This is a genomic window from Cyclobacterium xiamenense (assembly GCF_009467825.1).
Taxonomy (GTDB): domain Bacteria; phylum Bacteroidota; class Bacteroidia; order Cytophagales; family Cyclobacteriaceae; genus Cyclobacterium; species Cyclobacterium xiamenense.
This window is the reverse complement of record NZ_WIOK01000018.1, coordinates 1-57,671: the sequence shown is the minus strand read 5'-3', so window position 1 is coordinate 57,671 and position 57,671 is coordinate 1. Positions and strand designations below refer to the sequence as shown.

At 48.7% G+C, this 57,671-nt stretch carries 51 protein-coding genes (1 of these 51 running past the window's edge); 28 read left to right on the top strand and 23 right to left on the bottom strand.

Annotated features, from left to right (window positions below):
- Positions 1-1,252, bottom strand: the 5' portion of a protein-coding gene (locus tag GCU44_RS14510) for a glycoside hydrolase family 3 N-terminal domain-containing protein (RefSeq protein ID WP_154857114.1). The gene continues 1,757 nt to the left of window position 1, outside the view; only the first 1,252 of its 3,009 coding nucleotides appear in the window; its start codon is at positions 1,250-1,252; its stop codon lies beyond the left edge, outside the window.
- Between the two features lie 110 nt (positions 1,253-1,362).
- Here GCU44_RS14510 and GCU44_RS14505 point away from each other — a divergent pair, with 110 nt between their 5' ends.
- Positions 1,363-2,817 (top strand): sodium:solute symporter, encoded by a 1,455-nt coding sequence (locus GCU44_RS14505; protein ID WP_154857112.1) that lies wholly within the window; start codon positions 1,363-1,365, stop codon positions 2,815-2,817.
- Here the strand turns inward: GCU44_RS14505 and GCU44_RS14500 are convergent.
- Positions 2,801-2,995 (bottom strand): hypothetical protein, encoded by a 195-nt coding sequence (locus tag GCU44_RS14500; protein ID WP_092176039.1) that lies wholly within the window; start codon positions 2,993-2,995, stop codon positions 2,801-2,803. The two genes, GCU44_RS14505 and GCU44_RS14500, sit on opposite strands and share 17 nt — an antisense overlap.
- Positions 2,996-3,440: 445 nt before the next feature.
- Between GCU44_RS14500 and GCU44_RS14495 the strand changes: the two genes are divergently transcribed.
- The 3 genes from GCU44_RS14495 (at position 3,441) to GCU44_RS14485 (ending at position 5,847) form a co-directional block, all read left to right on the top strand.
- The gene (locus GCU44_RS14495) at positions 3,441-3,854 is read left to right on the top strand and encodes a hypothetical protein (protein ID WP_154857111.1); all 414 of its coding nucleotides are present in this window, start codon (positions 3,441-3,443) and stop codon (positions 3,852-3,854) included.
- Positions 3,855-4,084: 230 nt separating this feature from the next.
- Positions 4,085-4,954, top strand: coding sequence for an alpha/beta hydrolase (locus GCU44_RS14490; RefSeq protein ID WP_154857110.1), 870 nt, complete (start codon positions 4,085-4,087; stop codon positions 4,952-4,954).
- A gap of 14 nt (positions 4,955-4,968) precedes the next feature.
- Positions 4,969-5,847, top strand: a complete 879-nt coding sequence (locus tag GCU44_RS14485) for a mechanosensitive ion channel family protein (RefSeq protein ID WP_154857109.1) — start codon at positions 4,969-4,971, stop codon at positions 5,845-5,847.
- 216 nt (positions 5,848-6,063) lie between these two features.
- On the opposite strand, the gene GCU44_RS14480 is transcribed toward GCU44_RS14485, so the two are convergent.
- From GCU44_RS14480 to GCU44_RS14440, 9 genes are all read right to left on the bottom strand, one after another.
- Positions 6,064-7,515: a sulfatase gene (locus tag GCU44_RS14480; protein WP_154857108.1), complete on the bottom strand. Its 1,452-nt coding sequence runs from the start codon at positions 7,513-7,515 to the stop codon at positions 6,064-6,066.
- Positions 7,516-7,823: 308 nt separating this feature from the next.
- Positions 7,824-9,185: a hypothetical protein gene (locus tag GCU44_RS14475; RefSeq protein WP_154857107.1), complete on the bottom strand. Its 1,362-nt coding sequence runs from the start codon at positions 9,183-9,185 to the stop codon at positions 7,824-7,826.
- Between the two features lie 162 nt (positions 9,186-9,347).
- On the bottom strand, positions 9,348-11,150 hold the full coding sequence (gene ggt, locus GCU44_RS14470; protein ID WP_154857106.1) for a gamma-glutamyltransferase: 1,803 nt from the start codon (positions 11,148-11,150) through the stop codon (positions 9,348-9,350).
- 98 nt (positions 11,151-11,248) lie between these two features.
- Complete coding sequence (locus GCU44_RS14465; protein ID WP_154857105.1) at positions 11,249-12,409, bottom strand: bile acid:sodium symporter family protein; 1,161 nt, start codon at positions 12,407-12,409, stop codon at positions 11,249-11,251.
- Positions 12,410-12,433: 24 nt separating this feature from the next.
- A complete protein-coding gene (locus GCU44_RS14460) occupies positions 12,434-12,985 on the bottom strand; it encodes a RidA family protein (protein ID WP_154857104.1) in 552 nt (183 codons plus the stop codon).
- Positions 12,986-13,488: 503 nt separating this feature from the next.
- The gene (locus GCU44_RS14455) at positions 13,489-13,965 is read right to left on the bottom strand and encodes a hypothetical protein (RefSeq protein WP_154857102.1); all 477 of its coding nucleotides are present in this window, start codon (positions 13,963-13,965) and stop codon (positions 13,489-13,491) included.
- A 258-nt stretch (positions 13,966-14,223) separates the two neighbouring features.
- Positions 14,224-14,907, bottom strand: coding sequence for a potassium channel family protein (locus GCU44_RS14450; protein WP_154857100.1), 684 nt, complete (start codon positions 14,905-14,907; stop codon positions 14,224-14,226).
- An 11-nt stretch (positions 14,908-14,918) separates the two neighbouring features.
- Entirely contained in the window at positions 14,919-16,784 is a 1,866-nt protein-coding gene (locus GCU44_RS14445) for a TrkH family potassium uptake protein (RefSeq protein ID WP_241684963.1), read from the bottom strand.
- A 261-nt stretch (positions 16,785-17,045) separates the two neighbouring features.
- Positions 17,046-18,782, bottom strand: coding sequence for a Na/Pi cotransporter family protein (locus GCU44_RS14440; RefSeq protein ID WP_154857098.1), 1,737 nt, complete (start codon positions 18,780-18,782; stop codon positions 17,046-17,048).
- A gap of 245 nt (positions 18,783-19,027) precedes the next feature.
- Here GCU44_RS14440 and GCU44_RS14435 point away from each other — a divergent pair, with 245 nt between their 5' ends.
- From GCU44_RS14435 to GCU44_RS14425, 3 genes are all read left to right on the top strand, one after another.
- The gene (locus GCU44_RS14435; RefSeq protein WP_092175072.1) at positions 19,028-20,413 is read left to right on the top strand and encodes a 3-keto-disaccharide hydrolase; all 1,386 of its coding nucleotides are present in this window, start codon (positions 19,028-19,030) and stop codon (positions 20,411-20,413) included.
- Between the two features lie 594 nt (positions 20,414-21,007).
- Positions 21,008-24,031 (top strand): SusC/RagA family TonB-linked outer membrane protein, encoded by a 3,024-nt coding sequence (locus tag GCU44_RS14430; RefSeq protein WP_154857096.1) that lies wholly within the window; start codon positions 21,008-21,010, stop codon positions 24,029-24,031.
- 24 nt (positions 24,032-24,055) lie between these two features.
- Entirely contained in the window at positions 24,056-25,714 is a 1,659-nt protein-coding gene (locus GCU44_RS14425; RefSeq protein ID WP_241684962.1) for a RagB/SusD family nutrient uptake outer membrane protein, read from the top strand.
- Between the two features lie 80 nt (positions 25,715-25,794).
- Here the strand turns inward: GCU44_RS14425 and GCU44_RS14420 are convergent, their stop codons facing one another.
- Positions 25,795-26,670, bottom strand: coding sequence for a sugar phosphate isomerase/epimerase family protein (locus GCU44_RS14420; protein WP_206670841.1), 876 nt, complete (start codon positions 26,668-26,670; stop codon positions 25,795-25,797).
- A gap of 267 nt (positions 26,671-26,937) precedes the next feature.
- Here GCU44_RS14420 and uxaC point away from each other — a divergent pair, with 267 nt between their 5' ends.
- Positions 26,938-28,374 (top strand): glucuronate isomerase, encoded by a 1,437-nt coding sequence (uxaC, locus tag GCU44_RS14415; RefSeq protein WP_092176027.1) that lies wholly within the window; start codon positions 26,938-26,940, stop codon positions 28,372-28,374.
- Between the two features lie 79 nt (positions 28,375-28,453).
- Here uxaC and fucP read toward each other — a convergent pair whose 3' ends face one another.
- Genes fucP through GCU44_RS14395 form a run of 4 tightly spaced genes read right to left on the bottom strand, consistent with a single transcriptional unit; the run spans position 28,454 to position 32,625 of the window.
- Entirely contained in the window at positions 28,454-29,755 is a 1,302-nt protein-coding gene (gene fucP / locus GCU44_RS14410; protein ID WP_092175061.1) for an L-fucose:H+ symporter permease, read from the bottom strand.
- A gap of 16 nt (positions 29,756-29,771) precedes the next feature.
- The gene (locus GCU44_RS14405; RefSeq protein ID WP_092175059.1) at positions 29,772-30,815 is read right to left on the bottom strand and encodes an aldo/keto reductase; all 1,044 of its coding nucleotides are present in this window, start codon (positions 30,813-30,815) and stop codon (positions 29,772-29,774) included.
- A gap of 29 nt (positions 30,816-30,844) precedes the next feature.
- Complete coding sequence (locus GCU44_RS14400) at positions 30,845-31,798, bottom strand: GNAT family N-acetyltransferase (RefSeq protein WP_154857091.1); 954 nt, start codon at positions 31,796-31,798, stop codon at positions 30,845-30,847.
- A 5-nt stretch (positions 31,799-31,803) separates the two neighbouring features.
- The gene (locus GCU44_RS14395; RefSeq protein WP_262885321.1) at positions 31,804-32,625 is read right to left on the bottom strand and encodes a 1-acyl-sn-glycerol-3-phosphate acyltransferase; all 822 of its coding nucleotides are present in this window, start codon (positions 32,623-32,625) and stop codon (positions 31,804-31,806) included.
- A gap of 309 nt (positions 32,626-32,934) precedes the next feature.
- On the opposite strand from GCU44_RS14395, the gene GCU44_RS14390 reads away from it, so the two are divergent.
- A complete protein-coding gene (locus GCU44_RS14390) occupies positions 32,935-33,792 on the top strand; it encodes an SDR family NAD(P)-dependent oxidoreductase (protein WP_241684960.1) in 858 nt (285 codons plus the stop codon).
- Here GCU44_RS14390 and GCU44_RS14385 read toward each other — a convergent pair.
- Both GCU44_RS14385 and GCU44_RS14380 read right to left on the bottom strand, forming a co-directional pair.
- Positions 33,774-34,598 carry a DUF4249 family protein gene (locus GCU44_RS14385; RefSeq protein WP_154857087.1) on the bottom strand — a complete coding sequence of 275 codons (825 nt, stop codon included), beginning with the start codon at positions 34,596-34,598 and terminating at the stop codon, positions 33,774-33,776. The two genes, GCU44_RS14390 and GCU44_RS14385, sit on opposite strands and share 19 nt — an antisense overlap.
- Positions 34,599-34,602: 4 nt before the next feature.
- Positions 34,603-37,014: a TonB-dependent receptor gene (locus GCU44_RS14380; protein WP_092175045.1), complete on the bottom strand. Its 2,412-nt coding sequence runs from the start codon at positions 37,012-37,014 to the stop codon at positions 34,603-34,605.
- A gap of 197 nt (positions 37,015-37,211) precedes the next feature.
- Here GCU44_RS14380 and GCU44_RS14375 point away from each other — a divergent pair, with 197 nt between their 5' ends.
- From GCU44_RS14375 to GCU44_RS14340, 8 genes are all read left to right on the top strand, one after another.
- Positions 37,212-38,177 carry a vWA domain-containing protein gene (locus GCU44_RS14375; protein WP_154857085.1) on the top strand — a complete coding sequence of 322 codons (966 nt, stop codon included), beginning with the start codon at positions 37,212-37,214 and terminating at the stop codon, positions 38,175-38,177.
- A 15-nt stretch (positions 38,178-38,192) separates the two neighbouring features.
- Positions 38,193-38,852, top strand: coding sequence for a hypothetical protein (locus GCU44_RS14370; protein WP_154857083.1), 660 nt, complete (start codon positions 38,193-38,195; stop codon positions 38,850-38,852).
- Positions 38,830-39,459, top strand: coding sequence for a hypothetical protein (locus tag GCU44_RS14365; RefSeq protein ID WP_154857081.1), 630 nt, complete (start codon positions 38,830-38,832; stop codon positions 39,457-39,459). The genes GCU44_RS14370 and GCU44_RS14365 overlap by 23 nt, the downstream gene beginning before the upstream one ends.
- Positions 39,460-39,496: 37 nt before the next feature.
- Positions 39,497-40,291: a toxin-antitoxin system YwqK family antitoxin gene (locus tag GCU44_RS14360; protein ID WP_154857079.1), complete on the top strand. Its 795-nt coding sequence runs from the start codon at positions 39,497-39,499 to the stop codon at positions 40,289-40,291.
- Between the two features lie 118 nt (positions 40,292-40,409).
- Positions 40,410-41,345: a phosphoribosylaminoimidazolesuccinocarboxamide synthase gene (locus tag GCU44_RS14355; RefSeq protein ID WP_154857077.1), complete on the top strand. Its 936-nt coding sequence runs from the start codon at positions 40,410-40,412 to the stop codon at positions 41,343-41,345.
- A gap of 109 nt (positions 41,346-41,454) precedes the next feature.
- A complete protein-coding gene (locus GCU44_RS14350) occupies positions 41,455-41,835 on the top strand; it encodes an STAS domain-containing protein (RefSeq protein ID WP_154857075.1) in 381 nt (126 codons plus the stop codon).
- 12 nt (positions 41,836-41,847) lie between these two features.
- Positions 41,848-42,762 carry a ribonuclease Z gene (locus GCU44_RS14345; protein ID WP_092175025.1) on the top strand — a complete coding sequence of 305 codons (915 nt, stop codon included), beginning with the start codon at positions 41,848-41,850 and terminating at the stop codon, positions 42,760-42,762.
- A gap of 2 nt (positions 42,763-42,764) precedes the next feature.
- On the top strand, positions 42,765-43,565 hold the full coding sequence (locus GCU44_RS14340) for a queuosine precursor transporter (RefSeq protein ID WP_154857073.1): 801 nt from the start codon (positions 42,765-42,767) through the stop codon (positions 43,563-43,565).
- Here the strand turns inward: GCU44_RS14340 and GCU44_RS14335 are convergent.
- Together GCU44_RS14335 and GCU44_RS14330 are read right to left on the bottom strand one after the other, a co-directional pair.
- A complete protein-coding gene (locus GCU44_RS14335) occupies positions 43,558-44,544 on the bottom strand; it encodes a bile acid:sodium symporter family protein (protein WP_154857071.1) in 987 nt (328 codons plus the stop codon). The genes GCU44_RS14340 and GCU44_RS14335 overlap by 8 nt on opposite strands.
- Before the next feature lie 162 nt (positions 44,545-44,706).
- Positions 44,707-45,153 (bottom strand): SRPBCC domain-containing protein, encoded by a 447-nt coding sequence (locus GCU44_RS14330; protein WP_092175018.1) that lies wholly within the window; start codon positions 45,151-45,153, stop codon positions 44,707-44,709.
- A gap of 360 nt (positions 45,154-45,513) precedes the next feature.
- Here GCU44_RS14330 and GCU44_RS14325 point away from each other — a divergent pair, with 360 nt between their 5' ends.
- Complete coding sequence (locus GCU44_RS14325) at positions 45,514-45,807, top strand: hypothetical protein (protein WP_154857069.1); 294 nt, start codon at positions 45,514-45,516, stop codon at positions 45,805-45,807.
- A 64-nt stretch (positions 45,808-45,871) separates the two neighbouring features.
- On the opposite strand, the gene GCU44_RS14320 is transcribed toward GCU44_RS14325, so the two are convergent.
- Positions 45,872-47,998 (bottom strand): hypothetical protein, encoded by a 2,127-nt coding sequence (locus GCU44_RS14320; protein ID WP_154857067.1) that lies wholly within the window; start codon positions 47,996-47,998, stop codon positions 45,872-45,874.
- 96 nt (positions 47,999-48,094) lie between these two features.
- Here GCU44_RS14320 and GCU44_RS14315 point away from each other — a divergent pair, with 96 nt between their 5' ends.
- The gene (locus tag GCU44_RS14315) at positions 48,095-48,253 is read left to right on the top strand and encodes a hypothetical protein (protein ID WP_154857065.1); all 159 of its coding nucleotides are present in this window, start codon (positions 48,095-48,097) and stop codon (positions 48,251-48,253) included.
- 66 nt (positions 48,254-48,319) lie between these two features.
- On the opposite strand, the gene GCU44_RS14310 is transcribed toward GCU44_RS14315, so the two are convergent.
- A complete protein-coding gene (locus GCU44_RS14310) occupies positions 48,320-49,066 on the bottom strand; it encodes a TrmH family RNA methyltransferase (RefSeq protein ID WP_092175010.1) in 747 nt (248 codons plus the stop codon).
- A gap of 17 nt (positions 49,067-49,083) precedes the next feature.
- Here GCU44_RS14310 and tamL point away from each other — a divergent pair, with 17 nt between their 5' ends.
- From tamL to GCU44_RS14295, 3 genes are read left to right on the top strand one after another with little or no spacing between them, the layout of a single operon-like run.
- The gene (tamL, locus tag GCU44_RS14305) at positions 49,084-51,501 is read left to right on the top strand and encodes a translocation and assembly module lipoprotein TamL (RefSeq protein ID WP_154857063.1); all 2,418 of its coding nucleotides are present in this window, start codon (positions 49,084-49,086) and stop codon (positions 51,499-51,501) included.
- A gap of 14 nt (positions 51,502-51,515) precedes the next feature.
- On the top strand, positions 51,516-52,427 hold the full coding sequence (gene hemF / locus GCU44_RS14300; protein WP_154857061.1) for an oxygen-dependent coproporphyrinogen oxidase: 912 nt from the start codon (positions 51,516-51,518) through the stop codon (positions 52,425-52,427).
- The gene (locus tag GCU44_RS14295) at positions 52,424-53,002 is read left to right on the top strand and encodes a phosphatase PAP2 family protein (RefSeq protein WP_154857059.1); all 579 of its coding nucleotides are present in this window, start codon (positions 52,424-52,426) and stop codon (positions 53,000-53,002) included. Before hemF ends, GCU44_RS14295 begins: the two co-directional genes overlap by 4 nt.
- A gap of 1 nt (position 53,003) precedes the next feature.
- On the opposite strand, the gene GCU44_RS14290 is transcribed toward GCU44_RS14295, so the two are convergent.
- Positions 53,004-53,591 carry a riboflavin synthase gene (locus GCU44_RS14290; RefSeq protein ID WP_154857057.1) on the bottom strand — a complete coding sequence of 196 codons (588 nt, stop codon included), beginning with the start codon at positions 53,589-53,591 and terminating at the stop codon, positions 53,004-53,006.
- A gap of 122 nt (positions 53,592-53,713) precedes the next feature.
- Between GCU44_RS14290 and GCU44_RS14285 the strand changes: the two genes are divergently transcribed.
- From GCU44_RS14285 to GCU44_RS14260, 6 genes are all read left to right on the top strand, one after another.
- A complete protein-coding gene (locus GCU44_RS14285) occupies positions 53,714-54,370 on the top strand; it encodes a protein-L-isoaspartate(D-aspartate) O-methyltransferase (RefSeq protein WP_154857055.1) in 657 nt (218 codons plus the stop codon).
- A gap of 12 nt (positions 54,371-54,382) precedes the next feature.
- The gene (locus GCU44_RS14280) at positions 54,383-54,922 is read left to right on the top strand and encodes an acyl-CoA thioesterase (RefSeq protein ID WP_154857053.1); all 540 of its coding nucleotides are present in this window, start codon (positions 54,383-54,385) and stop codon (positions 54,920-54,922) included.
- 29 nt (positions 54,923-54,951) lie between these two features.
- The gene (locus GCU44_RS14275; RefSeq protein ID WP_154857051.1) at positions 54,952-55,509 is read left to right on the top strand and encodes a hypothetical protein; all 558 of its coding nucleotides are present in this window, start codon (positions 54,952-54,954) and stop codon (positions 55,507-55,509) included.
- Between the two features lie 49 nt (positions 55,510-55,558).
- Complete coding sequence (locus GCU44_RS14270) at positions 55,559-55,843, top strand: DUF3817 domain-containing protein (RefSeq protein ID WP_317175340.1); 285 nt, start codon at positions 55,559-55,561, stop codon at positions 55,841-55,843.
- 12 nt (positions 55,844-55,855) lie between these two features.
- Positions 55,856-56,878 (top strand): hypothetical protein, encoded by a 1,023-nt coding sequence (locus tag GCU44_RS14265; protein WP_154857049.1) that lies wholly within the window; start codon positions 55,856-55,858, stop codon positions 56,876-56,878.
- 178 nt (positions 56,879-57,056) lie between these two features.
- On the top strand, positions 57,057-57,551 hold the full coding sequence (locus GCU44_RS14260) for a Dps family protein (RefSeq protein ID WP_154857047.1): 495 nt from the start codon (positions 57,057-57,059) through the stop codon (positions 57,549-57,551).
- The last annotated feature ends 120 nt before the right edge of the window (positions 57,552-57,671 follow it).

The following is a 57,671-nucleotide window of genomic DNA, read 5'->3' as shown; positions in this document are numbered from 1 at the left end:
TCAATTTTCGGCTTAAATATTCCGCTTTGGGGCTGTTTAGGTCGGCTATGAGGTTGTTCGTTTCCACCGGTCGAAAATTATCCAGGCCCAGCCAGGCTTTCGCTTTCAGTACTTTCAACACCCGTTGGTCAATTTCTTCTGCGCTGATTTCGCCACGTTCCAGCACCTTCAGCACTTCCCGGATCGTGGCGGGCACATCCATGGTGTTGAGCATCATATCGTTACCTGCCAACAAGGCTTTGGCATCCACCACTCCGGGCGGGTAATACTTTGCCACTCCCTGCATGTTGAGCGCATCGGTAAAAACCAGTCCTTCAAATCCCATTTCCTCTTTTAATAATTCGGTTACGATGGGTTTGGATAGCGTAGAGGCCAGGTTTGGGGTATCGTCCAAAACGGGGATTTGCATGTGGGCCACCATTACACTACCCAAGCCCTGCTCCATCAGCTCCCGAAACGGGTACAGTTCGATCTCTTCCAGGCGCTTTTTGGAGAAATGGAGTACAGGCAATCCATAGTGAGAGTCCACATCGGTATCGCCATGGCCGGGAAAATGCTTGGCCGAGGCCAGAACGCCCTGATCCTGCATGCCCTTCATGTACGCCAGGGACTTGCGGGCAACGTTCTCCTTTTCCTCTCCAAACGAGCGAAAGCCAATGACCGGATTGCCGGGATTGTTGTTTACGTCCACCACGGGTGCAAAATTCACGTGAATGCCCGATCGCCTGGCCTGTCGGGCTACCTCCGCTCCCATTTCGTAAAGGAGCTGCTCGTCTGCAATACCGCCCAGGGCCATTTGATAGGGATACCTCACCGTGCTGTCCAGGCGCATCCGCAAGCCCCACTCCCCGTCCAGACTGATCATGAGGGGGATTTTTGATTCCGACTGAAAGCGGTTGATCATGTGGGCTTGTCGTACCGGCCCACCCTGAAAAAAGATGATCCCCCCTACCCCATATTTTTTGACCAGATTGGAAATCGAATCCACATGCACCTGACCTTTATTGGAGTACGCCGGAATCATGATCAATTGGGCGATCTTTTCTTCCTGACTCATGGTAGCCAATACCGAATCCGCCCAGGGAGAAAAACGCTCGTCCAAAAATGGTGGAAGCTGCTTTTGCCCATATAGGGGCATACAACCGATAAAAAAAACCAAAAACACCAGCAACCGGTAGGTAGCCGGACGAATGGCCCAACTCCTGGAAAAATTCCTTCCGTTTTCGATCCGATCTAATTTGAATTTCTGCATTCGTTCTTCTATTTATCCGGAAAGATACCAATTTTGTGGGTTTCGCTTGGAACGGATTTAAAGAAAATACCTATCATTGGGAAGATTATTTCCCATTCAATCCAGATGCCATGAGTCCACTACTCGTTTTTGGTGTAATTGCCGGTTACTTTGCCCTACTACTGCTGATCAGTTACCTGACTTCCCTGAAGTCCGATAACCTGACCTTTTATACCGGCAATCGGGAGTCCCCCTGGTTTCTGGTGGCCTTTGGGATGGTTGGGGCTTCCCTTTCAGGAGTTACGTTTATTTCCGTTCCCGGCGAAGTGGGCAATACCCAGTGGGCGTACCTGCAATTTGTGATGGGAAACATGGTCGGATACGCAGTCATTGCCCTGGTATTGATTCCGCTATTTTACCGGCTCAATCTGATTTCTATTTACGAATACCTGAAAAGCCGCTTTGGTCGAAACACCTACCTTACGGGTGCTACTATATTTCTGATTTCCCAGACCATCGGTGCTTCCTTTCGTCTCTTCTTGGCGGCAACCGTTCTTCAAATTGCATTTTTTGATGCTTTTGGTGTCCCTTTTTATGCTTCCGTCTTTGTCACTATGATTCTGATCTGGCTGTATACCTACAAAAGCGGCATCAAAACCATTGTGTGGACGGATACTTTGCAGACCAGTTTTCTGCTTTTAGCTGTCATTATTACCATCGCCGTGATCGCCGGGCAATTGGGTAAAAGTGCCGGGGACATGCTGGCGATTGTCGGAGACAGTGAGCTATCCAATATCTTTGTCTGGGAGGGCAATACCAGTCAGAACTTCTTCAAGATGTTTGCCGGCGGGGTATTCATTACCATCGCCATGAATGGACTGGACCAAAACGTGATGCAGAAAAACCTCACCTGCCGCAACCAAAAGGATGCCCAGAAAAACATCTTTTGGTTTGCCATTACTTTCTTTTTCTCCAATCTCCTGTTTCTCGCGCTGGGGGTGCTGCTTTACCATTACGCAGCCGTCAACGGATTGGACTTGCCAGGCGCTACGGACGAACTCTTTCCCAGCCTGGCTTTGAACCATTTTGGCACGCTGGCGGGAGTGGTGTTTCTGTTGGGAATCACGGCTGCTGCTTTTTCCAGTGCGGATTCGGCGCTCACCGCTCTGACCACTTCCTTTTGCATCGATATCATTGACCTACCAGCCAAAAAAGACGTCAATCAGGACCTGACGCGGCGTTGGATCCATATCGGTTTTACCTTTTTGGTATTTTTGACCATTGTCGTTTTCAACGAAGTGAACGACCGCAGTGTGGTAAGTGCGGTGTTTAAGGCTGCCGGATTTACCTATGGCCCCCTGCTGGGGCTGTTTGCCTTTGGGCTAACGAACCCGCTTGCGGTCCGCGACCGCCTGGTGCCGTATATCTGTCTGCTGAGCCCGGCCCTTTCTTTCGTTTTGGACTGGAATTCCGCCCGATGGTTTGATGGCTTTCAGTTTGGTTTTGAAATTTTGCTGGTCAATGCTGCCATCACCTACCTTGGATTGCTGCTGACCGCGCAGAAGCAGCCTAGCGCATCAGACTAAAGGGAAGCAAAAACAGCGCAAAGATCATGGATAAGGTCAATGTGACCCCAAAACCCAATAACCGAAAGGGTAATAACAGCAACCAGATCAGGGGATAAAGCAAAAGCAGTAACAGAGCAATGGGCCAGCATAGTACAAAGAGAATGGCCCAAAGGACCAGTCCGGTGAATAGTCTCATGGTTAATTGATTCAATGGTGGTTTACTTCCCCTTCCAATGGCGTGCCTGTTTTTTAAAATGGGCGAATTGCTACTTCTAAGAGGTTTTTTGGAATTTGCCATTCCTCTCCCTGTTCGCTAGCGAACAATAAACTGTTCGAAAAGGAGGCGGGTTGGAGTCATTTTATAGCTGAACCCAAAACGGCTTTACATCGGATCCGATTCGGTTAAAATAATCTAAAGTTACCAATGACCGCTACTGAAGAAGCCCAGGATCGATCAAAAGAACCTTTATAGCCTATGGCACCTATTCCTATGGGTTACAATTTTATGCTGTAAAAAATTAGTAGGCTGAAAAAAGAAGGCGACGGATCCAGTAAGAGTAGAAAAATAAAAAAAATTACCGTTCCCCTCAACAGCCTTTTGCTGTTCTGCGTCTAGGAATGGAAACCAAAAACAACATTCCATGAAAAAAATCGTCCTTACTTTTGTCTCTGGCTTGTTACTTTTCTCCTGCATGGAGGAAGAAAGCCTTTCGGCCCTGCAATCCGGTCCCGTACCGGTTGGCAATTGGAGTAACCTGGAGCACCAGCAAAATGGCTTTGTGATGGAGAAGGTAAACGAACTGCAGGAAAACACGGAAGGGTACCGTTTTTTTAGTAACGGAAAGTTGGTCCATCGAGCCAATAGCGGATGGTGCGGTACCCCTCCCATCGTTACCAATGACTACGAGGGAACCTGGGAAAGAAACGGGGAAATAATCCGGATAGAAGCCGGATTTTGGGGAGGAACACAGATTCAGGAACTAAAGATTATCAACGAAACGCCCTCCTCGCTACTACTGGAGCAACTAAGTAGCGAATGGATTACGGAGGAATAAGCACCCTATTCATGAAATTCAGTGTCCCGGGCTAAAACAAGTGGTCCCGGGCATTTTTTTTACTGGCAGGCACTTCTCGCCAGGAGCGCCCTCCGAAGTGACGGTAAAAGGAGCCAATTTCAATTTGCAGGTGTTGGGGTAAAGGGGTAACTTGTAAAGCTATCGGGCGGGTCGCTGTTTTCGAACGGTGCTTCCCGGGAAGTATTTTCTGCGTTTAAAACCCATACCCTATGAAGCGCTTCTTTATCTTGCTCTTTTTTATCGTCTGTTCTGCATTCGCGCTTGCTCAAGGTACCGACACCCTTTACCTATGGCCAGGCACGGTCCCCGGCGAAACGGAGGCGAAACATCCGCCCGTTCAAACAGCCAATACCAGTGGGAATGTCACCCGACTGACCGATGTGACTGACCCGGCATTGGTAGTATTCGAACCCAAAGGACCGTCCAACGGTGCCAGTGTCATCGTTTGTCCGGGTGGGGGCTATAATATCCTGGCCATTGACAAAGAAGGGTACGAGGTAGCGGAGTGGTTTAACCAACTGGGATTTACGGCGTTTGTGCTCCAATACCGGGTTCCAGACAAACGGGAACCTGCCCTCTACGACCTGCAGCGGGGCATCCGCCTGGTACGCAGCAGGGCCAGCGATTGGAAGCTGGACCCCAAGCGATTGGGAGTGATTGGTTTTTCGGCTGGCGGCAGCCTGGCAGCCCGGGCCAGCACCCGTTTTGGCGAACAGACCTATACACCCGTCGATGCAGCGGACAGCCTTTCGGCCCGACCGGATTTTTCCCTGCTGATTTATCCGGCCTACCTGGACGAAGGGGAGAATCGGAGCCTGACACCGGAGCTTCGCCTGAATGAAGCTACTCCTCCGCAGTTTCTTTTTGGTACCGCAGATGACCGCTATGGAAACAGCGTCCTGGTGATGGCAGGGGCGCTTCGGGACCAGAAGCGTCCCGGTACGTTACATTTCCTTTCGGAAGGTGGTCACGGCTACGGCATGCGAAAGGGAAACGATGCTGCAGAAACCTGGCCTGGTCTCGCTGAAAAATGGCTTCGTCGACTCACTCTGGACGATAACCGACCCTTACTGCCCTAAAAAACCTGAACTCCATGAACTTTAGTGAATCTCTGGATAAATTGGTATCCCTTGTCACCGGCGACCTGGCAGACCTGAGGCAATTACTGGTAGCCCTGCTCATCGGCACCGTGATTCTGGTATTTTTTATTTACCTGTCCCGGTGGATAAAAAAAATTGTCCGTATCCGGCTCGCCAAACGAACCGAAGACTCCCTGCTGGCAGACTTCATCGCTGCGGGCATTCGGTTTATCGTTCTGCTTTTTGGCATTACCTTGGTACTTCGGTTTTTAGGTCTTACAGGTGCCGTCAGCGGTATATTGGCCGGCGCAGGTATCACCGCTTTTATCATCGGGTTTGCACTAAAGGATATTGGCGAAAATTTCCTGGCAGGAATCCTTTTGGCATTTAAAAGGCCTTTTAAAATCGGTGATCTGGTGGAAATTCAAGGCATTAGCGGAAACGTGCGTGCACTAAACCTCCGCGATACCCAGATCAAAACCCTGGACGGGAAAGACGTATTTCTTCCAAATGCTTCTATAATCAAGAGTCCGCTAATCAACTTCACCATTGATGGATACCTTAGTTATGGCTTTAAACTGGGCCTGGGGTACGGCTGCGATTACGGAAAAGCCATGGCATTGATCACTGAAACATTGAATCGGGTGCCGGGCGTCTTGTCGGGGCAAAAAGGCCCACTGGCTTTGGTCAGCGAGATGGGCGATAGTTCGCTCCTAATACGGGTAAGCTACTGGGTCAATACCTATGACCGGGAACATGCCGATCACTTGGTCCGTTCTGCAGCAGTACTTGCTGTACTGGAAGCACTAGAGGAAGCCGGCTACCCGCTACCGGGCCGAATCATTGAACTCAAAGGCGTATTGCCTGGGGAGAAAAACCAGTCCCAAACCTAACCACCTCCATTCGCTTATCAGCCCATCGATCTTTTGCTGCCACAAAGCTCCCAAGCAAAAAGGCGTACCTGGGGCGTCTGATGGATGACCAACCAATCGCACAAAGCACCTGGTTTCAAAAAAGAGGGGAAGGAGAATTTCTTCGATACCTACCGATAAACAACCTTAAACGCCCGAAAAAACCCACCCTTTCCGGATCAGTACAAGCCATTTTGGCTATCGAAAGGGATTGGTTCCCCATTCGTACCGGCGAACTGGATCGAAATCGGGGTTTGGAACCGGGAACTGGGCGTCGGTATCGGATTGCCATTTTTTCAGGGCTTGCTTCATCTCGGCTAGCTTTTCCGGAAAGCTAAATTTAAGGTCGGTCACTTCGTTGATATCGTAGCGTAGGTTGTACAAATCAAACTCGCCGGATACCAGGTTTTCAATCAATTTCCAATCGCCTTTTCTTAGCGCCGACATGGGGACCTCGTGGTGATAAACGGGGTAATGGGTGAAAATTTCCCGCTCCGAATCACCGCCATTTCCCGTCAGTGCGCGCACCATAGACTGCCCGTCAAGCACTTGATTCGCGGGAGCTTCTCCTTTTCCAAGTTCCAGAAATGTCGGGTAAAAATCCACGCTGGACACAATTGCCTCCGACGTACTGCCCGCTTCTATCCTTTCAGGCCAGCGGACAATCAGGGGAACACGGATCCCCCCTTCGTATACCGTCCCTTTTCCCGCCCTCAGCGGTGCATTGGAGGTAGCGATGTAGCGAAGGGGATGGCCTTCGGGGTAGACATCTTTGCTATCCCCGCCGAGTAGGGGAATGTTGTCAAACCGGTTATCCACGCCTCCGTTGTCGGAATAAAAAATCACTAGCGTATTTTCCGCCAGGCCCAGGTCTTCGAGCGCCGCCATCAGTGCTCCCACACTATCGTCCACATGAGCGATCATCGCTGCGTAAACGGCATTACTGGCGTAGTTTGGATCTTTGGGCTTGTTGAGAAACCTATCGATCAGCGGTTGATCCGCATCCAACTGCACGTGTACATCGTAATGCGATAGAAACAAGAAGAAAGGTTCCTCTTGGTTTTCCCGCATAAAATCCACACTCATATCCGTTAGGATTTCACTGAGCCGGCGATTTTCTCCACCGGTGTATTCGGGAATAAATTTCGGCTGGTAAAACCCGCCACCTGCATAGGTATAGGCCCGATCATAGCCCCGATTGTGTGGGAGATGCTCCGGACGGTTTCCCAAATGCCATTTCCCAAAATAGCCGGTTTTGTAGCCTGCAGCCTGCATGGAATTGCCCAGGGTTGCGATATTATCGGGCAGGTGTTGCACCCGGTGATGGGGGACTACCACCTCCTCGTAGGGTCGCCAGTGTCCGGGAATAAAATCAAAAATACCTACCCTCGCCGGGTACTGTCCGGCTTGGATACTGGCTCGGGTGGGCGAACAAACCGGAGCCGCATAGGCATGCCGGAACAGCATTCCCTGCCGGGTCAATCGGTCAATATGGGGCGTTTCGTTAAATCGGTTGCCATAGGCCGGCAAATCCCTGCCGCCAAGATCGTCGGCCATGATCAAAACAATATTGGGACGGTCCTGGGCAGGTGCTGCAAATGTGCGCAACAGCAGGAAAAGAAAAACGAGGGCAAAGGATCGGTTATTCATGGGCTGGATTGGATAAGGAACCATTGCGCATTTTTGGGGCACATGGAAATTATCAGTTAATTTTTTCAGTGCTAAAGCTAATAAACTTTTCGGAAAAAATCCGCCCGGATTCCGCGATTCTCTTCGGAGGGGTGATACAGAAAGGACGCTTCCTGGAAGAGGTATCCGCGTTTCCTCGCAAGTATCCAAGCGCCCCCGCCATCCAGGGTTACATCCCAACACGGTGTTTGCTTTCGTTGAGTCGCCGGGGAGTCGGTGCCGGAGCGGCCAACTCCCCCTAACCTCCGTACATAAACAAAGTCTGGCGGCTACTTTTTGAAGTTGTCTGGAATGATAAATTCGTACCCTTTCGGTGGCCAGGGGCCGATGCTCTGTCCTTCTGGCCGTGGAGCCGTCGGGCGGATGGGCGCAAATCCTTCTGCCGAATAGCGCAGGTTTAAAAAAGGCGTTTGTTTCGTTTCACCGTCCACCAGGGAGCGGATCCCCATATCGGTAATACCACTGGTCAGCAAGGTGCGCTCGACCGGTGCGGTAGGTTTTCCGCTAAGGATAAACTCCTGGATATTCAGGGTCAGGTAGCTAAAATGGGAATAGCTCATGCTGTGGTCCAGAACAAACTCCGTAGCCACTTGCCCGTCCGAGGTATTGGCAGCGTAGCCCCAGCCTTGATTCACGTAGCCCGTAAGCATGACGATCGCGCCTTTGGTGCCATCGTTGTAAGCTACCAGTATGGCGTGGGGCGCTTCCACCAATTTCCGCATGTCTCCCTGCTTTCGTCCCTGGATCGCATTACAGGCGGCCGTCACCAAATCCAGGTTGATACGCCCATCGTCCATGGCTTTCCAGACATCCTCGCCTTTTAGTCCCTGCACACTTGCCACACCGGTTTCGCCTCCGGCCCTTCGTTCCACCATGCATTGCAAAATCTCCGCCACGTGGAAGCCATACGCGTCTAGCGAAGCATACCCGATGGCCACCGCCTCTGAAATTCCGATACCCAGCGGGTGCTCCAAGGGCTGATCTCGCCAGCAAAACGGCAAGGAAGAACCCGCCATCATGGGCACCTGCAATTCTTTTGATCGGTCGTAAACCCATTTGCTGTCCAGCCAGCTGTAAGCCAGGTGCTTATCGGTAAATAGTGGAACGGACTTGTTGGAAGCATCAAAAACCCGGAAAATCTGCTCCAGGTAATTCATGCGCGGATACATTTTGATGCCGTAGCGACTATAGGGATACTCCCCGTGTTCGCCAATGTAAATCACCCCATCTACCGCCAGCTTGTCTCCGCCCAGGGTAAGCGCTTCGGCGATCGTACCGTACACTGTAGCCCCATTCATTTCGGCGATTTTAACCCCGGTATCGTTGGCACCGATCTGGTCTATCCAGACAGAAACGATCTTCACCTGTGGCACCACCATCCCCTCGTCCGTGGGGATACCTGCGAATAGCTTGGTCCCTATCACGTCCGCGTGGGCACTATTGCGGTAAATATTGGCGATGAGGGCCACCGTTTTCTGCGCCGCGGGGGGCCTCTTGCTACTTTCCCCAATTATCCGCGCCATGGCGGCTGCCTCAGCCCACCCCAACACAGCCCCTATAGGGATCAGTGAGCCGGCTACTAGTGATTTCTTTATAAATTCCCTTCTTGGATTTTCGGTGGTTTTGTCCATGGTTCTTTCGATTGCCTCGTACTATTTTCTTTACCTAATTTTTTGACTGCCTGTTTGGTGCCGCTAAACCGTCCGGTTTCAACAAGGTGCCACCTTATCCTTCGTTGGTTTTGCTGCCTGCATTCCTGGGTTTGGAATCCGGTTTCCGGAGATGCGCACCCGCTACCAGCCTACCGCGTAGCCATTTCGCCTAGGGTCGGCCCCTCCCATCATCCAGCCACTTTCGCGATCAATGGACACTCCTTGGGCTCCACCCACCGTCATCGACCAGTCACCCAAACTGGTATCCAGCTGGTAGCCCATTTGGCGCAACTCGCTGAGCACTTCGGTCGCCACCCGGCGCTCCATGATAACCTCTGTGGGCGGCACCGAACCCAGTTCGTCTTTCCAGCGAAACCGCGGGGCGCTGATGGCATCCTGTATGTTCATCCCAAAATCAATGTAGTTCATGGCTACCTGGGGAACGGATTGCAAGATCCCAAAACTCCCGGGTGAGCCGACGATAAGCTCGGGTTTGCCGGCTTTGTGAAATTGCATCATTCCTCCGATACACCAACCCACCGCCTTCCAGGGTGCCACGCTGTTGGCCATCCCCGGTATCTTTTCCATCCAATCGATGGCACTATTAAAGATCAGGCCGGTTTTGCCTGCAACATATCCGGAACCAAAACCGCCGCCATGTGTCTGGATAATCACCACCGCATTGCCCCATTGGTCCATGGCGGAAAGGCTGGTGGTGGCGTATTGATAGGCTGGGTCGATTGCCCCTTTTCCTGCATCGGTGACCACATGCCCGGTATCCTCGGGATGGGTTGCCGCCGCCAACTTTCGCTTTTGTACCCGCTCCACCACCTTCTTGCGTTGTTCATCCAGATAGGCGTCGGAAAGCAGCCGATCCACCGGAACAGCCACATACTCCGGATCGCCAATGTAGGTGTCTGTATCCAACCGGCTCAGGTAGATGGCCTCCATCAGGTGGGCCAGGTATTCGGCACTGTTGTGCCCCATGCGTTTCAGATCAAATCCCTCCATGATTTTCAGGGTTTGCAACTGCTGTATCCCCATGCCCGGAGGGGGATTGTTGTAAACCTTGTAGCCCCTGTAATCGATTGAAATCGGCTCGGTCCATTGGACCCGGTCGGGAACCATTGCCAGGTCCTCCATTGTGATAAAACCACCGTCTTTTTTAAAAGCATCGGCTATTTGTTGAGCGATCTCGCCCTTGTAAAAGACATCGATACCCTCCGCAGCGATGCGTCTCATCGTCGCCGCCAGGGGCTTATTGGTGAAAACATCGCCGATTTCGTAGGGCTCACGTCCATCTTTAAAGAGTAGCGCCACGGATTCCTTGTGGGGCTTCACGCGTTCCACCGTTCCTTTCCACATGGCTTCATCAAACTCGGTAATGGGTACCCCATTTTCCAAATAGCCGATGGCCGATTCAAATACCGCTTCCAGCGACAGGGTACCGTAGTCCTCCAGCGCCCTGTTCCAGCCAGCGAGGTTGCCGGGTATGGCGACGATTTTCGGGCCCACGGTTTCGATTGCCTCGTGTCCGGCCCCATCTGCGGCCTTTGCGGCCGCTTCCAGGGCCCGGGCATCAAATGATCTCGGCACCCATCCACCAAACACCAGCGATCGCACCCGGTCTTCGGCAGCGGAATAAAAGAGCATGTATCCCACGCCGGCCGTGCCGGACATGTACGGCTCCACGGCATTCAGGGCTGCTGCAGTCGCCACGATGGCATCGATGGCATTGCCTCCGTTGGCCAGGATTTTTTGCCCGGCGAGGCTGGCCAATGGATTGGCCGAAGCCACCATCCCCATCCGACCCATCGCCGCCGGGCGGAGGTTTTCTTTGGCTACCTGGGCCAGGGTCTGTAGGCTTCCTAACGTCAGCAATACCAGCAGGGCAGGTACCAATAGTCGTTCAAACAAAGCGTGTATTTCATGTAGGCTTTTCATGGGTTGTATTCGTTACATTTTTTATTCGTTACGCTGCAGGTTGGTTATATCGACTAATACTTACATTACTCTGCGAATTCAGCAGGCTTTTCCTGCGGTCATTCCTTATCCTTCACCTTTTCCATGGATTGATACGAATATTTTTTGTCTGCCACAGCATCATTGGCAAGCAGGTTTTCGGTTTTTTTACCACTCCAATAAGAAGCCAGGACCGAGGAAGTAAATCCCATCAACGGGCCATACACCGCTGAGGCCAATCCCACCGTTGCGATCTTGCCCATTTCTTTGGCAATGCCGGAAACAAGGCCGGCGTTCTGCATTCCCGTAGTAATGGAGATGGTCCGACAATCTTGCTCCTGCAATCGGAAAAGCCGGGCCATCCAATAGGCAGCCAGGTAGCCCGCCAGGTTTAACAACAGAACCGCTCCTACCAGTAGCAACCCCATGCTCAACAGGCTCTCCCTACCTGCCGCCATGATGATCGCCACGATCAATGCAATGCCCCCCATGGATACCAGCGGCATGGAAGCGTCCAGCCATCTGGCCCGCCCGTGCAAAAATTTATTGAACAGCAGTCCGGCGCCGATTGGCAACAGCACCATTTTGACAATGCCCCACATCATGTCAACAACGGCTATGGGAATAAAGCCGCCCGCATATACCTTCATAAGAAGGGGTATTACCAAGGGCGCCAAAAGGGTGGTAACCGATACAATGGTGATGCAGAGCGCCACATTGGCTCTGGCCAGGTAAGCCATCACGGGAGAAGCCACCGATACCGGTGCGCAACCCAACAAAATCAATCCGGCTGAAATCTCGGAAGAAAACCCACTTACCGAGGCCAGGAAAAAGGCGATCAAAGGCATCAATGAAAACTGCGCAACGACGCCCACCAAAACGGATTTGGGAGCCTTCGCCAGGGCGATAAAATCCCTAAGGCCCATCGACGTTCCCATCCCAAACATGATCAACTGTATCAACGGCGTAATCAACTCTGCCAACTCAAACCCATTCATTTCTAAAAAATAATCCGGGTAACTCAAAGCCGTGGTCACTACCGCCAGTATCAGCAGGGTAAACGAAAGGCCTTTGGTGGCCTGAAATCCCCTGACACCCAGGGAAGCACAAAGAAAGCATACGATCAACACCGAACCAATGTGCGAGGTGTTGCGCATAGCCAGCATCAACAGCGCTACAACAAACAACAACAGCGCGCCAACAAGCAGGTAGGTATATCGTCCTTTTCCTTTGAGGTTCATGCTTTATTCATAAATGCAGCCTCGTTATTCCCCGTGCAGTTCCACAATCATTTCGATTTCTACCGGTATGTTGAATGGCAAGGACCCCATTCCTACGGCGGATCGGGCATGTTTGCCTTTTTCACCGAAAACCTCCACCATAAAGTCGGAAAAACCATTCATCACCTGTGGATGCTGCGTAAAATCAGGAACCGCATTTACCATGCCCAGGACTTTTACGATACGCTTTACCCGATTTAATGAGCCAATCTGCGCTTTTAAGGAGGTAAGTAGGGATATGCCGGTAAGCCGCGCCGCAGCGGCAGCCTGGGTCAGATCCAGTTCTTCGCCCACTTTTCCGCTCATGTATTCCCCATTTTCCTGCATGGGCCCATGCCCCGAAAGGAAAATCAGGTTTCCGGTTTGCACGGCCAACACAAAATTGGCCGTAGGTGCCGCCGGTTCGGCCAGCGTTATTCCCATTTCGGCTAGCCGGGTTTCCGGATCAGTTGCCTGGGCATGAACCCGGGTGACTCCAGCCGAAGCCAACAGTAAAAAAAGGAAAAATGTGATTCTTTGCTTAGTTCTTACGACCATAACGGGATTCCATTTAGCTACAAGGAAGATATTTAATGATAGAATGAGCATATTTTGCCTTTTTTTGCAGTTTCTGCCAATAATTTCACGGCACCTGCCGACGATCCCATTGTAAATCAAGGATTATCGGTAGGTGCCCACGAGGGTAAGTTCGTGAAAAAGATGCAAACTTGGGAATTAACCGAAAGAAAAAATGTGGAAAACGATCGATTTCCAACACCTCTGTAGCTGAAAAACCTGAAACGAAAAAAAACAATCGTTTTTCAGGAAAGACCGTTAAGGTAGCCGTGTATTCGGAACAGCGAAACGTTTGTCCGGCATAACGGCTTGAAATTCCCGTAGGTACTTGCGTGCGCATGGGCTGTCTTATCCGCTCTTCTCTGTGCGACACCAAGTGCTTCTAGGAGAATCCGTTTCGGGATACATGGATTGGGCCGCTTAAACCGATTGCCAATGCTTTTTCGCGGTTACTTTCGGCGTCCATGTGGGTGTTTGCCAGGCATTCACCGTCCTGGTGTAAATACAGATGCACCGCCAGGACCACCGGGCAACGGCAGAGGAGTACCTTCGAAAAGGTACCGGCGGCCAGATTCAGGCAGCTGGAGCTTTTCGCCAACGATCGGCATGCGGGAAGAAAAATCCCCAAAAGAACTTTTTATGGGTAGCTTGGAAGAGAATCCCTTTGACAGGTCCACGATGGGCATGTTCCACTGGGCCCGGGCCACTTTCACGGGCAAGACCAATCTGGTGCCTTTGTTGAAATCATTCCATCCAAATGGGTCTTTGTTGGTAAACTGTGTAAGGGTGTGGGCAGTCAAAAAGTCATTGCCGACAGCCTTGCTCGTTGAAGATCCGAAATCCGAAAACGAAGGCACTGAATTCGATGCGTTTGGGAAGGATTTGACGATCCATGGCGACTGGCCGAATGCAGCCGCTGAAGTAAAAGAAATGACGAAAAAAAGAAACAGGAATCGGGTCATGGCTAAGGGGTTTACGTTGGTTTTTGATTTCATATACGTACGCGCATGCAAAAAGGCTGATTTTCAGGTGTTTTTTACACGGAAAACGCGTACAAACTTCGCCAAGGCATACGTTATGGTTCTCCCTCAGCAGCCCATTCCTTCCGCATGGACCGATGTATTCCCCAATCAATCCCAGACCGGAAAAACCCTTCACCGGATGCGCAGACTGGCAGGAAGAGTGACCGTTAGGACGAGGAATCAGGCAACCGGTCTTTACTACTGTCTTAAAAACTCTTGCAGGTCGTCGTTTGCTCCGTACAATACCAGGATGTCGGATGCTTCGAGCGTTTGGTCTGCCGTGGCAATTCCCTGAATTCTGAATTCCGTACGGCTTTTACCGAGCACACTCTTTACCTCCGTTTTTTTCATGATGGTCAGTACGAGCAAGTTGTAGGTTAGTCGAAACCCGACTTCGCGTATGGTTTTTCCTACGCATTCCTTGGGGACATTGGCTTCGATGATACTAAAATCCTCGCTAAGCTCGAAGGAATCGACCACGTTTTTCAGGCAAAGTTTTTTGGCCCATCGTTCGGCGGTTTCTTCTTCCGGATGCACGATTTCGTCCACGCCTATGGCCACCAACACCTTTTCGTGAAGTGGATTGATCGCTCGGCTGATCAGCCGCTTTACCTGCATGTTTTTAAAGAGGGCTGTGGTCATGATATTGGAACCCTGCTCTTCACCGATCGCAACGATCACCACGTCTGTATCCTCCAGCGGCAAACCGGAAACCGTAAATTCTTCCGTGGCGTCCATGCAAATGGTATGCGATATCTTTTCCTTGTACAGGTCCACCTTTTCCATTCGGGTGTCGATGCCGATTACCTCATTGCCCTGAGCGGTCAATTTTTGTGCAAGGGATGCACCAAAATTCCCAAGTCCTACGATGATAAATTTCATGGATTTAACTTTTAGTTAATCGTTATTTCTTCGGTCGGATACCGGTAATTTTTTCTTCGCACTTTTCTGAATACCGCAATGACAATGGTCAGCATGCTCACCCGTCCAACAAACATGATAACGATCAGAATAAGCTTGCTTTCATTCACCAGATTTCCCGTAATCCCAAGACTGAGGCCAACGGTGCTGTATGCCGAAAAACACTCAAATCCAATGTCCATCAGGTCTTTATCGGTTTCAAAGATAGAAATAAGCATGATGCCCAAACCAATGACCAATAAGGAGAGCGAAATGATGGCAAAGGACCGGCGAACGGAAATGGCTGCAATCTCCCGGCCAAACACTTCGATTCGATCCTTGCCCTTCGCCAAACTAAGGATATTCAATGTGGCAATGGCAAAGGTACTGGTTTTGATCCCTCCGCCTGTAGACGCAGGCGACGCGCCAATCCACATTAGCAAAAAAACCATCATCGTGGTAGGAAAAAGCATGGAAGCGGTATCAATGGAATTAAAGCCTGCAGTACGGGGAGTAGTGGCTCCAAAAAGCGCCGTTACTACCTTCCCCAGGCCTCGGTGCTCCGCCAGGGTGTTGTTGTATTCCAGCACAAAAAAAGCAACGAAAGCGATTGCCGTGATGGAAAAGGTTGTGATTAATGTTATTCGACTATTTAGATTCAACACCCAGGGGCGGTAGCCCACCTTATTTCTTCCGAAAGAGAAAAGTTTACGCAGCCGGTAGTTGCTGTAATTAACGATATTGGCCACGATCGGGAAACCCAGTCCACCCAATACGAAAGAAAGTATAACCGTAAGCTGCAACGCGTAGTTGAATCGAAATTCACTTTCATACAAGCTATTGGATAAGGTCGAAAACCCGGCATTGCAAAATGCCGAAATTGCATGAAAAACCGAAAAAAATACCCGTTCGTATTGGGAGGCAAAGGAACCCCTATCCAAACTGCTGTAGATAAGTAATCCCGAGAGCAATTCAATACTAAACGTGATGAAGATGATGTATTTGAGCGTGGAAAAGACATTCCCAATAGTCTTCGAACTCGTGATATCCCGCAGGGCAAGTTGGTTTTCGTAGGTGGAGCCCCCCCGGAAAAAATAGCTGAAATAACTGGCAAAGGTCAGAATCCCCAATCCTCCGATTTGGATAAGTAGCATGATGATGATTTGCACAAAATCTGTAAAGTAACTACCGGTATCCACGACGATCAGACCCGTTACACAAACCGCACTGGTGGACGTAAATAGGGCGTCAATAAACGAAATCCCCTCATGAGTAGCTCTGGGTAACATTAGCAGCAAGGTGCCCAACAGAATTATGAAAAGAAAACTCGCCACAAAAAGTTGGGCAGGATTCAAAACGGTTCGCTTATAATTGAACTTTACTTCTGAAAATTCCCGAATAAAGGTCGTAAAAACCGCGATTCGCACCCAGATAGGATTTTCTAGCAACAAATCCGTCTCGAACGGAACACCCACGAAAAGAAAGAGGTAAAACACCCACAGTGTGAAGCAAACGGACAAAAAATCGAAAATAAAGACTTTTCGCGCGATCAATTTGTAATTTTCGATGTACCGAACTGCCGTGGAAACCACCCCAATCCCCAATACCACAAAGTAAAAGCCGTCGAGAAATCGCTGAGAAAATTCGTTTTGGGAATACCCAAAGTCCGAAATTAAGGCGATTACTCCCAGCGAACTTGTCCATAAAGCAATCTTGTAGAGTAACGATACGTTCATTTGCCAACTAGCTTCATTCGACACAAAATAGTAGTGATCGGTAGTACCTGCCATTACCTGTTCGCTGTTGGGGACGGGCCAGGCAAAGCAAGCCAAAAGTAATAAAATAAACCTATACTCCATGAAAATCCGGTAAAAGGTCCAGGCCACAAACCAATAAAGAAACTCTGTCTGACCGTTAAAAAAATTTGACTACCGGAGCGTTCGAATGGTCCGGAAACGTACCCTCGCCAAAATAAGCAATACGGCATTGCCTAGGCAACGGGTCCATTGTAATTCTTCGCAACCGCCACTTCCGGCCGAAAATAATGCGGGGTAATATCTTTTGACGATAAAAGTATTCCATCGCCATGGGCCGTAGAAAACCCCACCCCGAACGGCTACCTATCGAACTTCCGCCGTTTCCTCTGGAAATTCTTTCTGCATGGAGCCAATGCCCTTCCAAATCAATCCCAGGCCGGAAAAAACCTGCTGAATGACATTGGCAAGCGTAGACACAGGCACATCGGTCTTTTTGGTACGCAGCTGACTGTACAGGGAATGAATCTTTTCGGAATAGGTAGCTTTAAGTTTTTCTTCCACCGCCTGCAGGGTAGGTGTATCTGTTTCCGCAAGTGCCTGATATTCTTCGAATACAGTCAAAAAATCTTTTACTTCCTCCTGCAGGTCGGCCAACACTTCTGCAACAAACGGCTCGGCGGCATCCTCCATTTCCTTCAAGTTATGAACGATATCTTTAAACTCCTTGGCGCCTACTACCAAAAAACGCAGGGTTTGGGACAAATCGGACAGGCGATTTGCCTCCTCCGCACGCAGGTTTTCGGCTTGCAGCCGCAGGGCAAATTCAAACAGCTCCTCCTCCAGGTTTTTCAGTTGCTGGTAGTCAAGCAGCAAGTCTTTGGGTTGAAAGGTTATTTTACGCCAGACAGACGCGTCCTTCCTGGGCCCCTTATGCTTGTGTACGATTTTCCAGACCAACTTCAAGGTATTCTGAAGAACCCCATCCATTTCTTTTCGCAGGGCAATCAGGGCTACGGAAGGAATTTCGGTACTGATATTCTTCACGAATTGCGACTTGCCTTTGGGGATATCCGAACGAAACCTTCTTTTCAGCCATGCCTCTAACGGCAATAAAAATGGGTAAAAGCCCAGGATCATCAGTCCGTTTATCAGGGAATTCAATAACACCAATTCGAATAGCGGGTCCGTAAGCTGAAAGGCCCGAATGCTTAGTAGAATCAGTTCGTCAATCCAGAAAAAACAAAGGACCCCCGCAATACCATTAAACATGAAGTTAGCCAGGGCGAGTCTTTTCTTATCCGCCGTGCCCCCGACCGCCCCGAGAACCAGCGTAAAGGTGGTACCGATGTTCGCACCAATAATCATCGCCAGGGCATGGTCGGTACCGATCAGTCCGGCGTTGATGGCACTCAGGACGATGACGATCATCGCCGAACTGGATTGGATCATGGCCGTAATCAGGATGCCTAACAGCAGGAACCGCCAGCGGCCGTATTCCCCAAAAGTGCTCAGATCCACGGCCGAGGCATAGGTATCAATGGATACCTTCATGTAATCCAATCCCAAAAACAGCAGGCCAAAGCCCGGCAAAAAGATCCCCACGTTTTTCAAGAAGGGCCGGCTATTGGTGAATAAATACGTCATAACGCCGATTGCCAGAAAAGGAAAGGCAAAATCGGCCACGCTTAGCTTGAACCCAAAGGTAGCCACAATCCAGGCCGTAAAGGTGGTCCCCATATTGGCTCCCAATACCACCCCCAGAGCATTTCTGAGATGAATCATCCCCCCTCCCAAAAAAGCCAGTACCATCAGGGTGACGAGGGAACTGCTTTGAAGAATCGCCGTGACCAGGGTACCCGCTACAATTCCCTTCCAGGGCTTGTTTGTGTACCGGTGAAGCAGGTCCTTAAAGGAATTCCCTGCCAATCCTTTGAGCCCCTGCTCCACCTGGCTCATCCCCCAAAGAAATAAGCCTATTCCAGCCAGAAACTCCCAATAATCAAATACTCCTTGCATCGTTGCGAAACTAAAATAAAAATCCGCCCCTACCGAATAGTCCGCGCTGCCATCCCATTTCCAGCGACCAGAAAAAAGGATCATCGGGGATCCGCAGGTACGTTTCGTTAAAATTAACAAACTTTTTACGCAATCTCCGACCGGAAGACGGAGATTCTCCCTTCGCCGGGGAGTTGAAACGTAAACCGCCTTTCGTCGCACTTGTGCAATCGATTGCGTATTTTTTTTAAATATTCGTCAGATAATGTTTATCTTTACACGTTGCACATCGCTGCATCTACTCCAAAGGTGGATGAATCATTAACACATTCGTAAAAATAACCGATATCATGAACAAACAACACCTAAGCCTTTTTGCCCTGGCTTTTATTCTTCTTGCAGCCTGTGGAAAGCCCACGGTCGAGACGAAAGAGGGCTGGACCAATTTATTTGATGGGGAAACCCTGGATGGATGGCATCAATTAGACGGAGCGGCCGAATTCACGGTAGAGGACGGCGTGATCGTCGGGTCCGCTGTAGCCAATACACCCAATACCTTTTTGGTAACCGATCAGACGTACGAGGACTTTATCCTGGAACTTGACATTCGTGTAGACGATGAATCGAGCAATTCCGGAGTGATGGCCCGGGGCCAGCACAATCCCGATGCCAATGATGGAAAAGGAAGGGTCTTTGGTTACCAGGTAGAATGCGACCCAAAAGAAAGAGCCTGGTCGGGCGGAATCTACGACGAAGCCCGCCGCGGCTGGTTGTATCCCCTTACCTACAATCCGGATGCGCGCAGCGCTTTTAAATTGGGTGAGTTCAATACCTACCGCATCGAGTTCATTGGCAATACCCTCAAAACCTGGGTCAACGGACAAGAAGTAGCGTACCTGGTGGATGAAATGGACCGATCTGGATTTATCGGGCTTCAGGTACATGGCATTGGAAACAACCCCGAAAATGCCGGGAAGAAAACCTATTTCCGAAACATCCGGATCAAAACAGAAAACCTTACCCCTACACCCTTCGAGAATGATGTATTCGTCGTCAGTACCTTGAATAACGAGCTTACTCCTTATGAAAAAGAGATCGGCTGGAAATTGCTATTTGACGGAAAAACCAGCGAAGGATGGAGAAGTGCCCGTGCCGAAAACTTTCCAGAGGGTGGATGGACCATCAACGACGGCGTCCTTACCATTGAAGCCAAAGATGGACGGGAATCGGCAAACGCCGGGGACATCGTAACGGTGGACAAATACAGTGCTTTTGACCTGGCTTTTGATTTCAAATTGACCGAAGGGGCCAATAGCGGTGTGAAATATTTCGTAACCTTAAACGAAAACAATTCCGGATCAGCCATTGGACTGGAATACCAGATTTTGGATGACGAAAGGCACCCCGATGCCAAGCAGGGAAAAGACGGCAACCGAACCCTTGCCTCGCTTTACGACCTGATTAAGGCAGATAAGCAATCCCGATTTGTACGGCCCATCGGCGAGTGGAACAAAGGGCGGGTGGTCGTGCATCCGGACAATACCGTCGAACACTACATCAATGGACTAAAGGTACTGAGCTATACCCGCGGTTCCGATGCGTACCGGGAGTTGGTGGCAGACAGTAAGTACCAAAAATGGGATAATTTTGGCGAAGCCGAGGAAGGACACATTCTGCTTCAAGACCACGGTGACGAGGTTCACTACAAAAATATAAAAATCCGGGAACTGAACTAATTCTTCGTCTCCCGCGTACAGAAAATCACGGCAACCTGTTTGGTGAGCCGTGATTTTTTTTTATCGCAAATACGCCTTCCCCAGCTTTGCGCACCTCGGTAGCCGCAAAACGCCGCCATCCGCTATCCACACGGGCTGGCAAAAAAGTTACAGAAATACCCGGCCCTCCAACGGGGCCTGCGTCTGGCAAAGAATGAGAAGGCGGAACTTTTCCCAAATACCATTATTAAAATGTCAGTTTATTCACATTTTTTTAACCGAATTAATAAAATATTTTCAATGGATTATTAAATATTTAGATAAACTGATTCTTTACGATAAAATCGATATTTTTTCAATTACCACCAGTAAACATTACTTTATACCTATTTTTTACCGATCGTGTAAATAAGCGCAACCGATTGCATCTTTCTTCCGGAAAAAAATTCTTTCTTAATTTATATCAATATTTTTGAATTCTTAAAATTCAATAAATCCGATACATCAAAAAATGAAACATATGTAAAAACCTAAATTTTAAATGAAAGAATTTATTGACAAAATGTAATATTGCCTTTAAAAATTAACATCACAATTAACATCAAACCGAAAATTATGACCTCAAGAAATTACTTGAAAACGGGGCTCCTTTTGCTCCTGATGGTTATCGGCACCCACCTGACTCAGGCACAAGACGTGCAGGTTCGGGGGCAGATAACCGATGAAAATGAAATGGCCATCCCTGGCGCTTCCGTATTGGTCAAAGGCACCTCTACCGGAGTTGCAGCCGATCTGGATGGAAACTATACCATCTCCGCACCCGCTGGCGCCACCCTGGTGTTTTCCTTTATCGGATACAGCCCCAAAGAAATTGCTATCGGCAATCAATCCCAAATCAATGTCCAACTAAATCCGGATGTCTCTGACCTGGATGAAGTGGTCGTGGTCGGCTACGGTACTACCCGGAAAAGCCAGCTAACCGGAGCGATTTCCTCCGTTGGTAGCAAGGAAATTGCCGAGCAACCAATCGTGGATGCCCGACAGGCCCTGCAGGGAAGAGCAACCGGTGTAGACGTGACTCAGGCGGGAAGCAAACCGGGATCCGCTCCTCAGGTTCGGATCCGGGGAAGGCGATCCTTCAATGCTGGTAACGACCCCTTGTATGTGGTCGATAACATACCCATCGCTGGTGGAATCAATGACATCAACCCACAAGACATCGTCTCCATGGAGGTATTGAAGGATGCCTCGGCTACCGCGATTTATGGATCCCGGGGTGCCAATGGTGTGGTTTTGATCACAACCAAGCGTGGCGAAGTGGGCAAAACGGTGGTTTCTGTAGATTCGTACTACGGTGTCAACCAAAGCCTTGGCAGAATAGAAAATTTTAACGGTGAGGAATTTGCCGAGTACAAGCGCGAGTCCCGACGGGCTGTGGGCGAATACCCCGAGGGTCCCGCCACGCAAGAAGCCGACGAAGGCCTTTTTGAACCCAACGAATTGGAGAGCATCCGTCTTGGAAGAAGTTTCGATTACATCGATGCGCTGACCCGTACTGGCAATATTCAGAGCCATCAGGTTAGCGTTTCGGGTGGTAGCCAAAACACCACTTTCTTCATTTCCGGAAACCTTTTCCGGGACGTAGGCGTGGTAAAAAACCAGGATTTCAGCAGGTATTCCTTCCGTGCCAATATCGATCACAAACTGAACGATAAATTCAGAATCGGAACTTCTACCCTGTTTACCTACAGCGAGCGAAACGGAGAAAACTTCAACCCCATCGGAGGTGCGCTGCAAGAGAATCCACTTGGAAAAACATTCAATGACGATGGATCAATCAATTTTCAACCGACCAACGACGGTTTAAGAACCAACCCGCTTGCAGAAATTGTACCGGGAGCTCACGAGGACCTTACCAAACGGTACCGGATCTTTAACAGTATTTACGCGCTTTGGGACATCGCGCCTGGCTTGAGCTACCGAGTAAACTTCGGACCTGACATCACCATCCGAAGAAGCGGCAGGTTCATCGGCTCTCAGACCAATGCCCGAAGAGGTGGCGATCCTACCGGAAGTGTAAGCGAAGAGTTTCAAGTCAACTACACCTTGGAAAACATCATCAATTACACCAAAACACTGAATGAGGCACACACCTTCCAGTTTACCGGACTGCAATCCCTGCAGCGAGACAATCGGGAATTTACCAATATCAACGTGTTGGGAATTCCGGCAGAAAGCCAGCTGTTCCACCGTTTGGGAGATGCCAGCCAGATTACCGGTGCCAACACCAACCTGATTCAGTGGACGCTGATGTCTTTTATGGGCCGTTTGAATTACGACTACAAAGGCAAAATCCTTGTGACCGGTACCATTCGAGCGGATGGCTCTTCCCGATTCGGGGAAAATAACCGATACGGGTACTTCCCTTCCGTAGCGGTGGGCTGGAACATCGGAGACGAAGAATTTCTCTCCGGAAGCGAATTTCTGGATCAACTGAAGATCCGAACCAGCTACGGTTCCATTGGTAACCAGGGGATCGATCCTTATCAGACCCAGCCCTTGCTGGCCAGGACGGCCTATGAGTTTGGTGGGGATGCCGCTTTCGGATACCGACCAAATACCATCGGTAATCCCGATTTGAGGTGGGAAACCTCTACCACGGCCAACGCCGGTTTGGATTTCGCCTTTTCTCAAGGCAGGGTTTCGGGTAGTTTGGAATACTACGTGACGACCACCTCCGACCTGTTGGCTCCCCAGCCATTGCCCAATTCTACGGGATTTGGCGGGTTTATCACCAACATCGGTAAAACCCAAAACAGGGGTATCGAACTTACCTTGAATACCATCAATGTGGATAGAGGTGGCTTCCGTTGGTCGACTGACTTCATCTTTAATCGCAACCGAGAAGAAATCCTGGAGTTGGCCGATGGAGACGATATTGGAGCAGGCAGGTTTATCGGAGAGCCGCTGACGGTGTTTTTTGATTGGAACAAAGTAGGAATCTGGCAATTGGATGAAGCCGACGAAGCCGCCGTGTACAGCGACCAACCCGGTATCATTAAGGTAGAAGACATCAACAACGACGGGCAAATCAATGCAGATGACCGTCAGATTTTGGGTTCTGCCGTTCCGGATTTCTCCGGAGGTATTACCAACCGCTTCAGCTACAAGGGGATTGATTTTTCCTTCTTTGTATTCGGAAGGTTTGGATCCATGATTCGTAGTGATTTTCACACCGGAGGGTTCAATGCCCTGGCGGGACGGTACAACAACTTGAATGTGGATTATTGGACACCCGATAACCCTACAAATGACTACCCCCGACCAAACGTGAACCAGGAATTCCCGAAATACTCCACATCGCTGCGGTATTTCAACGGTACCTTCCTAAAAGTGCGAAACATCAATCTGGGGTATACCTTCCCGGCTTCCATCGTAGAAAATCTAAAGATGTCCAGTTTGAGGATTTATACCAGTATACAGCAACCGTTTATCTTCTCTGAATACAGAAGTCGCCACGCGGGAATTGACCCTGAAACCTTTATCGATGGAGAGCAGGGTGTAGAAGGTGGAGTCGTCAACTCCAACATCGCACCGGCGGTAACCCAGATCACCTTCGGTATAAATGCGAAGTTTTAAGCAGAATTTAACTTGATGAAACCAATGAAATCAAATATAATCAGACAATTTTCAAACTATTCCAGGATCGGAATGATGGGGGCAGCGCTGTTTGCTACCGTCAGTTGCGAGGGAATTCTTGAGGAAGACGTAGTTTCGAACATCGGTAACGATTACCTCAACACACCCAGCGGACTGAATGACGGCTTGCATGCCGCATACAGCTCGCTCAGGTCCTGGTACGGTACCGAACGTGGGAATAACTTTACCGTATTCGGCACGGACACCTATACGAACGGAGCCGATGGGTCCTTTAAGTACATGAACTTCTACACTTCTGACTTTGATTCGCAAAATTCCCACGTCCGGGAAATCTGGGATCAATTTTACCAGGGCATCAATACCTGTAACGCGGTCATCGACCGGGCGCCAGAAGTAGAGGGACTTTCAGAAACCGTCAGAAACCAACGGGTCGCTGAAGCAAAGTTTATCCGTGCGCATCACTACTTTATCTTGGTGCAGCTATTTGGACCTATTGATTTGCAGCTAACCGAATCTGTTATCCCTTCCAATGAAGTCAGCCGTACTGCTGTTCCGGAGATTTACGCTGCTATCATTCAGGATTTGGAAGACGCTATTCCTGTATTGGAGGCTTCTTCACAGTCGGACGACTACGGTAGGGCTACCCGACCCGCAGCCGAGCACCTGTTGGGAAAAGTGTACATCACCAAAGCAACCTCTGAGGCTGCAGCAAGTGATGATTATGCAAAAGCAGAGCCCCTGCTTCAAAACGTAATCAACGATTACGAATTCCAGTTGCTCGAAAACTTCGGAGACATTCATGCATTTGGAAACGAGGTAAACGACGAGGTAGTCTTTTCGGTGCAATACGGCAGAAACCCACTGACAAACGGAGGAGGTAACAATTCTCACGTGTTTTTTCTGATGGAATACGATGTACAACCGGGCATGCGAAGGGATACCCAAAACGGACGTCCCTTCAAACGATACCGGCCCACAACGTATACCTACAATGTCATCTTTGCCGACAGGGAAAACGACAGCCGGTATTTCAATACTTTCCTGGACGTGTACTACTCCAATAACCCAGGGACCTACAATACCAATTTTGATCAGTCAAAAGACCAGGTAACGTTTGCAGCAGGAGACACCGCCATTTACATCCCGGGCTACGAAATGCCAGAGGCAGAGCGTGCACAAAAACCCTATCAGGTACTGGTACCTTCGGCCTATACCGAGCGGCTATTTACCAGTTTGCGCAAGCACATGGATCCAGGAAGAGCGGATTTGACCCAGTTCCAGGGAGGCCGGGATTACATTGCCTTCCGATTGGGAGAAACCTACCTGTTGCTGGCCGAGGCGCAACTTATGCAGGGAAAAGTAGCCGAAGCTACCGAAACCGTCAACGTTATTCGTAGAAGAGCTGCATTCCCCGGAAAAGAAGCACAGATGGAAATCACGGCGTCCGAAATGGACATGGAAATGATCATCGAAGAAAGAGCACGGGAACTACTTGGCGAACAACAGCGCTGGTTGGACCTGAAACGATGGGGCATCTTGCTCGAACGGGTGCGGGCACATAATCCACAGGCCACCGGCCTTCAGGACTTTCACCTGCTACGACCCATCCCACAAAACCAAATTGACCGTGCGGAATCCTTTAGCCAAAACCCCGGCTATTGATCCCATACTAGCTTAACAGAAAAGGCTTGGATTCACATTCAAGCCTTTTTTTTTATCTCTCACCGATTAGAATCGAGTAACTAGCCCATCGCTTCTCGCACCCGAGCCAGAAATCCTGCTACCTTTTCAAAGGGATCTCCCGGACCCAATGTCTCTATGGGCAAATAGCCCTGGTAGTCGCTGTCACGAATTAACTGCATCAGCCGCGGCAAATCTACCGGTTTTTGGGTACCGTAATGATTGACATTCTCCTTGAGTTGCCAGTTGACCGCATGCCGGATATTTTTCTGGATCTCTTCATAGGGATCGTGTTGGGAGTAGCTGCCGATATCCAGGACCAGGCCAAACCACTCCTCGTCCACTCCTGCCATAATCTGATCGACCTGCGCAGCGGTTTGGATAAACTCATTGTGATTTTGCATGGCGACGATGACACCGTAATTGGCGGCAAACGCTGCACATTCCTTGCAGGCCTCCACTACCAGCACTGCCATTTCCTCCCATACCATTCCCTCTTGCAGCCGGGGCCCGGCAAATACCCGCAGGACTGGCGCTCCCAGTTTTGCCGCCGCCACGACCCATTGTTTCACCAACTCAATTTCAGCCTTGCGAAGTAACGGATCCGATTCGGTAAAATTATTCCGCACACCAGTACCACTAATGTGCAGGCCCCGATGATGCGCCATCTTTTTGATACCGAACAGTACCTCGTCCGGAGGTACCTGCGGGTAGTCCTGAATGTAGTAGGCGGTAAGGTCCACCGCTGCAAAACCTTGCTGGGAACAAAAATCAAACAAGGCTTCTATCCCCACATCGCCGCTTCTTAGCGCGGCATTGAAGGAAAAGGCATTTAGGCTTAGCTTCAGATTCCCTCGCTCAGTCGCGAAAGCAGGGGTACGGTAGCCCAGACTAACGCCAGGTAGGGCGGACAGTTGCAGGCCCCTTTTCAGGAACATTCTTCGGTTCATTGCAGTCATCGTACGGAATGTGATAAAATTAGGTAGAGGGAAGATACAGGGAAAACGGATAAAAAAAACTATAGCTTCGGTTTCTAAAAACAATTCCACGGTCAAATCAGGCTTTTCGTTAAGAAACCGCTTTTCGAATGGGATTTTATGAAATTTTCATTTAATTTGTGCAATCGATTGCCTAAATCCGGGTATTCACTGGAAAAAAAGCAAAATAATTTTTATACTTACTGCAATTTAAAAAAAACCAAAAAAATGGAGCATACGATAAACGCCACCAAGAGCACCTTTTTGACCGACGATTTCCTGTTAAAGAGTGATTTTGCGAGGGCCTTATACCACGATCACGCAAAAAAAATGCCGATCATCGACTACCATTGCCACCTTTCTCCGCACGATGTTGCGACCAACAGGAAGTTTAAAAACATGAGTAGCATATGGCTGGAAGGAGACCATTACAAATGGCGCGCGATGCGAACCCTGGGAATATCTGAAAAATACATCACCGGAGATTCCTCGGATAAGGAGAAGTTTTATAGTTGGGCCAAATCGGTGCCACATACCATGCGAAATCCCCTATACCACTGGACCCACCTGGAGCTCCTCAGGTATTTTGGCATCGATCAGTTGCTCAATGAAGACGCTGCCGATCAGGTTTACGAAGAAACGACGGATTTGCTACAGCAGAAAGACTTTCACACCCGTGGCCTACTGGCCAAAATGAACGTGGAGGTGGTCTGCACTACCGACGACCCTACCGATACCCTTATTTACCATCAGCAGGCGAAAGCAGAAAATATCGGCATTAAACTACTGCCGGCATTCCGGCCAGATAAAGCCTATGCTGTAGAAAACCCCAAAACCTATCTGGCATACCTGGAAAAACTCTCTGAGGTGAGCGGGGTTCCCATCCACTCCTACGAGGACTTGCTTGCCGCCCTTGAAAATCGCGTCGCCTATTTTCATGAAAACGGGGGGCGATTGTCCGATCATGGCCTCGAACAACTTTATTTCTTTGACGAAAACGACCACGGAATAGACGATCTTTTTTCCGACGTTTGCAAAGGAAAAACCCTTCAACCGGAGGAAGTCCGTTTTTTTAAATTCAAAACCCTCACCGCACTTAGTAAAATGTATCATGCGAAAGGCTGGACCCAGCAGTACCATCTGGGAGCCTTGCGTAACACCAATGAGCGGATGGCCCGCATTCTGGGACCCGATACGGGTTTTGATTCCATCGGCGACTTTCCCCAAAGTGTGGCCCTTGCGCGTTACTTAAATAATCTGGACAGCACCGATCAACTGGCAAAAACCATTCTCTACAACCTCAACCCTTCGGACAACGAGGTGATGGCCACCATGGTGGGCAATTTTAACGATGGATCGGTTAAAGGCAAAGTCCAGTTTGGCTCCGGGTGGTGGTATATGGACCAGAAAGACGGCATGGAAAAACAAATGAACACCCTGTCAAACATGGGAATTCTGAGTTGTTTTGTGGGCATGCTTACCGATAGCCGAAGCTTCCTATCTTTCCCACGTCACGAATATTTCCGCCGAATTCTTTGCAACCTAATCGGTCAGGATGTCGTAAACGGGGAGCTTCCAGCCGATGAAAAATGGCTGGGACAAATGGTAGAAAACATCTGTTATTACAATGCCCGGGAGTATTTTGGATTTTATGAAAATGACTAACCTGCCAGCCAAATCGGTCCACCGGCTGCAAAAAAAACACCCAGGCATTCGCTGTCTGGGTGTTTTTTTTTCACCTCTTTTATACCATCTCCACGGATTTCGGCGGGGGTTTGTGAAAATAGTGCGAAATACCGAAATACATGACTACCGCAAAACAAACCACTGGTACGTAATAGGAAAGGTGAATGCTGCCCGTAAGGTCGGAAACCTGCCCCTGTGCTGCAGTAATCAAAGCCCCCCCTAAAATGGCCATAATCAAGCCGGATCCACCCAATTTGGTATCATTCCCCAAGCCTTCTGCAGAAAGTCCGTAAATCGTCGGAAACATCAGCGACATGCATACCGAGATCAGCACCAGTGCCACGACAGCCGTCATTCCGCTCCCGTAAATCACCACCAAACTCAACACGATGGCTAGTAACGAGGAAATTGCAAGCAAAATGGACGGCTTGAAAAACTTCATCAAGGCAGTAAACAGAAAGCGGCTAGCCGCAAACAGGATCAAGGATACCAGGTAATAATCCGAGGCTCCACTTTCCATCACATCGAGTTCATCCATAACGTAGCGGATCGTAAAGGACCATACCCCGATTTGCGCCCCTACATAAAAAAACTGCGCCATCACCCCCCGTACATAGTTTTTATTTTTAGAAAGTCGTTTGAAACCAGCAATTATCCCATCTCGTTCGACCGTTTCGGATGCTATCGGCATGCGTACCGCCCGAATGACAAACCATACCAGCACCAGAAAAATTGCCACGCCCACGTAGGTGCTGACCACACCGGCAAGCTCGTCTGCCTGCATCGCCTTCAAGGCTGCCGGATCCATGGTGGTTCGGTCGGCCGCTTCTGCGGTGTTTAGCTGAGACAGGATAAAAACTTTACTCAGGTAAACGCCAATTACGGACCCGATGGGGTTAAAGGACTGCGCCAAATTGAGTCGCTGCGTGGCCGTTTCCGGTGGGCCGATAACCAGAATGTATGGATTGGCGGCGGTTTCCAGAATGGACAGCCCACCTGCCAGTACGTACAAGGCGAGCAGAAAAAACCCGTAGGACATCATCATACCTGCTGGGTAAAAAAGCAGTGATCCAACGGCGAATAGTCCCAAACCGAGCAGAATACCGGATTTATAGGTGTATTTCCGGATAAATACGGCTGCAGGTAGGGCCAAACAGAAATACGAACCATAAAATGCCAATTGAATCCAGGAGGTTTGGAAATCGGTCATACTCATGATTCGCTTAAAGGCGGCCAATAGGGTATCGGTCATGTTGTGCGCAACCCCCCAGAGCATAAAGAGGGTAGTGAGCAGTAGAAAGGGCCAAAAGTTTTTTTTGGAAATCAACTCGGCCTTTGCTGAGGTTATTTGTGAATGCATGGGTGTAGTTTATGGGTTAATCTGACAATAAAAAGGAGAAATCTGAAATCAACGATTGATCCACCAGCTCCTGCCAAAATGCCGCAGGTAGCCGATTCTCAGCCGCACGGATATTCTTTCGCACCAGCTCGGGTCGATTGATGCTCAACGCGACACTGGAAACACCCGGCACGGACAGCGCAAATTGAATGCAAGCATGAAATGGCGCTATTCCCTGCCGGCTACAGGTCTCAAAAAAGCCCTTTCTCCACGCCAACTTTTCTTTGCCGTCAGGGCTATCGGGATCCAGCTTCCGGTAATCGAAAAAGTCTTCCCCCACCAAAAAGCCCGAATGGAAAATGGCGGCAGTGATAATTCCCACATCCGCCTTTTTTAGCATCGCGACAAATTCCATCAAGTCTGGCGGATGGGAATAAATGGAAAGGCTGTTTGCCAGCATGACGTAATCCAGCGGAACTTCCTGGCAAATGCGTTGTACTACTTTCCAATCCTTGGCACCAACCCCTATTCCCCAGACCTTACCCGCTTGTTTCAATTCGGCCAGCGCCCGGTATGCCTCCAGAATTTGTCTCCATCGATGGGCTTTATCCCGCTCGTCTGTAGCGGCCATCAGGTATTCATCCGGGTCGTGTACGGAAATCAGCTGTGGTGAATGCCCCTGCAAAAGCGCGGTGTCTTTTTCAAAACACTCCAATATGCCGGCATGGCTTATTTTCTGCACCGCATCGTGTGTAATCCCCTTCCAGATACCCGGCTCAAAGGTAGGCTCGGCAGCTTCAAGGGGCACCCGGACCCAACCCAACTTATTGCTAATAATTACCTGATTACCGACAATCTCTAAACCGGATAAAAATTCTCCCAACACCTCCAAAGCTAATCCGGCGCCGTATTTTCCAGCTGTGTCAAACACGGTATGTGGAGCGGTAACCTCCACTATTTCCTTTAAAATGGCCAATTTGTCCTTTTGCGGGTATTCCTGAAAAAGATTTCCCAGGGAACTACTCCCAAAAACCACAGGAGGTACCTGCAAACCGGTCTTTCCTAAGGGGCGTACGTTCATCGTCTGGGGAGTTCGCTGGGCTGCATGGATTATTTCTTTCGTTTGCCAAAATTCCGGTCTCGTTCAAACGTTTCGAGATGACGGTGCTTTTTGGATTCGTATATATCCGCTATGGTAATTAAGATTCCTGTTTCCTCCACCGCACCAAATTCATAGTTCATCGCCGTACCAAAGGTCTTCATCGTGGATGACAAGTTCATGTAGGTATTGATCAGTGGGGGGATGTTTTCTCCCAGGGCTCGTACGTTCGAATTGAGCAATTTGTACCCTTCTTTGTAACTCAGCCCGTCAAAAAAACCTTCGTAATTGGCAGCATCGGTCTTGTAACCTACAGGCGCAATGGGCCGAATCAACGCATCGGTATCCGGAAAATAGTGATTCATAAAATAAAGCAATAAATCACGGGCTTTGGCATTGTAATGCGGGTACATGGTTACTTTCCCAAATAAATACTTGACATCCGGATTGATCATCACCACTGCTCCGAGTCCGTCCCATAAGTTGTCCAGCGAAAAAATCCCCTTCCGATTGTCTATGCTCGGTTGGTAATTGGGCTGTACAAAAGACCGCCCAAGTTCGATCGTATAGGGAAGGTAATCCTTCACAAAAGCATCCGAAAAGTCAAACAAGTGTGCCGTGGATAAATTTACGGCGCCTTTGGCGGTAAAGCCGGCGTCTGCGCACTTGATTAGGCGGTAGCCAGCAATGATCTCTTTGTCCACTGGGTTCCAGGCAATCAGCTGATCGTAACAATTTTCGCAGGTGTCGTTTTCATCTATATCCATCGGCAAACCCGTCCCCCCGCCTGCGGCCCGGAATGAAACCTCACGTAACCTACCGATTTCCTTCAGCACCTGGGGGGCGTTGTGCTGATTGACCAGATAAATCTCATTCTCCCCATTGTTTACATATCTCAAAAACCGCTCCGGCGTCAGTTCACGTTGTATAACCTCCCGGTCGATCGGGTTGATAATGTCTTGCATAAATCCTACTTGTCTTGGACAATGTTGTATACTATTTTTTTGACCTCTTCTGCCCAGTATTTGTCCGTTTTGGAATCGTCAAAATACTTGTAAGAAATTGGTTTTCCTATATGGACAACAATTTTTTTGTTTTTTTGCCCAAACATCTCGTCCGCCAAATAAAACATTTCAATATTGGCCTTAACTCCTATTTTTTTTCTAAGGTTTGCCAAATTATAAAAAAAAGAGGAATTCCTTCCCTCCATGTATACGGGCACCACGTCTTTTTTGTATTTCCGGGCCTTGTTGATAAAGCTCTTTTTCCATTCCAAATCCATAATGCCCTGTTCCTGCTTTCTGGAAACCAATCCGGCCGGAAAAACGAGAATTGCATTATCCGAGGCATAGGTTTCCTCAATCAATTCGGCTCCCCGCTTGCCACTGCTGCCATGCTTGTTTACCGGCACAAAAAGCTCTCCAAAATGAGGGATGTTCAACAATAAGTCATTGACCAGAAACCGCAGGTCCTTCCGGTATTTGCCTAATACATGCATCAACACAATCCCATCCAATCCACCAAGGGGATGATTGGACGCAACTATCACACTTCGATCCAATGGTATGTTTTCGGCCCCTCTAACTTCCACATACACGCCAAATTCCTCTATGAGTGCATCCACAAAGTCCAGCTCCTTTCGGTCGCCGTGCCTGGCCATGATGGTATTTACCTCCTCTTCGTGTACAATCCGCTTGATGTACCCCAGGACAAATCCGGGAAGCCATTTCAAAAGGCCCGGATTTTTGGTTGCAATAACCTGTCTGATGTCTATGAATTTTTTCTTTTCCACGAAAAAAAGCCAATCTGTTACATGAGTGATTCCTTTACCGCTCCGCCATCCGAAACGTTTCCCTCTCTCCATTGGGGTACCAATGCCTGCCCACGAAGGTAACTAACTTTTCAGTAACCTTCCCCACTGGCAAAAATAGGGAAAATATATTTACCGCCTTTACTCCCGTTCACCATCCCTTCCAAATCTTTATTCTCTTTCGGTGGACGCCGCCCGACCCAATCTGATGGTCAACCGATTGCAACAACAGCGACAAAAGGCCGAACATTTATGCTGCCGGCCATGTTTTATGAACTAAACCGATTAACTATGATGCAACTAGCAATAACCGGCGCTACTTCGGGAATTGGCGCAGAGAAAGCAAAAGCACTGTCCCCGAAATGTAGCCGTGTTTTTCTATTGGTCAGAAACGTAGAAAAAGCCCGGGAACTCATACAACGGATCGACCCACTAGATACACAGAAAAAATTCACCATTATCCCCTGCGACCTTACTGACCTGAGCTCGGTGGCCCGAGCTGCCAAAACCCTGACCGAGGCTACGGACAAACTGGACCTGTTGATCAATAACGCAGGTGGTATTTTTCCGAAAAAAAAATTAACGAGCGAGGGCCATGAACGTACATTTGCTGCCAATCACCTCGGACATTTTCTACTGACAATCCAGCTCCTTCCATTGCTGACCAACGGAACAGGCGGTAGAGTCATCAACGTGAGTTCTGAAGCCCACAAAGGCGCTTCCGTAAATCCCCAAGACTTTGAGCTGACCCATGGCTTCCGCTCGTTCACGGCTTATGCCAACGCCAAATTATACAACATCCTTTTTACCAAATCATTGGCAGAAAAATACGCCGATTTGCACCTGGAAGCTTACGCGTTGCATCCGGGGGTCGTCAATACCGGATTCGGTAGTGAAAGTAAAGGTTTTTTTAAAATCCTTTTATCCCTATTCAAACCTTTTATGATTAGCCCTGCCAAAGGAGCAGAGACAGGTATCTTTCTTGCCACCGCAACAAATGTCCCTGGGAAAAACGGTGCCTATTTCAAAAAATCCAAGCCTTCGGCGGTTTCCTCAAAAGCCCGCTCCAAAAAACTACGGGATCAACTTTGGGCTTACAGCATGGAACAGGTACGGGCGTATCTCCCTGCTCACTCCGCCTCTTCCTGAATGAATACCGTTTCCGTGAGGACGGGAGCTGTCATGAAATACCCCATCACGGCCGAAGTACCGCGAATATTACTCGCCGGGTTTGCCGGTGGAGGACTGAACAAGCCGCCGTCATTAAATAACAAGGAGACCATTTGGTTCAGGTAATCGTATGCACTGCGGTTTAAGCGCAGCATTTGTAGTCTTACCTTATCGTCTTTTTCAAAGGTAAACCCCGTCAACTCAAACCCATTGTTCAAAATCGTACTTCCAAAGGTGTCGTCAAACAGAAAATAATCAGATCGTCTATTTAAAACCGTATCGTTTCGGGTGAGGATCAAGCGGTAAAAATTATTATTTGGAAAAGGAATATCCCCATACAAGGTCAGGTAATACCCCTCGTCGGCAAAAAACCGCTCTTCTTTGAATTCATAGGTGATGCTGTCCAAAACCGGTGGTTCCAAGGTGGTACCTGTAGCTTCGTATGCGTCTGCTTCCAGGAGCACCCGTAATTGGTATTCGTGCCCGATCTCAGCAACCTGCTGGTTTACTGCCAGGTAGTGTCCCAGTTCCTCCACGTAGCGAAATTCAACCACCCGTCCACTGTTCAAATCCTCTATTTCGACCAGGGCATCCGGTATGCGTTCGTTTTCCAGGGTATCGAAATAATCCCGGGAATAGGCTACGGAAACGAAATTCGCCGACGGATCGTCTGTCCATACCGCTTCGATAACGGGAATTCTTTCCAGGGCGCCCAATGGCATTTCTACCTCTTCCTGGCAGGAGGCAAACAGCACTAGTAGCCCGGCTAACACAAGTAATCGCATGCAATCAAAATTTAAAATTGTAGGTGACGGATGGTAAAATACCAAACAAATAGGTCATGACCACTCCGGGTCTGGCGCTGTTAGCCGATTCGCCCGGACCTGGCTCAAACGAAATATCGTCGTTGTATATGGTCCGAAAATCGTAAGAAAAGGGGTTTTTACGCCCGTAAGCATTGTAAACACTGAAATTCCAGCTTCCTTGCCACCAGCGGCCTTTGTCTTTGTTTTTTAACGTCACCGACAGGTCCAATCGGTGGTAATCCGGGAAGCGATCACTGTTTCGTTGGTCGCTATAAAGCGGTACCCGCTGGTTGTCCACCAGGTAGGAGCCTGCCGGAAAGGTGACAGCAATGCCTGTGGTATAGATAAAGGTGCCGGAAAACGACAAGCGTTCGCTCAATTGATGGGACAACACCAGGCTCAGGTCATGGGGTCTGTCGAACCTGGGCGGATAGGGTCTCCCACCATTAATACCTGGAATTTCCCGAAACACGCGGGACCAGGTATAACTTAACCACCCGGAGGTTTTTCCCACGTTTTTCCGAAGTAAAAACTCCAGGCCGTAGGACCAGCCATTTCCGGTAAGAAGTTCGGTTTCTATATTGTCTGTAAAGAGCACGGTGGCTCCCTGTTTTAAATCCACGATATTTCGGAAATCCCGGTAATAGGCTTCCAGGGAAACCTCCCATCGATTATCGTTGAGGTTTTGAAAGACGCCTGCCGAGACCTGGTCGCCACGGATGGGTAAGATGTACCTTCCGGCCGGCACCCAGCGGTCGATAGGCAGGCCCGCCGAATTATTGGAAGCCACCTGTATGTACTGGTAATTGCGATTAAAGCCTCCCTTGATCGAAGTCCCTTCCCCAATCCGATACCGGGCACCAAACCGGGGTTCCCAACCCTGATACTGCTGCATTCGCTCGCCGAGGCGGTATTCCAGGGTATCGGTCACCAGCCCCGTACCGCCTGGGTCGTTGTTGTCGTACAGGTAATTCACCCCGTTACCGATTTGCTGGTAATTGCCCCAGCGCAGCCCCCCTTCCACGCTCAGCCGGGGGGTAATCTCGGTTTTTCCGGCCAGGAACAGATTGAACTGAAAGCCCGTTCTGGGATTGGAATCCAAGGGTTCGATGCCGCTCTCGGGAGTCCCTTGCAGGTCCACCCGCGCGAAATGATACAGCTGCCCGTGCACGCCTGCTTTTACTTCCGACTTTTCGCCGGGGATCAAGGTCCAGGATGTTTTCAGACCCGTCTCCGAAAAATGATTGGACCAATCAAATCCATTTTCCTCATCCCGAAGGCTAATCAGGTACCCGTACCGGCTGTAATACGCCGTAACATCCAGGTAATTTCGCTCGTTTAGCTGTCGATCCCAATTAAACGAGTTGATCCAATTGTTCCAGCCAAGGCCAAACTGCCCATTCAGGCCCAGGAAATCACTCCCGTAATAGGTAGAGAACGTGAACTTATTTTTAGGTCCGTTCCTCCACATGAGTTTTCCACTTAAGTCATAAAAGTAAAGCTGGTTGTCACGAACGTCTTCATTGGGAGAAAGGGGCAGAAACACGTCGGCATAGGTACGGCGGCCAGAAACTACAAAGGAAGCATTTTCGGAAAACAGGGGGCCGTCTACGGTAAGCCGGGAGCTAATACTCCCAATCCCGCCTTCTCCCTGGAGTTTATTCGTATTCCCCTCTCTCAGAGAAATATCCACCAGCGAAGATACCCGGCCTCCATACTGGGCGGGGATATTGCCTTTGTAGAGAGCGACATCGCTAAGGGCATCGGGATTAAAAACCGAGAAAAATCCAAAGAAATGCGAGGGATTGTATATGGGTGCACCGTCTATCTGAACCAGGTTTTGGTCGGCGGACCCTCCTCTGACAAATAATCCCGTGGTACCTTCCCCCGCTGTGGTCACTCCAGGAAGCAATTGAATCCCACGAAGCAAATCCACTTCTCCAAATAACGCGGGTATCCGCTTTAATTCCTGCCCGGAAATCACATTTTTACCCATTTCGGTACTAGCCACGTTGTAGTCCTGGCTTCTTTCAGAGACCACCACTTCCTCCAACATCCATTCTTCCGGACTTAAAAAAAACTGCAGCCCTTCGGTTTTTGAGCCCTTCTTTATTGGCCTGGAAATCGATTGAAAACCCAAAAAACGAATCACCAGCGCTCCTTCCGGATCGGGCTGGGCGATGGAAAAGCGCCCTTCTGCATCCGTTACGGTACCCTTCTCCGCATTTCCCTCCCAATATACGGCAGCTCCCGGCAGGGGCTCGCCAGACGCTTTGTCTACTACCTGGCCCTGTATACTGGAAAGCTGCTGAGCAATGGAACGAGTCGGTGCTAAAAAGAGGACAAAACAAACAAACAACGGCACCCAAAAATGATTTTTTGCGTAGACAAGCATAAGTAGTAACTGACGGAATGAAATCGATAATGCGATAGGAAAGAACGTCTTTCCCGCACCAGAAAAGATAACGGCATCCGGTAAAAATGGTTAGGGAATCCAACCATTAATTCCGGCGGTAACGGGTAAATTTTCCGATTCGGTAATAATTCTGGCGTTATCATTTCGTTTTGCGTATTAATGATTAATTTCAAGCCATGATTTGGGCATACCCTGATACTACCTTATTACTTGGCCTGGCTACCGTCTTCGTGTTGCTGTACGCCGTCTACTTGTACCGTTTTTGGACCATCAATCAAAAAATCAACGTTAAAAAACGACGCTTGGTCTGGAAAATGCTACTGCGCAGCTTGTATTTCGGTTTATTTCTAGTTGCACTGGCTGGACCTTCCATCGGAAATGCCATGAAAGAGATCAAGCAGGAAGGAAAAGACATCTTTCTGGCCATCGATTTGTCCCGGTCCATGAATGCAGAAGACATCCAACCCAGCAGGCTGCAGCGGATCAAATTTGAATTGAAAAACCTGGTTAAGAATTTTAGTTCGGATCGCGTTGGCATCATCATATTTTCTTCCGAGGCCTTTATTCAGTGTCCCCTGACCTTCGATCAGAACGTGATCCAATTGCACCTGGATGGGTTGAACACCGGTTTGGTTCCCAACTCCGGTACCGATATTGCGGCTCCTTTGCTGATGGCACATACCAAGTTCATGAATGACGAAAGCCAGGAACCAAAATCAAAAGCCATTATCCTGATCAGCGATGGAGAGGATTTTGGCGGGGAATTGGACGGAACCCTGGAAAAACTCCGCGACTCCGGCATCAAAGTATTCAGTATGGGTATAGGCACCCGGGCGGGCAGCACCATTCCCAGGGGCAGCGGTGTGGTGATCGACCAGACTACCAACCGCCCTGCCATCTCTCGCCTAAGCTCCGAGAACCTGAAGCGAATTGCCAGTCAAACCGACGGCGATTATTTTGAATTGAGCGAGGACCTGCAGGAAATCCCCCAGCTTATTGACGCCATTGCCAACCTGGAGGGAACGGTCATGGCCAGTCGGACGGTGGAAGCTTCTTCCAACAAATATTTCTATTTTCTGCTTGCTGGATTGGTTTTGGCGGTGATGGATTCCTTATTGCCTATCCGTACGTTATCCTTATAATCAACGATTTCTACCATGTTGTTCCGATACCTACTTTGGATTTTGCTTGTGATTCCAGCTGACTGGAAGAAAATTGCCCTTACAAACGAAGCGCTGGCAAAAGCGGAGCGTTCCTTCAAAGAGGCGGATTTCGAAAACGCCGTCCGAAACCACCTGGCCTTACTAGAGGAGCACGAACTTAGGCAACCCGAAATACGATTCAATCTGGCCCTGAGCTACCAAAACAACGGACAGGAAGAGGATGCGAAAAAAACCTACGAGCCACTTATTTCAGCTAGTGGCAGCTCGATTTCTTCATTTGCTGCCAACCAACAGGGATTCCTGCTCGGCAACGAACAAAAGTACAAGGAAGCACTTTCGTATTTCAAAACCGCGCTGCTTAAGGAACCCGGCAATGAGCAGGCACGTTACAACTACGAACTACTGAGCCGTTGGCTGGAAGGGAACGAAGAAAATCAGGAAAACGAAGAGGACCGGGAGGATGAAGATAAAATTGAACCTTCCAACTACGCCAAACGAATGAAAGCGCAAGCGGACGAAATGGTAAATCGTTTTCAGTTTGGGGAGGCTGCGGGCATCATGGAACGGGCCCTGGAAATAGATGAAACAGTCGCTTATTACCAGAAGTTTATGGATCACCTAAACGAGATCAATGAAATCAATGAAAATCAATAGGCAGCTTGTTCTGTTTGTAGCGCTTGTCGGCATCGGTCCGCTGAGCCTCCTGGCGCAGTCCGAAGTGGAATATTTTAACCAGGCAGCGAGGCAATACGTGAACGAGGACATTCGGGCTACCAGTCAACTTTTGGCAGAGGGACTGGAAAAATACCCCGAGGATCCAAAGCTGAATGCGCTTTGGGAAAAACTTCAAAAAGAGCAGGAAGAGCAAGACAAGAAGGACCAAGATAACCAGGAACAACAGGAGCAAGAAGAATCGCAAGATCAAGAGCAACAAGACCAGGAAAGCGAGGAGCAGGAAAGCGGAGAAGGAGAGGAAGAAACCCAGGAAGACGGTGCGGATAAGTCCGATGAAATGGAAGAGCCTCGCGGGGAACAAACCGAGGAAAACCAAGAGTCCGAGGACAGCAGCGACATGGAAAGCGATCTTAGTGATCGGGAAAAGGCCATGGAGGAATTGCGTCAGCGACTCGAAGAAATGAACATCACACCAGAGCAGGCAGAGCAAATCCTTGATGCCATGAACAGCAACGAATTGCGGTACATTCAACAAAACCGGAAGAAACCTACGGAACAACCGAGGAGGGGCTTGCCTGACTATTGATCCGCATCCCTCCCCCTTTTACATCAATCAAAACGTCATGAAACGGTTCATCTGGCTTGTTATATTGCCGGTATATTGCGTAGGTGTGCCTGCTTTGGCTCAGGTAGAAACCAGCTATTACGATGCGGAAAACTCCCAGGTGAAGGAGCGGTACGAAACTCGGGACGGGGTGCCGCACGGACGGTACCAGCGGTACGACCCTTTCGGCAGCCGAACACAGGTGGGTCAGTTCGATGCGGGTAAAAAAACCGGCTTGTTTGTGGAACTGCATCCGCAGACCGGAGACACACTGAAAATCACTCCCTACACCGCCGACCAGATTCAAGGGGAAGTGATCTCTTTTTACCCGGACGGTGAGGTAGCCCAACGGGCATCCTTCCAAAACGGCGTCCTTCAGGGAGTGCTGGAATCATTTTACGAATCCGGCAAAATAAAAGGGCGTATCCATTTCCAACAGGGGAAACCGCAGGGCGTACAGGAAACGTATTATCCGAATGGGCAGGTGCAGGCAAGAACGAATTTTGATCAGGGAGTGCCGGATGGATTGACTCAGGAATATACTGAAGAAGGGAAGCTAGTACTCGAAAAAACCTTCCGGAAGGGGCAGGTCGAAGGATTGGTAACCGAGTTTTATCCAAATGGACAAAAAGCATCCGAAGCCCTGTATCAAAAAGGTGTAAAGCACGGGAAATTTGCTACCTATCACGAAAATGGGCAGCTGGCAATCGAAGGAAACTATCGAAAAGGCCTGCGGCATGGCCGGTTCACTACGTACGACGAACGTGGTACGTTACAACGGGAAATAACCTATAAAAGAGGCATGGGTCGCTGAATTTCTACTTGCTGACGAGAAAACAAGTAGGGTGGATTTTGTTCGTCTTTGTTGTATAGACGCGAACATCCGGAAGTCCGGAATAATTTCTATTTTTGCATGTTAACATTGATACCACATGAGTCAAGGCATTACCAGCACCAGTTTTCAATTTCCCGGTCAGGTTGATTTTTATCGGGGAAAAGTAAGAGACGTTTACATATTCGAAAAAACCATTGCCGTCGTGGCGACCGACAGGATCTCTGCATTCGATGTGGTCCTACCGGTACCCATTCCCTATAAAGGACAGGTATTGAACCAGATAGCGTTTCATTTTCTTTCTGCCACAGCCGCCGCGGTGCCTAACTGGGTCAGCTTGTCTCCCGATCCAAATGTCACCCTGGGTAAGCGGTGCACGCCTTTCAAAGTCGAAATGGTGATTCGGGGCTACCTGGCGGGGCATGCCTGGCGGGAATACCGGGATGGAAAGCGAGTTCTATGTGGTGTACCCCTTCCAGATGGCTTGAAGGAAAACGATCCCCTGCCGGAACCCATCATTACGCCAACTACCAAAGCCTCCGAGGGGCACGATGAAGATATTTCCAGAGATGCCATCCTGAAAAACGGTATCGTTAGTGAAAAGGATTACCTCCAGTTGGAGGCCTATACCCGTACCTTGTTTCGCCTGGGTACGGAGATGGCTCGGGAAAAAGGACTGGTGCTGGTAGACACGAAATACGAATTTGGAAGCTACGAAGGGGAGATTCTACTGATAGACGAGATCCACACGCCTGACTCCTCCCGGTATTTTTATCTGGATGGGTACGCAGAAAGGCAGGCAGTGGGCGAGCCCCAAAAGCAACTTTCCAAGGAATTTGTCCGGCAATGGTTGATCGAAAATGGCTTTCAGGGAAAACCCGGTCAATCCGTTCCCGAAATGAGCCCGGAAATCGTTGCGTCCATTTCCCATCGGTACATCGAACTATTTGAACACATTACTGGAAAAACCTTTGTGCCCGCAGATAGTTCGGATATGGAAGCACGAATCAAAGCTGCCATTTTGGAACATATTTAAATGAACGGATCATTTTGGCACCACGTTATTTTAGACTAATTTTAAATCGAAATCCTCCTGCGGGAAGATGTTTGACCAAACGCACCGACAGGTATAACTACATAAAAAAATGAAATACGCCGTAGATAAGAAAGAACAGTTCGTACTTTTCACCTTACTGGAGGAAAAACTTGACTCTACCCTTTCTCCGCAATTGAAATCGGAACTTCTCACCGTGCATGCTGAAGGGTACAAAAACCTGATTTTGGATATGGCCCAGGTAAAATATGCCGACTCCAGCGGGCTCAGCGCCTTACTGGTCGGTAACCGGGCCTTTGGAGAAGAAGGTGGCGTTTTTGTCCTTTCCTCCCTGCAGGAACACGTACTGAAGTTGATGCGGATATCCATGCTAGACAAAGTGTTTAAGGTAGTGGACGACAACGAAGCAGCGGCTGAGGCCGTGTTTATCCACGAAATCGAGCAAGGTGCCGAGAAAGACGAAGAAGAGTAGAAACCTATCCGCTTGGACTTTTCGATCACCATTCTGGGTTCTAACTCGGCTGCCCCCGCCCACGGCAGAAACCAGACTTCTCAGGTAGTAACCTGGGGAGGACATAGCTTCCTGTTGGATTGTGGGGAATCTACCCAACATCAGCTCAGACGGTTTAAAGTTAAGTATTTTAAAATCAACCAAATCTTTATCTCCCACCTGCATGGAGATCACTACCTGGGCTTGATGGGGCTGATTGGGACCTACCATTTGAATAATCGGAAGCAGGCGCTGCACGTGTACGGACCGAAAGGATTGGATGAAATCATTACGGTTCAGCTAAAGTATTCCGGGACGCTATTGAAGTTCCCCTTGATTTTTCACACCGTATCGGTGGTCGAAAAAACCCAACTGTTGGAATTGGATGATTTGGAGGTGTATGCATTTCCTTTGCAACACCGTATTCCTTGCACGGGATTTAGTTTCGAAGAAAAAAATGGACGTGTCAAACTCCGAAAAGAACTGGTACGGCAACAAAAACCAGGTCTGGAAGCCATTCGCACCCTGCTAAAGGCAAAGGATGTTCGGGACATGACCGGCCGGGTGCTGTACCGAGCGGCGGATTTCTGTCAGCTTACGCCTCCACGAAAATATGCATTCTGCTCGGACACCGTCTACGACCCCGGTATCGTACCGTATATACGGGGTGTGGATATCCTGTATCACGAATCCACCTTTATGGAGGCCGAAAAAGACCGCGCAAAACAAACCAGGCATAGTACAAGTAGAGAAGCTGCGGAAATTGCACGGGCGGCATCCGTAAAACGGCTCCTACTGGGCCATTATTCCGTGCGTTACAACGACCTGCAACCCCTGCTCGCAGAAGCTCAGGCGGTCTTCCCAAACAGCTTACTAAGTGAAGAAGGTACCACTTATCCCATTCCCTGACCATGGATTCTCAAGAAAAGGCGAACCAGTCTAAAAAGACCAATTTATTCATCATTCTGGGCGGCATATTCCTTACCAATGCCATCCTGGCAGAAATCATTGGCGTCAAAATCTTTTCCGGCGAAGAAACCCTGGGACTAAAACCAGCCGGTTGGACTTTTTTCGGAACCTACGTGCTGGATTTTAATCTGACAGCTGGCGCCGTGATCTGGCCGGTGGTGTTCATTACCACGGACATTATCAACGAGTATTTTGGTAAAAAAGGGGTTCGAAAGATCAGTTTTATTACCGCTGGCCTGATTGTGTATGTGTTTATCGTCATCAGCCTGGTCACCCAGCTTCCCCCGGCCGCGTTCTGGCTGGAAGTCAATGCCAGCGATGCCTCTGGTAACCCCTTTGATATCGATTATGCCTTTAACACGATCTTTCGGCAAGGGCTGGGGATCATTATCGGCTCGCTAATCGCTTTCCTTCTCGGGCAGTTACTCGACGTATTTGTCTTCCAAAAATTGAGGAAAATCACGGGTCCCAAAATGATCTGGCTACGGGCTACCGGGTCTACGCTGGTATCGCAGTTCATCGATTCCTTTGTCGTGTTGGGAATTGCCTTTTATATTTTCGGCAACTGGTCGCTGCAACAAATCATTGCCGTCGGTTTGATAAATTACATCTATAAGTTTTCGGTGGCCATTTTGCTTACCCCCTTGTTATACGTCGGACACGGCCTGATAGATCGGTACCTTGGAAAACGATTGGCCGAACAAATGGCCGAAGAAGCTGCTCAGGACGCCTCTTTCATGTAGGTTCGGTTTTTGCAGTTCCCAATCGCTCCGCCAGCGCACTGCCAAGCAACAGTTGCAAGGTGTGGTACACCATGATGGGTAATAGAACCACGCCAAAAACCACGGGATCGGGAAACAAAACTTTGCCCATCACCGCTCCCTGCACCAGGGATTTCTTGGACCCGCAAAAAAGTACGGTGATCCGATCCGGCCGGCTAAACCCAAGCCACTTGCCGACGCCAAACATCACGCCCAGCATCACTAAAAACAATGCCAACATCCAAAAGCTGAGCCCCAATACATTCTGCCCGGCAAACATGTTCTGACCAAAAGATTGGGAAAAGGCAGAAAAGACGATCAATAAGATAACGCTCTGGTCGAAATATTTCAACGGCCGACTTTGTCGCTGCACCCAGGACCCCAGGTACCGGTGAAGCAAAAACCCCAGACCGACCGGTAAAAAAATCTGAACCACCAGTTTACCCACCGTATCCCAAAGGGCAAAATCCGCCTGCGAAGCACTGAGAAAAAGATCCATCCATAACGGAGTGATAAAAACCCCTAGCAGACTGGAAATACTGGCATTAAAAATCGCCGCGGGCAAATTGCCCCTGGCGATGGACACCATCACCACGGATGAAGATACCGTAGAAGGCAATGCCGCCAGGTAAAACGTACCCAACCAAAATAAGCTGTTCGCCTGCCCAAACACCGCGTAACAGCCCAAAATGATGGCCGGAAAAACCAAAAATGTGGTACTTTGAATCCAAAGGTGCAGTCGCCAGTTTGACAATCCTAGCTTCAAGGTAGCCGGACTTATCTTTGCCCCATAAAAAAAGAAAATCAGGGATACGCCGTAATAGGTGAGTTCATCGACGAGACGTTCCCCCTCTCCTGCCCCCCATTCTGGAAATAAATAGGCGGTCAGGATGGTCACTACTAGCAAGAAGAAAAACCCGTTTATCCCGGCTTTCGCCAGGTGTCTTCGAAGGGATGCCATAGAGAAAAGTTTGGTCGAAATGCCGGGCAAATTAACGAAAATATGGTAATTTTCACCGCGGGCCCGGATATTATCTCGGCAAGCAGGAATCCGTTTCGGCTTGGATTTCTGATGCTTTCGAACTCCCCCGTATTCACTGCTCCCATCCGGACCGGAACCTGACTACCCTTGCGCCGCTTCGTTGGTTTCTACGTAGCGTTTGAACCTATCCACGATGGCTTGCCAGTCCTGCCGTTGCATTTCCGGGCAATTCTGCGGTTCGGTGTCAAAGCAAATACTTACGCGCGTTTGGGCCCCCAATACGTCAAAGGAAACCGCTACATTCCTGCCATCTGTCAGCGTGTAATTCAGTAACTGCTCCGGCCGCACCGTTTCGTACACCGCGTCAAAATCAAACCCAAAACTACCGTCCCTGGCCTCCATTCGGACAAAAAGTTGTCCCCCTTTCCTCAGGTCATTTTCCGCGCGAAGACATTCCCAGTCCGCTGAGGGCACATTCCAATGCATCATGTGCTGCGGGTCGGTGTAGTATTCCCAGACCTTTTTTCGGTCAACTGCCAGGACTGCCTGGACGGTTATTTTTTCGGAATTTGCTACCTGTTTGTTCATGGTATGGTTGAAATCGTTTTTTTCGTCTTCGAAGCATTAAGGGCCCATCCGGTATTTTTCCACCCCACCGGTTGGTTGCAAGAAATCAGAACAACACGAAAAAAAGCCGATGGACCTGCCAATTCCTTGCTACTTGATCGCCCCTGTTTCCTTTAGACGAATAACGATTCGTTTACATAATTTAGTATTTCATTTCCTTTTTTTATATTTACACAGTAATTTCATCCATCGATGAATAAAAAACCCCAACATCCCATGCACGAATCAGGCGTTTTTGAGGAATCGAAATGTATCCGCATGTCAAGTCAATTTTCGCCGTAGCGAATCGCTTCCTGTGTTGGCTGCCGGTTTCTTTTAAAGATGAATGCGAGAAAAACCCTGAAGACAAAGGAAAGCAGGGAGGGATACTGGCATTTTGCCTACCAGCTGTTGGCATCCCTTGCCAAAAGGAAGGTAGCAGAAAATAGGGTTAACGAACTACGGTTCCTGTGGTTGTCGAGCGTACCGCTGACAAGAGACCCCGCGCAGCAGGTGAACGAGATCCAGCCGCAAACGGAAATGGGTGCCGGGTACCCAAACATACTCCTGTTTCCCCGAATCGGGTTAAAAAAAGGGGTGGTGGATGAACCAAAACATCCTTGCACACTACGGTAGTGGGTATATAACCAATAATTAATATCGCCTGGGCTTATTTCGCCTTTCCAATAGTAAATTCGAACTATTTAACGGAGTACGTAACAATAAAATGCCCACTATTATCAATTTCTACGTCATCATTGATACGTAAATGGAGAACGCCCGAGACTGGCGCAGTGAAGGTTTTATTCCTACCGATATAAAACCATTCTCCGTCGTTTCCGATTTTTCCGATCAGACAACCATGATTGAAACGTTGGTCCACGTTATTGGACCGAAAACCATTTATTCCTTCCGGGTAACAATCCACGGAAAACACTCCCAACTTAATGGATCCCGACGCTTCAATCTCTACTAGTTGACCTTCTCGAAGCGAGATATCGGTGAAGTTTGAATAGGAATCAACTTTGATCGTATTCGTGCTAATCCGTTCTGCCATAATGGGCCAAATTGCGTCGGTATTCTTTCGTACCTCAACGACCAATTCGCCGTCTTTATTAATGTCGTACTCGTACATAGTTTTGCCACTATCCACATATAAATCCCCCCCTTCAGCGTCTTCGTAGGGATTCATGCTAGACCGAAAGGTATTTCGGTAGTTAGATACCAGCTCTAATTTATACATCCGGATCATTTCAGCGGATGGATTTGGGATTGTAAGTGAAACATAGGTTAGTTCTTCTTTATCAAATGAACCAAAAGCAGATGCTTTAATCAAGAATCCTTTACTATTTTCAAAGGACTCGTCATCCGAAGAAATGGCGTTCATCCCCCTACGCATAAAACCTTTTCGTTCTACCAGATTGATAAAATAGTCGGCATCTTTGACCAAATACTTCCCATCATCGTTTATTAATTTGATATACGCTTGGAGAATGGCCTGTAGTTCTTCAAAAGTGGGGAAATTTGACTCAAATTCGATCCGCAAATCTCTTCTTAGCCTGTCTACTACGGCATTATTTTGTGAAATAACTCTTCTTCTTGCTTCCTCCTCTCTTCTGATTCGATCTCTGCGTTCCTGCTCTGCCCGTTGTTTTGCGAGCTCCCGCCTTTTTTCTTCTTCTAAAATCTCCCGCTTTCGGGCTATAATTCTCTCATTTAGTGTAGCAATAAGACTATTTCCTGTATCGACGTGAGAAAGGTAGGTATTAGTGATCGTTTCGAGTTGATTGACGCTTTGTGCATTGTCGATTTCAAGACGTATTTCTCTTGCAATAGCTGTTAGCATCGAACTTTTCTTCGCTTCAATTAGCATCTTCAACTCCTTGACCTGTTCGAAAGTAAGGAGATTCCCATATTTTTGCGTAAACGATTGATAAAACGCATTGATGGGACCAATACCCTCTTTTCCAGGTTCGATCGATGCCAATTTATTTTTTTCTTCAGGTAAAATTTGGTTGAAAATTTCAGTTATTCTTGTGAAGATGATATCGTTAGCCCGCTGTTGAGTTAGAGCATCGGCTTTGGAGTAAAGAAGCGCATTCGCGCCGCTAAACCGATTCAACACATTTACGGAATTTAAATCAGGATTCAATACTTGTAGCTGCTGGACTTTTGCGAGTAGGTCGATATTGGCTACTTTGGCTTCATTGGTCGAAATCAACAAGGATAGATCGCTAATTTCAGACGAAGGCAGCACGGAGTACTCCCTTTGTAAGTCTCCTTTCCAACTTTGAAGTTCATCAAAACCTATCGTTGGTGTAGCCTGGTTCAGGTCATTTCGGAGTACTTGGGCCTGCTGTCGTAGCTCTCGGATTTTCTCTTCCGGCACAAGAACCAAGGTGTTGTTTAACTCTTTTTGACTAATCACATAATTGATCCCCGTAGTTGAATTAAAACTCTTTACCCATTTGTCACTTTGTGACAATTCAAACGTTTGCTTCCGTCTCGCCGCATATTTCGGAAAAAGTATTCCATTTACCATTGCTCCCGCAATCAGACCTGCACCTCCCCATATAGCTGCATTTTCAGCTTCTCTAAAGGTCTGCCCGTCGTAAGTAAATTCCGTTTGGTATCCGTAAGCCCCTCCGATGCTTAATCCAATTAGAGGTGCTATCCATTTTTTCCCTTTTGGCTTTTTGTAGGTCCATTCCGGGTAAACACGTATCGCACTATAGTTTAATTCATCGTGTTTGGTTACGGTGGCTTGGTAGGTAGTGCAGGAGGCTGCAAACAAAGACAGAAGCAGGAGACCAGAGAATAACTTCATCAATTTCTATTTTGGTTGGTAACAGGTATCATTTTCATTCGCTGCTCCATCCGTATGTATGTAAAGCGATTCAAAAAAAACAAAGCACATACAAAAATGGATGCCCCCAAACTCAAAGGCCAGCAAACCACCTTAACTATCGATCAAGTAATCATTTCCTGTTTCCTTATCCCCCCCTTTTTCGATCAAAAGAAATCCAACACATTTTTAGAAAAACCCGAAGAAAAAAAAACTTCATTGAAGAAACGCCCGTGATGATAGGAAAAAAATTTGACTCCACCAAATACAAATGTCAAATTTTAGTGTATGAACTAACTAATCTTATCTACGTAAGCGGCGCAGGTGATCGCATAGCACTGCTGTGGCTACGGCCACATTGAGGGATTCGGCGCCGCCAAAGGCCGGAATGGTCAGCTTTTGACTTACCAACTTTTCCAGCTCGGAAGAAATCCCGTGGGATTCGTTGCCCATTAGCAATATTCCGTCCGCCTGCCCTTGGTGCGCGTGGATGGACAATCCTTCCAAAAAAGCCCCAAATACCGGAACCCCTACCTCCTGTAGCTTTTCCGACAAGGCTACGTACTCGAATTCCAACCGGGTAAAGGAACCCATGCTGGCATGCACTACCTTGGGATTGTAAAGGTCCGCGGTTTCCGGAGAAAGCAGCATCTTTTTGATTCCGTACCAGTCCGCGATGCGGATGATGGTACCCAGATTACCAGGGTCCCGGATATCGTCCAGGGCAAGTACCAGTTCGCCGGGAACCACCTGTATCGGGAGGTTGGGTTTGGAAATGGCCAATGCCATGGCTTGATCGTTGCTGGAAAAGGTACCCAGCGATTTCAAAACGGTGGGAAGGACGTTTACCTTATCTCCGGAAAAGCCCGCTACCATATCAGGCCAGGAAGCGGCAAATTTGTCGGTATACAGCAAATGCGTGCAGGTATAATCTGAACGCAACAATTCCGTTACATTTTTGGCCCCTTCTACGAAAAAGGCCTGTTCTTGCCTACGGAATTTTTTCTGGTGCAAGGATTTAATAAACTTAACCGTATTTTTGCTTAGCATTTGTCGAGACTGTTGCAGTGAAGAATACCAAAGATATAAACTTTCTCTTTTTGATCCTTTCGCTCTGGAGCTGTAGCCTCACCCGGGAGCTTCCACCAGGCGCACTTTTGCTCTACGAAGTGGACACGGAAGGTATTCGGGAAAGCGATGCCGAGAACCTGCGAAATCTGATTCGCCAGAAGCCCAATACACGCGTCCCCTTGCTCAATCTATCTCCGGGCGTGCTGTTACATTCCCTAGGAAGAGGCTTTTATGACAGTGCCCGCGTTGCGCAGAAACTCCGCCAAAGCCAGCAGGAAGCCGAATCGCTCTCGGAGCTGATCAGTGAAGGCAGTTCTTCACGGAAAATTGAAAAACGGTACCGAAAGGTAAACAACCGAGCGGATGCGCTGGAACGTAAACTGGAATACGGCAACTGGTTTATGCGAACAGGTAATGCCCGTGTGCTGCTGGATAGTGCCGAAACGGCGATTTCCCAGCAACAAATGCTTCTCTACCTGCAAAACAATGGTTTTTTTGATGCCTCCGTCCGCACCCTGACGGATACCTCCGGGAAAAAGGCAAACCTGCTCTACCGAATTGAGGAAAACGCTCCCTACCGGATCGACAGTATCTTCACTCGGTCCGAAGACCCAGAACTTTACAGCCTTCTGGAAAAAAACCAAAAATACAGCGCCCTCACAACGGGCCAAACCTACCGGCAAACCAATCTAACTAATGAAAGACAGCGAATCGAAGACCTGTTGAAAGACAACGGCTATTATACTTTTTCCAAGTCCTTTATCGAATACAACGTCTACAAAGATACTGTAGACAAAAATGTGGTCATTGAGCAATTGATTCGAACGCCCGAACGGGGAGAAAAACACCGACTTTATACCATCGATTCGGTTATTTTCACCATTGCCAGCCCAAATGACCTCATCCCAGACGAAGCTATTTCGACGGAATGGAACGGAATCCGGTATATCATGTACCAGGATCGGTATGCAGAGAACATCATCGGTTCCCGAATTTTTCAAAAAAAGGGAGACGTTTACAGCAAAAACGCCGTTATTGAGACCCAGCGGCAACTGGCCAATCTAGACGTTTTTCGATTCGTAAACATTTCTTTCGACACCCTCGGAAACAGCATCCGGACAAAAATATTTACCCGCCCCAATCAGAAATTTCAAATCACCAACCAACTAGGTGCCAGTGTCACAGAACAACTTCCCGGTCCCTTTTTCAGCCACTCGCTGCGAAACCGCAACCTGTTTCGGGGGTTAGAAATTTTTGAGTTTAATTTTCGGGCAGGATTGGAGGGGGTGGCTTCAGCTACCACGGAAGGCGGCGTGTACCGGAGCCGGGAGCTTTCCACCTCCGCTTCCCTTATTTTCCCGCAGTTTCTGGTGCCCGTTGATTTTGGTACCCTGGAAAAATTCGGGCGCTACAATCCCCGTACGCGTACACTACTGGGTTACAGTTACGTAAACCGGCCGGAATACGTACGAGACGCACTCAACACCATCCTGGCCTACACCTGGGCCACCCGTAACCTGCGCCATCAGTTTTCGGTAAACCTGCTGGACGCCAACCTGATCCGATCTTCCCTGGACTCCCTGTTCCAATCCCGGCTGGAAGAACTGCAGGAACAGGGGAATAACCTAATCAATTCCTTTCTCCCTTCCTACGTTAGCAGCATTTCGGGACAGGTCATTATCAATTTCAACCAATACGGCCTATACCGCCGAAACCAGGCGTCTCTCTGGCGGCTGTTTGTGGAGAGTGGGGGCACCACCTTTAATTTTTTAGACCCGGAAAGCCTTGCAGACCGAAGCTTAACTTATTTTCAGTTTCTCAAATTTCAATCCGATTTCCGGCGATACATTCCATTGAGTAATAAAAGTACCTTTGCCTACCGGCTCAATCTGGGTTTAGCCAAACCTTACGGCATTAGCGGGGGGGTTTTGCCCTACGAGAAGTACTTTTTTGCAGGCGGTAGCACCAGTATACGTGCCTGGCAACCCAGGCGTTTGGGGCCCGGCAGCTTTACGCCACAAATCCGCGAAGACGGTACCTTTGATTACCGATTCGAACAGCCCGGTGAAATCCTGTTTGAGGCCATGTTTGAATTTCGACGAAAACTTTTTGGTTATTTTGATGGAGCCTTCTTTATCGATGCCGGCAACACCTGGACCTTTGCAGTGGACCCTGCCCGGGAGGGTACCGACTTTCGCGTGGATCGGTTTTATAAGGAATTGGCGGTGGGAACCGGTCTGGGACTTCGAATGGATTTTGATTTTCTGGTGCTTCGGCTGGACATGGGCATCAAAGCCTATGACCCTGCCAGACCGGAGGGAGAGCGCTTTATTTTGGACAATCTTTCTTTCAAACAACCCCTGGGAGAACGCGGGCAGCAGGTCTTCAATATTGGGATCGGGTATCCCTTTTAATCGAAAAATACAGCATGGAAAAAATAAGTAAAGAACAGATCGCGAAAAAATTTCGGGAAATTCAGACCCATATCTGTACGGAACTGGAAATGGAAGATGGGATCGGGCATTTTGAACGTGACCACTGGAGCCGAAACGAGGGCGGTGGTGGGACCACACGTGTGCTAAAAAATGGCCGGGTAATCGCCAAGGGAGGCGTGGCGTTCTCTGCCGTCCACGGACCCACGCCCGAAAAAATATTGAAAAAACTGAAGCTGGAACAGGCCGATTTCTTTGCAACCGGAGTGTCCATTGTAATCCACCCGTCCAGCCCGATGGTGCCGATCATCCACATGAATATCCGGTATTTTGAAATGAGCAATGGCACCTATTGGTTCGGCGGAGGCATCGACCTGACTCCTCATTACCTGGACAGGGGAGATGCTGGCTATTTTCACCGGGAACTAAAACGGCTTTGCGATGCCTACCATCCCGACTTTTACCCGCGGTTTAAGCAGTGGGCCGATGACTATTTTTATTTACCTCACCGGGATGAAACCCGCGGCGTGGGTGGAATTTTCTTCGACCGCCTGGTGGCCGATGAAGCGCTCTCTTTCCCCAGGTTGTTTGCCTTCGTGGCAGACGTGGGGTACCTTTTCCCAAAACTCTATAGGTATTTTATGGCAAAAAACGCCGATTTGCCCTACGGTGAGGAGGAGTTGGCCTGGCAAGCCTTGCGCAGGGGCCGGTACGTGGAGTTTAATCTGGTCTGGGACGCAGGTACCAAATTTGGACTCGATACCAATGGCCGTACCGAAAGTATCTTGATGAGTATGCCTCCGGTAGCACATTGGGAATACAACCATACGCCTCCCGCTGGATCCCGGGAAGCCCTCACCCTGGAGGGATTGAAAAAGAACATAAACTGGCTAACGGAAGACAAATGATCCACCTGATACAGCAATGGGACGAGGCTTTTTTTCTATTTCTGAACGGACAACATGCACCATGGCTAGACCCCATCATGCTGGCGCTCACCGGCAAATACATTTGGGTACCCCTCTACCTGTACTTATTGTACCTGATCATCCGGCGGTATCCAAAGGAGTGGGTAGGATATGTGGTGGGATTGATACTTACCGTGGTACTGGCAGATCAACTTACCTCAGGCATTATGAAGCCTTTTTTTGAAAGGCTTCGCCCTTGCCACGATCCGCGCTGGGACGAACTAATCCGGAATTATGCAGGTTGCGGAGGGCGGTATGGGTTTGCCTCTTCCCACGCTGCAAATACCTTCGCCCTGGCATCCTTTATGCAGCAAGTCGGAAAAAAACGCATGCGGGGCATGGGCTGGTTATTCGGTTGGGCAGCACTGGTATCCTATACCCGGATCTACCTGGGGGTTCATTACCCCCTGGACGTTTTGGTCGGAGCGGCAGTGGGCGTACTAGTGGCCTGGCTGGTATGGTGGGCCACCCTTTCGGGAGTCAAGGTTTGGCAAGCACGTGCCGGTCGAGGTTAAATCAATATCCCTTTAGTATGCGCTGGACGTATTTCCCAATGACATCAAATTCCAGATTTACCCGGTCTCCTGGCTGTAATAGGTGAAAGGTGGTATGCGCATAGGTGTAGGGGATAATGGCCACCCGAAAGCTTCCTTCGCTGGAGCGGAAGCAGGTAAGGCTGATCCCATTGATACAGATTGATCCTTTTTCCACGGTTAGGTTGCCGGAGCTGTGGTCGTATTCAAAATCGGCAATCCAGCTTCCATCTTCGGACCGGATTTCAGTTAAAACCCCGGTTTGGTCCACGTGCCCCTGCACAATGTGTCCGTCAAACCGGCCATTTGCCGGCATGCAGCGTTCCAGGTTGACCGAGTGGCCGGGTTTCAAATCGCCTAGGTTGGTCTTTTGAAGGGTTTCGTCGATGGCCGTCACCCGGTAGGTATCGTGGTCCAGGTCCACTACCGTAAGGCAGACTCCGTTGTGGCTGACCGATTGGTCGATTTTCAACTCAGGTACCAAGTTACTTTCGATATCGAAATGCACATTACTCCCTGCTTGGGTGATGCGTCTGACAGTCCCGAGGGATTCAATGATTCCTGTAAACATGTTTGCTAGCGTTTTATTATTCCGGAAGCGTACCGAATGGATTTTATTCTCTTTTCATGACAAAGTAAGCCATTTTTAGCATTAACTTAGCAATTGAATCGGGATAAGATACGATCCAAACCATGTTGAAACTCGAAGACAGCTACTTGCATAAAGGACAGCGAAGGGGATTGATCCGCACCCTGCGTGAAAAAGGCATTGAAGACGAAGCAGTACTGGATGCCATCAACCAAATTCCGCGGCATTTTTTCTTCGATTCGGCCTTGCTTAGCCATGCCTATGAAGACAAAGCCTTCCCTATCGGAGAGGGACAAACCATTTCTCAGCCGTATACGGTAGCATTTCAAACCAGCCTGCTGGATATAAAGCCTGGAGAAAAAGTCCTGGAAATTGGTACCGGATCGGGCTATCAGGCAGGAATTTTGTACTGCATGGGTGCGAACGTACACACCGTCGAATACAACAAGGTACTCTACGAACGCACACGACGTTTTCTTCCGAAGATCGGCGTTCGTGTGCAACACTATTGGGGAGACGGGAGTCTGGGCTTGCCCGAAAAGGCACCTTTCGATAAAATTATCGTCACGGCCGGGGCGCCCCTGGTACCCAAGACGCTGCTGGCTCAGCTGACTATCGGCGGTATGCTGGTCATACCGGTGGGTAATCGGAAAACCCAGCAGATGCTGCGACTAACCCGGAAAACGGATAAGCAAATCATCCGCGAAAACTTTGATAACTTTTCCTTTGTTCCTTTACTGGGTGACGAAGGTTGGGAATAATGCAGGTTAACCATGAAAACCATAAAAAAATACGTGCCGGATTCGGAAGTGATCAAAACAGAAATGGTACTGCCCAATGACACGAACACGTTAAACAACCTAATGGGTGGCAAGCTCATGCATTGGATGGATGTGGTAGCGGCCATTTCCGCCCAACGGCATTCTAATTCCATTGTAGTGACGGCATCGGTGGATAACATTTCTTTCAAGAATCCCATCGCCCAGGGAAATGTGGTGACGTTGAAAGCGCAGGTAACCCGGGCTTTTTCCACCTCCATGGAGGTATTTATTGAGGTATTTGCAGAAGACATTCCTGCCAACCTCAAATATGCCACCCACAAGGCATTCTTTACCTTCGTGGCTGTGGACGATCAAGGCCGACCGGTGCCTGTGCCTTCGTTGGAACCGGTTTCTCAAACGGAAAAGGAATTGTATGCCGGTGCCTTGCGCCGCCGACAGTTGCGCTTAATCCTGGCCAATCGCATGGATCCAAAGGATGCGACGGAATTAAAATCCCTCTTTGATTTGGAAGGGGTTAGCCAAAAACAATAAATTGCATACGGGAAAAGCACCTGGTCAGCATGAAGCTTCACGAACTACGTTTATTTATTACCGAGGATATCTTTGTCCTGAAAGAGGAAGAGCGGGAAAAATTGGCTGCGGCCCAATTGGCTTCGCGGCTGGAGCTGGATGAGACCACGGACACCCACTTGCTCGAAGAACCGGAAGCAACGCCTCCGGTACCTGAGAACTCCGACCCCGAGCCGATTCCATTCGAAGGCGATTTTCAGAAATCCATTTTGGTAGTCTATCAGGGGGAGGAACTCAGCGCCGGAAACAGGGAGTTTTTATTTAAGATTTTCAGGGCGGTCAACCTTTCATTAAAGGACCTTGCGCTGGTATCTGAAAAATCCCTGAAGGAAAGCAACGAAAATCCGCTATCCCAACTCAATCCAGTCAAAATGGTACTTTTTGGAACCCTGCATCACCCGTTAATGAAGTTGAAGAAGGAAAATTACCGCATCATGCAAGAACCCCTGGAGTACTTCTTTGCGGATGAGCTCGAAGAATTAGAAAAAAACGTGGCCCTAAAACGAAAATTATGGGACACGCTACAAGTATTTTTCAATGTAAAATAATACGAACATGACGAATGAAGAAAGATTGGGCATTGTAAAACGTTTCCGCATGATAAGCCTCACCGAGGGGATATCCATGGTGGTACTCGTATTTGTCGCCATGCCCTTGAAATGGATATTCGATTTACCCGATATGGTAACCTATGTGGGCTGGATCCACGGGGTTTTATTTATTCTGTACATCCTCGTACTCTTTCCCACTTCCAGAAAGCTGCGCTGGTCTTTTCAAAATGCCATGTTTGCGCTCATCGCCGCTGTTCTTCCATTCGGTCCTTTTTTGTTTGACAGGAAACTCCGGAAACAGGAAAAAATGTTGGAGAACCCGCAATCCTAAGCGTTCGATGCGATGGCGGTCATTAGCAAAAAGAAGATTATTTACCCGATCAGCGAAAACCTTAGGGAATACCTAGTCAAATACGGGAGAGAAGTGGATATTCCCATCCACTACAAGGAACTCCTCCGCTACAGCAATTCCATTGCCCTGTACGATTTTAAGGGCAATGATACTTTGTGGGAGACCGTTTTCTACGACGAATCCGACCGCAATGAGATTCACTACAAAGTAAAAAAAATCTACGCGCTCTTAAAGGCCGACGGTGATATGTCGGTGATGCAACACCTTTATGTGGATCGGATAGATCTCTGCACCTATGGGAATACGCAGCCCTTTCGGGTTCGGATTGTTAACCGCATCAACGATAACTTTGACTATTTCTACATAAAAAATGCCGATGCCTCCCGGGTGTATGGCCTGGAACTGGAACATTTGCTCTCTCCCAATCGAATCGGCTACCTGGTGTACCGGGACTCGCTCATTGAAGAACACATCGCAGGTATACCTGGAGAGCAGTTTATGAAGCAACAGATTAATGACCCCTTGCTAAACCCGATCCGGCTTTCCAAGGAGTTTGTCAAGTTTAACGAACGGTGTTTTGTGCGGCTGCTCGGGGACATGCATTCGTCCAATTTCGTGATTGATGTGACGCCAGATTTTGAGGAAACCCACTACCGAATTCGCTCCATAGACTTTGATCAGCAGTCGTACGAAGGCAAAAAATCAATTTACCTACCGCAATATTTTAAACAAAACAATGCGCTGATTCAGCTGGGCATCCGGCACATCACCCCCGAGTCCATGGCTCAATACCAGAAAGAAGAACGGGCCCTCATTGCCACACGCCTCAAAAGCTCTCCCAAAGAAATCACGGACATTCTGAATAGCATGGAAAAAGACGAGCTTTCCAAGGAAGAAAATACCTATACCCTCAAGCACGAACTGGCCCGGCACTACAAAAATCCAGATTTTCTACGCTGCACAAATATGGGGGAAATCCTGCGAATGAGTTTAAACCAGGTACTTCATCGATAAGCACTGCAATTGCTTCACGGATTATTCTATCGAATAAAGATCAGAAGCATCCAAAAAACCAAATAAAATCAATTTAAAATTGATATGGATAACCCGATAGGTGAATTATTGGCATCATTTATGATCCTTTTTTACCGTATAAGTCATTTAAAAAAGGTTAAAACTTAAATTGATTAGTATGAGTATTACAGCAGAAAAACGGGTCTTCAAAAAACTTGGATACAATAAAAACGAGTCAGAAAAAATTGTAGGCTCCCTCAATAAGCTTCTGGCCAACTACCACGTGCATTACCAAAAACTTAGGAATTTCCACTGGAATGTTACCGGTAGCGATTTTTTTGATCTCCATGAAAAGTTTGAGGAATTATACGATGAATCGTTTGCAAACATCGACTTGATTGCCGAGCGAATTCGGGTATTTGGCATGACGCCCTATAGTCTGATGAAAGACTACCTCGAGCATGCCGACATCGAAGAGGTCGGTACTGACCTAAGCTCAAGGGAAATGGTAGACGAAGTGTTGCGGGATTTTCAAATCCTGGTAGACAATATGAACGAATGCGCGGAAAAAGTAGCAGATCTCGGAGACACCGCCACAGAGGACATGCTGATCGCATTCATCAAAAGCCTGGAACTGCACCACTGGATGCTCACTTCTTTTCTGAAAGAATAAACTGCGTGCTGCGTAATAGTGAAGAGGCTGTCCGAAAAGGGCAGCCTTTTTTATGCGGCTATTTTTCCCGAATATTCGGAAAAGTTTGAATCTCCACTATTTGGTGGCACTGATAAACTA

Bases quoted from the DNA above. Each gene is read 5' to 3' on its own strand.
- GCU44_RS14490 (WP_154857110.1), top strand. From the start codon at position 4,085: ATGAAGCGCTTCTTTATCTTGCTCTTTTTTATCGTCTGTTCTGCATTC.
- GCU44_RS14295 (WP_154857059.1), top strand. From the start codon at position 52,424: ATGATCCACCTGATACAGCAATGGGACGAGGCTTTTTTTCTATTTCTG.
- GCU44_RS14340 (WP_154857073.1), top strand. From the start codon at position 42,765: ATGGATTCTCAAGAAAAGGCGAACCAGTCTAAAAAGACCAATTTATTC.
- GCU44_RS14475 (WP_154857107.1), bottom strand. From the start codon at position 9,185: ATGGACAAAACCACCGAAAATCCAAGAAGGGAATTTATAAAGAAATCA.
- GCU44_RS14460 (WP_154857104.1), bottom strand. From the start codon at position 12,985: ATGGTCGTAAGAACTAAGCAAAGAATCACATTTTTCCTTTTTTTACTG.
- GCU44_RS14330 (WP_092175018.1), bottom strand. From the start codon at position 45,153: ATGAACAAACAGGTAGCAAATTCCGAAAAAATAACCGTCCAGGCAGTC.
- fucP (WP_092175061.1), bottom strand. From the start codon at position 29,755: ATGCATTCACAAATAACCTCAGCAAAGGCCGAGTTGATTTCCAAAAAA.
- GCU44_RS14355 (WP_154857077.1), top strand. From the start codon at position 40,410: ATGAGTCAAGGCATTACCAGCACCAGTTTTCAATTTCCCGGTCAGGTT.
- GCU44_RS14350 (WP_154857075.1), top strand. From the start codon at position 41,455: ATGAAATACGCCGTAGATAAGAAAGAACAGTTCGTACTTTTCACCTTA.
- GCU44_RS14315 (WP_154857065.1), top strand. From the start codon at position 48,095: ATGGATGCCCCCAAACTCAAAGGCCAGCAAACCACCTTAACTATCGAT.
- GCU44_RS14465 (WP_154857105.1), bottom strand. From the start codon at position 12,409: ATGAACCTCAAAGGAAAAGGACGATATACCTACCTGCTTGTTGGCGCG.
- GCU44_RS14265 (WP_154857049.1), top strand. From the start codon at position 55,856: ATGGCGGTCATTAGCAAAAAGAAGATTATTTACCCGATCAGCGAAAAC.
- GCU44_RS14320 (WP_154857067.1), bottom strand. From the start codon at position 47,998: ATGAAGTTATTCTCTGGTCTCCTGCTTCTGTCTTTGTTTGCAGCCTCC.
- hemF (WP_154857061.1), top strand. From the start codon at position 51,516: ATGGAAAAAATAAGTAAAGAACAGATCGCGAAAAAATTTCGGGAAATT.
- GCU44_RS14275 (WP_154857051.1), top strand. From the start codon at position 54,952: ATGAAGCTTCACGAACTACGTTTATTTATTACCGAGGATATCTTTGTC.
- GCU44_RS14380 (WP_092175045.1), bottom strand. From the start codon at position 37,014: ATGCTTGTCTACGCAAAAAATCATTTTTGGGTGCCGTTGTTTGTTTGT.
- GCU44_RS14310 (WP_092175010.1), bottom strand. From the start codon at position 49,066: ATGCTAAGCAAAAATACGGTTAAGTTTATTAAATCCTTGCACCAGAAA.
- GCU44_RS14450 (WP_154857100.1), bottom strand. From the start codon at position 14,907: ATGAAATTTATCATCGTAGGACTTGGGAATTTTGGTGCATCCCTTGCA.
- GCU44_RS14270 (WP_317175340.1), top strand. From the start codon at position 55,559: ATGATAAGCCTCACCGAGGGGATATCCATGGTGGTACTCGTATTTGTC.
- uxaC (WP_092176027.1), top strand. From the start codon at position 26,938: ATGGAGCATACGATAAACGCCACCAAGAGCACCTTTTTGACCGACGAT.
- GCU44_RS14455 (WP_154857102.1), bottom strand. From the start codon at position 13,965: ATGACCCGATTCCTGTTTCTTTTTTTCGTCATTTCTTTTACTTCAGCG.
- GCU44_RS14430 (WP_154857096.1), top strand. From the start codon at position 21,008: ATGACCTCAAGAAATTACTTGAAAACGGGGCTCCTTTTGCTCCTGATG.
- GCU44_RS14405 (WP_092175059.1), bottom strand. From the start codon at position 30,815: ATGAACGTACGCCCCTTAGGAAAGACCGGTTTGCAGGTACCTCCTGTG.
- GCU44_RS14285 (WP_154857055.1), top strand. From the start codon at position 53,714: ATGTTGAAACTCGAAGACAGCTACTTGCATAAAGGACAGCGAAGGGGA.
- GCU44_RS14400 (WP_154857091.1), bottom strand. From the start codon at position 31,798: ATGCAAGACATTATCAACCCGATCGACCGGGAGGTTATACAACGTGAA.
- GCU44_RS14420 (WP_206670841.1), bottom strand. From the start codon at position 26,670: ATGTTCCTGAAAAGGGGCCTGCAACTGTCCGCCCTACCTGGCGTTAGT.
- GCU44_RS14505 (WP_154857112.1), top strand. From the start codon at position 1,363: ATGAGTCCACTACTCGTTTTTGGTGTAATTGCCGGTTACTTTGCCCTA.
- GCU44_RS14375 (WP_154857085.1), top strand. From the start codon at position 37,212: ATGATTTGGGCATACCCTGATACTACCTTATTACTTGGCCTGGCTACC.
- GCU44_RS14445 (WP_241684963.1), bottom strand. From the start codon at position 16,784: ATGGAGTATAGGTTTATTTTATTACTTTTGGCTTGCTTTGCCTGGCCC.
- GCU44_RS14280 (WP_154857053.1), top strand. From the start codon at position 54,383: ATGAAAACCATAAAAAAATACGTGCCGGATTCGGAAGTGATCAAAACA.
- GCU44_RS14440 (WP_154857098.1), bottom strand. From the start codon at position 18,782: ATGATCCTTTTTTCTGGTCGCTGGAAATGGGATGGCAGCGCGGACTAT.
- GCU44_RS14435 (WP_092175072.1), top strand. From the start codon at position 19,028: ATGAACAAACAACACCTAAGCCTTTTTGCCCTGGCTTTTATTCTTCTT.
- GCU44_RS14335 (WP_154857071.1), bottom strand. From the start codon at position 44,544: ATGGCATCCCTTCGAAGACACCTGGCGAAAGCCGGGATAAACGGGTTT.
- GCU44_RS14500 (WP_092176039.1), bottom strand. From the start codon at position 2,995: ATGAGACTATTCACCGGACTGGTCCTTTGGGCCATTCTCTTTGTACTA.
- GCU44_RS14480 (WP_154857108.1), bottom strand. From the start codon at position 7,515: ATGAATAACCGATCCTTTGCCCTCGTTTTTCTTTTCCTGCTGTTGCGC.
- GCU44_RS14390 (WP_241684960.1), top strand. From the start codon at position 32,935: ATGATGCAACTAGCAATAACCGGCGCTACTTCGGGAATTGGCGCAGAG.
- GCU44_RS14495 (WP_154857111.1), top strand. From the start codon at position 3,441: ATGAAAAAAATCGTCCTTACTTTTGTCTCTGGCTTGTTACTTTTCTCC.
- GCU44_RS14360 (WP_154857079.1), top strand. From the start codon at position 39,497: ATGAAACGGTTCATCTGGCTTGTTATATTGCCGGTATATTGCGTAGGT.
- ggt (WP_154857106.1), bottom strand. From the start codon at position 11,150: ATGAAAAGCCTACATGAAATACACGCTTTGTTTGAACGACTATTGGTA.
- GCU44_RS14260 (WP_154857047.1), top strand. From the start codon at position 57,057: ATGAGTATTACAGCAGAAAAACGGGTCTTCAAAAAACTTGGATACAAT.
- GCU44_RS14485 (WP_154857109.1), top strand. From the start codon at position 4,969: ATGAACTTTAGTGAATCTCTGGATAAATTGGTATCCCTTGTCACCGGC.
- GCU44_RS14370 (WP_154857083.1), top strand. From the start codon at position 38,193: ATGTTGTTCCGATACCTACTTTGGATTTTGCTTGTGATTCCAGCTGAC.
- GCU44_RS14425 (WP_241684962.1), top strand. From the start codon at position 24,056: ATGAAATCAAATATAATCAGACAATTTTCAAACTATTCCAGGATCGGA.
- GCU44_RS14325 (WP_154857069.1), top strand. From the start codon at position 45,514: ATGAATGCGAGAAAAACCCTGAAGACAAAGGAAAGCAGGGAGGGATAC.
- GCU44_RS14290 (WP_154857057.1), bottom strand. From the start codon at position 53,591: ATGTTTACAGGAATCATTGAATCCCTCGGGACTGTCAGACGCATCACC.
- GCU44_RS14365 (WP_154857081.1), top strand. From the start codon at position 38,830: ATGAAATCAATGAAAATCAATAGGCAGCTTGTTCTGTTTGTAGCGCTT.
- GCU44_RS14385 (WP_154857087.1), bottom strand. From the start codon at position 34,598: ATGCGATTACTTGTGTTAGCCGGGCTACTAGTGCTGTTTGCCTCCTGC.